The organism is Rhizobium leucaenae USDA 9039 (genome assembly GCF_000426285.1).
GTDB classification, from domain to species: domain Bacteria; phylum Pseudomonadota; class Alphaproteobacteria; order Rhizobiales; family Rhizobiaceae; genus Rhizobium; species Rhizobium leucaenae.
The window spans coordinates 228,012-285,509 of the sequence record NZ_AUFB01000006.1 but is presented as its reverse complement, the minus strand read 5'-3'; the positions used below and the strand labels follow the sequence as shown (position 1 = coordinate 285,509).

The 57,498-nt window shown below is 59.6% G+C and carries 51 protein-coding genes, 3 pseudogenes and 1 riboswitch (2 of these 55 running past the window's edge); of the genes and pseudogenes, 23 read left to right on the top strand and 31 right to left on the bottom strand.

What is annotated here, in order from left to right; translation table 11 throughout:
* A protein-coding gene (locus K290_RS0112260; protein WP_028752201.1) for a succinylglutamate desuccinylase/aspartoacylase family protein crosses the window boundary here: on the top strand, window positions 1-532 show its 3' portion. 482 nt of this gene lie to the left of the window's left edge; 532 of the gene's 1,014 nt are visible here — the last part of the coding sequence; its start codon lies beyond the left edge, outside the window; the stop codon is at window positions 530-532.
* Window positions 533-540: 8 nt separating this feature from the next.
* On the opposite strand, the gene K290_RS0112255 is transcribed toward K290_RS0112260, so the two are convergent.
* Both K290_RS0112255 and K290_RS0112250 read right to left on the bottom strand, forming a co-directional pair.
* Complete coding sequence (locus tag K290_RS0112255; protein WP_028752200.1) at window positions 541-1,725, bottom strand: hypothetical protein; 1,185 nt, start codon at window positions 1,723-1,725, stop codon at window positions 541-543.
* A gap of 160 nt (window positions 1,726-1,885) precedes the next feature.
* Window positions 1,886-2,653: an SDR family NAD(P)-dependent oxidoreductase gene (locus K290_RS0112250; protein WP_028752199.1), complete on the bottom strand. Its 768-nt coding sequence runs from the start codon at window positions 2,651-2,653 to the stop codon at window positions 1,886-1,888.
* Window positions 2,654-2,970: 317 nt separating this feature from the next.
* Between K290_RS0112250 and K290_RS34125 the strand changes: the two genes are divergently transcribed.
* From K290_RS34125 to K290_RS0112210, 8 genes are all read left to right on the top strand, one after another.
* Entirely contained in the window at window positions 2,971-3,858 is an 888-nt protein-coding gene (locus K290_RS34125) for an amino acid ABC transporter permease (protein ID WP_051264031.1), read from the top strand.
* A complete protein-coding gene (locus K290_RS0112240; RefSeq protein ID WP_028752198.1) occupies window positions 3,858-4,619 on the top strand; it encodes an amino acid ABC transporter ATP-binding protein in 762 nt (253 codons plus the stop codon). The genes K290_RS34125 and K290_RS0112240 overlap by 1 nt, the downstream gene beginning before the upstream one ends.
* A gap of 40 nt (window positions 4,620-4,659) precedes the next feature.
* A complete protein-coding gene (locus K290_RS0112235; RefSeq protein ID WP_028752197.1) occupies window positions 4,660-5,490 on the top strand; it encodes an ABC transporter substrate-binding protein in 831 nt (276 codons plus the stop codon).
* Between the two features lie 137 nt (window positions 5,491-5,627).
* Window positions 5,628-6,503 carry a polysaccharide deacetylase family protein gene (locus K290_RS0112230; RefSeq protein WP_051264029.1) on the top strand — a complete coding sequence of 292 codons (876 nt, stop codon included), beginning with the start codon at window positions 5,628-5,630 and terminating at the stop codon, window positions 6,501-6,503.
* Window positions 6,500-7,396, top strand: a complete 897-nt coding sequence (locus tag K290_RS0112225) for a polysaccharide deacetylase family protein (RefSeq protein ID WP_028752195.1) — start codon at window positions 6,500-6,502, stop codon at window positions 7,394-7,396. Before K290_RS0112230 ends, K290_RS0112225 begins: the two co-directional genes overlap by 4 nt.
* Window positions 7,389-8,750, top strand: a complete 1,362-nt coding sequence (locus K290_RS0112220; RefSeq protein WP_028752194.1) for an MmgE/PrpD family protein — start codon at window positions 7,389-7,391, stop codon at window positions 8,748-8,750. The genes K290_RS0112225 and K290_RS0112220 overlap by 8 nt, the downstream gene beginning before the upstream one ends.
* 48 nt (window positions 8,751-8,798) lie before the next feature.
* Window positions 8,799-10,187, top strand: coding sequence for an argininosuccinate lyase (gene argH / locus K290_RS0112215; protein WP_028752193.1), 1,389 nt, complete (start codon window positions 8,799-8,801; stop codon window positions 10,185-10,187).
* 75 nt (window positions 10,188-10,262) lie between these two features.
* The gene (locus K290_RS0112210; protein WP_028752192.1) at window positions 10,263-11,189 is read left to right on the top strand and encodes a LysR substrate-binding domain-containing protein; all 927 of its coding nucleotides are present in this window, start codon (window positions 10,263-10,265) and stop codon (window positions 11,187-11,189) included.
* Window positions 11,190-11,351: 162 nt separating this feature from the next.
* Here K290_RS0112210 and K290_RS0112205 read toward each other — a convergent pair whose 3' ends face one another.
* The 4 genes from K290_RS0112205 to K290_RS0112190 are packed head-to-tail and all read right to left on the bottom strand — an operon-like array spanning window position 11,352 to window position 16,768.
* Window positions 11,352-12,056, bottom strand: a complete 705-nt coding sequence (locus K290_RS0112205; RefSeq protein WP_028752191.1) for a response regulator transcription factor — start codon at window positions 12,054-12,056, stop codon at window positions 11,352-11,354.
* Between the two features lies 1 nt (window position 12,057).
* Window positions 12,058-12,435, bottom strand: coding sequence for a response regulator transcription factor (locus tag K290_RS0112200; RefSeq protein WP_028752190.1), 378 nt, complete (start codon window positions 12,433-12,435; stop codon window positions 12,058-12,060).
* Between the two features lie 2 nt (window positions 12,436-12,437).
* On the bottom strand, window positions 12,438-13,079 hold the full coding sequence (locus K290_RS0112195) for a response regulator transcription factor (RefSeq protein ID WP_028752189.1): 642 nt from the start codon (window positions 13,077-13,079) through the stop codon (window positions 12,438-12,440).
* On the bottom strand, window positions 13,076-16,768 hold the full coding sequence (locus K290_RS0112190) for a PAS domain-containing protein (protein WP_028752188.1): 3,693 nt from the start codon (window positions 16,766-16,768) through the stop codon (window positions 13,076-13,078). Before K290_RS0112190 ends, K290_RS0112195 begins: the two co-directional genes overlap by 4 nt.
* Window positions 16,769-17,135: 367 nt before the next feature.
* Here K290_RS0112190 and K290_RS38860 point away from each other — a divergent pair, with 367 nt between their 5' ends.
* From K290_RS38860 to K290_RS34115, 3 genes are read left to right on the top strand one after another with little or no spacing between them, the layout of a single operon-like run.
* The gene (locus K290_RS38860; RefSeq protein ID WP_342426078.1) at window positions 17,136-17,429 is read left to right on the top strand and encodes a PAS domain-containing protein; all 294 of its coding nucleotides are present in this window, start codon (window positions 17,136-17,138) and stop codon (window positions 17,427-17,429) included.
* Window positions 17,426-18,112: a sensor histidine kinase gene (locus K290_RS34120; protein ID WP_342426076.1), complete on the top strand. Its 687-nt coding sequence runs from the start codon at window positions 17,426-17,428 to the stop codon at window positions 18,110-18,112. The genes K290_RS38860 and K290_RS34120 overlap by 4 nt, the downstream gene beginning before the upstream one ends.
* Window positions 18,113-18,121: 9 nt before the next feature.
* Window positions 18,122-18,523 (top strand): response regulator, encoded by a 402-nt coding sequence (locus tag K290_RS34115; protein ID WP_051264027.1) that lies wholly within the window; start codon window positions 18,122-18,124, stop codon window positions 18,521-18,523.
* Window positions 18,524-18,603: 80 nt separating this feature from the next.
* Here K290_RS34115 and soxR read toward each other — a convergent pair whose 3' ends face one another.
* Complete coding sequence (gene soxR / locus K290_RS0112175; RefSeq protein ID WP_028752187.1) at window positions 18,604-19,038, bottom strand: redox-sensitive transcriptional activator SoxR; 435 nt, start codon at window positions 19,036-19,038, stop codon at window positions 18,604-18,606.
* Window positions 19,039-19,124: 86 nt separating this feature from the next.
* Here soxR and K290_RS0112170 point away from each other — a divergent pair, with 86 nt between their 5' ends.
* Complete coding sequence (locus K290_RS0112170) at window positions 19,125-19,847, top strand: SDR family NAD(P)-dependent oxidoreductase (RefSeq protein ID WP_028752186.1); 723 nt, start codon at window positions 19,125-19,127, stop codon at window positions 19,845-19,847.
* Window positions 19,844-20,908 (top strand): S-adenosylmethionine:tRNA ribosyltransferase-isomerase, encoded by a 1,065-nt coding sequence (locus K290_RS34110; RefSeq protein ID WP_051264024.1) that lies wholly within the window; start codon window positions 19,844-19,846, stop codon window positions 20,906-20,908. Before K290_RS0112170 ends, K290_RS34110 begins: the two co-directional genes overlap by 4 nt.
* A 51-nt stretch (window positions 20,909-20,959) precedes the next feature.
* Here the strand turns inward: K290_RS34110 and K290_RS0112160 are convergent, their stop codons facing one another.
* From K290_RS0112160 to K290_RS0112140, 5 genes and pseudogenes are all read right to left on the bottom strand, one after another.
* Entirely contained in the window at window positions 20,960-22,411 is a 1,452-nt protein-coding gene (locus K290_RS0112160) for a CYTH and CHAD domain-containing protein (RefSeq protein WP_028752185.1), read from the bottom strand.
* A gap of 128 nt (window positions 22,412-22,539) precedes the next feature.
* A pseudogene (locus tag K290_RS34105) lies at window positions 22,540-23,885 on the bottom strand (NAD(P)/FAD-dependent oxidoreductase).
* A 1-nt stretch (window position 23,886) separates the two neighbouring features.
* Window positions 23,887-24,774: a dihydrodipicolinate synthase family protein gene (locus tag K290_RS0112150; protein WP_028752184.1), complete on the bottom strand. Its 888-nt coding sequence runs from the start codon at window positions 24,772-24,774 to the stop codon at window positions 23,887-23,889.
* Between the two features lie 155 nt (window positions 24,775-24,929).
* Window positions 24,930-26,015: an FAD-binding oxidoreductase gene (locus K290_RS0112145; protein ID WP_051264022.1), complete on the bottom strand. Its 1,086-nt coding sequence runs from the start codon at window positions 26,013-26,015 to the stop codon at window positions 24,930-24,932.
* A complete protein-coding gene (locus tag K290_RS0112140; protein ID WP_028752182.1) occupies window positions 26,005-27,258 on the bottom strand; it encodes an aromatic ring-hydroxylating oxygenase subunit alpha in 1,254 nt (417 codons plus the stop codon). Before K290_RS0112140 ends, K290_RS0112145 begins: the two co-directional genes overlap by 11 nt.
* Window positions 27,259-27,398: 140 nt before the next feature.
* Here K290_RS0112140 and K290_RS0112135 point away from each other — a divergent pair, with 140 nt between their 5' ends.
* Window positions 27,399-28,295, top strand: coding sequence for a LysR substrate-binding domain-containing protein (locus K290_RS0112135; RefSeq protein WP_028752181.1), 897 nt, complete (start codon window positions 27,399-27,401; stop codon window positions 28,293-28,295).
* A 339-nt stretch (window positions 28,296-28,634) separates the two neighbouring features.
* Here K290_RS0112135 and K290_RS0112130 read toward each other — a convergent pair whose 3' ends face one another.
* The 4 genes and pseudogenes from K290_RS0112130 to K290_RS0112115 all read right to left on the bottom strand — a co-directional run bounded on the left by K290_RS0112130 (window position 28,635) and on the right by K290_RS0112115 (window position 31,552).
* Window positions 28,635-29,711 (bottom strand): quaternary amine ABC transporter ATP-binding protein, encoded by a 1,077-nt coding sequence (locus K290_RS0112130; protein ID WP_028752180.1) that lies wholly within the window; start codon window positions 29,709-29,711, stop codon window positions 28,635-28,637.
* Window positions 29,704-30,591 (bottom strand): ABC transporter permease, encoded by an 888-nt coding sequence (locus tag K290_RS0112125; RefSeq protein ID WP_028752179.1) that lies wholly within the window; start codon window positions 30,589-30,591, stop codon window positions 29,704-29,706. Before K290_RS0112125 ends, K290_RS0112130 begins: the two co-directional genes overlap by 8 nt.
* A gap of 96 nt (window positions 30,592-30,687) precedes the next feature.
* Window positions 30,688-30,978 (bottom strand): annotated as a pseudogene (locus K290_RS37250) (glycine betaine ABC transporter substrate-binding protein); the annotation flags it as partial.
* Between the two features lie 80 nt (window positions 30,979-31,058).
* Window positions 31,059-31,552, bottom strand: a pseudogene (locus K290_RS0112115) (Lrp/AsnC family transcriptional regulator).
* A gap of 184 nt (window positions 31,553-31,736) precedes the next feature.
* On the opposite strand from K290_RS0112115, the gene K290_RS0112110 reads away from it, so the two are divergent.
* On the top strand, window positions 31,737-31,913 hold the full coding sequence (locus tag K290_RS0112110) for a hypothetical protein (protein ID WP_154668584.1): 177 nt from the start codon (window positions 31,737-31,739) through the stop codon (window positions 31,911-31,913).
* Window positions 31,914-31,954: 41 nt separating this feature from the next.
* Entirely contained in the window at window positions 31,955-35,665 is a 3,711-nt protein-coding gene (putA, locus tag K290_RS0112105) for a trifunctional transcriptional regulator/proline dehydrogenase/L-glutamate gamma-semialdehyde dehydrogenase (RefSeq protein ID WP_425337588.1), read from the top strand.
* Between the two features lie 91 nt (window positions 35,666-35,756).
* Here putA and K290_RS0112100 read toward each other — a convergent pair whose 3' ends face one another.
* The 7 genes from K290_RS0112100 to mctS all read right to left on the bottom strand — a co-directional run bounded on the left by K290_RS0112100 (window position 35,757) and on the right by mctS (window position 42,433).
* A complete protein-coding gene (locus K290_RS0112100) occupies window positions 35,757-36,356 on the bottom strand; it encodes a TadE/TadG family type IV pilus assembly protein (protein WP_028752174.1) in 600 nt (199 codons plus the stop codon).
* Between the two features lies 1 nt (window position 36,357).
* Window positions 36,358-36,888 carry a TadE/TadG family type IV pilus assembly protein gene (locus tag K290_RS0112095; RefSeq protein WP_028752173.1) on the bottom strand — a complete coding sequence of 177 codons (531 nt, stop codon included), beginning with the start codon at window positions 36,886-36,888 and terminating at the stop codon, window positions 36,358-36,360.
* Window positions 36,885-38,246 (bottom strand): TadE/TadG family type IV pilus assembly protein, encoded by a 1,362-nt coding sequence (locus K290_RS0112090; RefSeq protein ID WP_028752172.1) that lies wholly within the window; start codon window positions 38,244-38,246, stop codon window positions 36,885-36,887. The genes K290_RS0112095 and K290_RS0112090 overlap by 4 nt, the downstream gene beginning before the upstream one ends.
* Window positions 38,247-38,473: 227 nt before the next feature.
* Window positions 38,474-39,949, bottom strand: a complete 1,476-nt coding sequence (gene mctP / locus K290_RS0112085) for a monocarboxylate uptake permease MctP (protein WP_028752171.1) — start codon at window positions 39,947-39,949, stop codon at window positions 38,474-38,476.
* On the bottom strand, window positions 39,939-40,136 hold the full coding sequence (locus tag K290_RS0112080; protein WP_028752170.1) for a DUF3311 domain-containing protein: 198 nt from the start codon (window positions 40,134-40,136) through the stop codon (window positions 39,939-39,941). Before K290_RS0112080 ends, mctP begins: the two co-directional genes overlap by 11 nt.
* 270 nt (window positions 40,137-40,406) lie before the next feature.
* Window positions 40,407-41,051, bottom strand: coding sequence for a two-component system response regulator MctR (gene mctR, locus K290_RS0112075; RefSeq protein ID WP_028752169.1), 645 nt, complete (start codon window positions 41,049-41,051; stop codon window positions 40,407-40,409).
* Window positions 41,048-42,433, bottom strand: coding sequence for a two-component system sensor histidine kinase MctS (gene mctS / locus K290_RS0112070; RefSeq protein ID WP_028752168.1), 1,386 nt, complete (start codon window positions 42,431-42,433; stop codon window positions 41,048-41,050). Before mctS ends, mctR begins: the two co-directional genes overlap by 4 nt.
* Before the next feature lie 558 nt (window positions 42,434-42,991).
* Between mctS and K290_RS0112065 the strand changes: the two genes are divergently transcribed.
* Complete coding sequence (locus K290_RS0112065; protein WP_028752167.1) at window positions 42,992-43,222, top strand: DUF1127 domain-containing protein; 231 nt, start codon at window positions 42,992-42,994, stop codon at window positions 43,220-43,222.
* A 142-nt stretch (window positions 43,223-43,364) separates the two neighbouring features.
* On the opposite strand, the gene ribB is transcribed toward K290_RS0112065, so the two are convergent.
* The 7 genes from ribB to K290_RS0112030 form a co-directional block, all read right to left on the bottom strand.
* Entirely contained in the window at window positions 43,365-44,006 is a 642-nt protein-coding gene (gene ribB, locus K290_RS34100) for a 3,4-dihydroxy-2-butanone-4-phosphate synthase (protein WP_051264020.1), read from the bottom strand.
* A 119-nt stretch (window positions 44,007-44,125) separates the two neighbouring features.
* A riboswitch (FMN riboswitch) is annotated at window positions 44,126-44,271 on the bottom strand.
* Window positions 44,272-44,378: 107 nt separating this feature from the next.
* The gene (locus tag K290_RS0112055) at window positions 44,379-45,161 is read right to left on the bottom strand and encodes a glucose 1-dehydrogenase (protein ID WP_028752166.1); all 783 of its coding nucleotides are present in this window, start codon (window positions 45,159-45,161) and stop codon (window positions 44,379-44,381) included.
* Between the two features lie 103 nt (window positions 45,162-45,264).
* Window positions 45,265-46,011: a triose-phosphate isomerase gene (gene tpiA, locus K290_RS0112050; protein WP_037135282.1), complete on the bottom strand. Its 747-nt coding sequence runs from the start codon at window positions 46,009-46,011 to the stop codon at window positions 45,265-45,267.
* On the bottom strand, window positions 46,011-46,799 hold the full coding sequence (locus K290_RS0112045; protein WP_028752164.1) for an SDR family oxidoreductase: 789 nt from the start codon (window positions 46,797-46,799) through the stop codon (window positions 46,011-46,013). Before K290_RS0112045 ends, tpiA begins: the two co-directional genes overlap by 1 nt.
* Before the next feature lie 23 nt (window positions 46,800-46,822).
* Window positions 46,823-48,301, bottom strand: coding sequence for a sugar ABC transporter ATP-binding protein (locus tag K290_RS0112040; RefSeq protein WP_028752163.1), 1,479 nt, complete (start codon window positions 48,299-48,301; stop codon window positions 46,823-46,825).
* Between the two features lie 22 nt (window positions 48,302-48,323).
* Entirely contained in the window at window positions 48,324-49,253 is a 930-nt protein-coding gene (locus tag K290_RS0112035; protein ID WP_028752162.1) for a sugar ABC transporter substrate-binding protein, read from the bottom strand.
* A gap of 113 nt (window positions 49,254-49,366) precedes the next feature.
* Complete coding sequence (locus tag K290_RS0112030) at window positions 49,367-50,347, bottom strand: ABC transporter permease (protein ID WP_028752161.1); 981 nt, start codon at window positions 50,345-50,347, stop codon at window positions 49,367-49,369.
* Between the two features lie 224 nt (window positions 50,348-50,571).
* On the opposite strand from K290_RS0112030, the gene K290_RS0112025 reads away from it, so the two are divergent.
* The 4 genes from K290_RS0112025 to K290_RS0112010 all read left to right on the top strand — a co-directional run bounded on the left by K290_RS0112025 (window position 50,572) and on the right by K290_RS0112010 (window position 54,859).
* On the top strand, window positions 50,572-51,381 hold the full coding sequence (locus K290_RS0112025; protein WP_028752160.1) for a transketolase: 810 nt from the start codon (window positions 50,572-50,574) through the stop codon (window positions 51,379-51,381).
* Window positions 51,381-52,337, top strand: a complete 957-nt coding sequence (locus K290_RS0112020) for a transketolase family protein (RefSeq protein WP_028752159.1) — start codon at window positions 51,381-51,383, stop codon at window positions 52,335-52,337. The genes K290_RS0112025 and K290_RS0112020 overlap by 1 nt, the downstream gene beginning before the upstream one ends.
* Window positions 52,338-52,408: 71 nt before the next feature.
* On the top strand, window positions 52,409-53,878 hold the full coding sequence (locus tag K290_RS0112015; RefSeq protein WP_028752158.1) for an FGGY family carbohydrate kinase: 1,470 nt from the start codon (window positions 52,409-52,411) through the stop codon (window positions 53,876-53,878).
* A 21-nt stretch (window positions 53,879-53,899) separates the two neighbouring features.
* A complete protein-coding gene (locus K290_RS0112010; protein WP_028752157.1) occupies window positions 53,900-54,859 on the top strand; it encodes a sugar-binding transcriptional regulator in 960 nt (319 codons plus the stop codon).
* Window positions 54,860-54,889: 30 nt separating this feature from the next.
* Here K290_RS0112010 and K290_RS0112005 read toward each other — a convergent pair whose 3' ends face one another.
* Window positions 54,890-57,016, bottom strand: coding sequence for a bifunctional diguanylate cyclase/phosphodiesterase (locus K290_RS0112005; RefSeq protein WP_028752156.1), 2,127 nt, complete (start codon window positions 57,014-57,016; stop codon window positions 54,890-54,892).
* A 349-nt stretch (window positions 57,017-57,365) separates the two neighbouring features.
* Between K290_RS0112005 and K290_RS0112000 the strand changes: the two genes are divergently transcribed.
* On the top strand, window positions 57,366-57,498 hold the start of the coding sequence (locus K290_RS0112000) for a GntR family transcriptional regulator (protein ID WP_028752155.1). Its footprint extends 563 nt past the window's final position; the window shows 133 of its 696 coding nt (coding positions 1-133); it begins with the start codon at window positions 57,366-57,368; the stop codon falls past the right edge of the window.

The following is a 57,498-nucleotide window of genomic DNA, read 5'->3' as shown; positions in this document are numbered from 1 at the left end:
CGATGCCGCCCGCTTCGAGCGGTCGGTGTCGCTGATGCGCGCCATGGGCGCCTCGCATGCCTTCATCGCGGATAACGGCCCGGCGGCACCGACATCGATGGGTGCTGCCGGACGGGCAGGAAGCGTCGGTCTGTCCGGCGAATTCGGCGGCGGCGGAACCGTGGCGCCGGAGACGATGGCTTTTACGGCGGCGACGATCGACCGGCTGCTCATTGCGCTCGGCATCGTCGGGCGGCCGGTTTTGTCGCGCGCACCGCTCCCCGACCCTGGGCCGTTGCAGCTTCTTTCATTGTCCCGGCACAGCCAGGGCATCTATGCGAACCACAGAGGCTGGTTCGAGCCGGCCGTTGCACTCGGGACAAGTGTTTCCGCCGGCGACATTGCCGGTTGGTACCATGATCTGGAGCGTCTGGAGCAGCCGGAGGAAGAGCTGCGCTTTGCGGAGAGCGGCATCGTCATTTCCCACAGGCTGCATTGCGACAGCCAAGCCGGCGACTGCCTGATCCAGGTCGCCGAACCCATCTCGTCCTGAGAAGAGGATCAGGTGATTGTGTCGACCGCCACCTTGATCCAGTCGAGGCGCTTTGCCGGTATGAGGCCGTAATTGTAGAAATTTACGCCGTCGGCGCCGGCATCAACGGCCGCCTTGGCGCGTGCGGCCAGGATCGCCGGGCCGTCAACTTCCGGATAGAAGACACGCAGGCCCACCCCGAGGAACTTTTCCGGTCCGATTGCCACCCGCCCGCTCCGGATGACGTCGGCGACGGCTTCCGGATTCATGTCATAGCAGCAGAGGATCGCCCCGTCGCATAGCTTGCCAACTGTTGCGAGATCGACGCCGCCGAGCCAGCCTTCCTTCAGGTCGATAAGCACGATGCGTGTCGCCGGATCGGCTGCGGCCTTGATCTCTGCGATCAGGCTGGTCACCGGTTCGCTGCGCCAGGCGAGATAAGCGTAGAGCTCCGGATAGTCGCGAAACGCATCAATGCCGGCGGCCGGAAAGTCCGGAAACTGTTGTTCCGGAACAGCCCGTTCGCAGAGTTCCGCGATGAAGCGGGTGACCGATCTGCGCGCACCTTCGACCGGCACGCCGGCCTTCGTGGCGCGCGCCGTGCAATGATCGCAAAAGCAAAGCGACAGCAGGAAATCGTCTTCGGCGTTCAGACCGACGCCGTCTTTCTCGTGATGATATTCGTGCGCGAATCCCATGAAATTCGGACTTTCGAGCTCCACCATGTCGGGTTGATAGTTCGTCGTGATGTCACGAACGAGGGTGACGGCATAGGCGCGCGCCGCCGGGCTCGATGGGCAGAGATTGTAGTAGTTGGGATTACCAAAGGCGTTCCGCGTCACGTGATCGGGATGGAGCATGCCGAGGCGGGTATTGTGGAGGCAGACCGTCCAGCATGAGACCTTCATGTGGGTCGTGTTGCGTTCCTTAGTGAGTGCTTCCAGCATGTCGCCGCGTTCGGCCACATTCCTGGCCATCAGCGGCCGGATCTCCTTGTCCTGCCATAGTCTTTCGTCCGGCCGGAAGTAGACCGTCCCGTCCTCGGGAAAATAGGCCTTCTGTTGCGGGCTTCTCGGCTGAAAGAACCGGCCGGCGTGATAGGAGGTTGCCATGCTGACCGTGTTGAGCCCGGCGCGGCCGCGAAGGTCGGCGGCAAGCGCTTCGAGCCCCTGATCCTGAATGTCCCAAGGGTAAGTCCACATGGAAAGATGCATGGCGTGCTCCCACTAATCTGTCCACTTTTTAGAACATGTGTCCATAATAGTGTCCAGGCCGATCTTTGAGTGCGGCGGCTGTTGCACGCTGCCTAATGGTTTTGCTGGCGCTTATTGTCGCCCAGAAGATACAGTCCGACCCTTCGCCGACTACCGATGGTCAGATTGCGGTAAAGCCGTTGTCGACGAAGAGATGGATGCCGTTGACGAAGCTGGATTCGTCCGAGGCGAGATAGAGGGCGGCACGGGCCACATCTTCCGGCTCGCCGATCCGGCCTTGCTGCGCCGCGATTGCCGCATCCGAAACGTCAACGCCGAGGGCCTGCAGTTCGGCCACCTCGCGCAGGCCGTGCGGCGTGCGGATGAAGCCGGGGCAAACGGCATTGCATCGAATATTGCGGTCGCGGAACTCGACAGCAATGGCACGGGCAAACATGTGCACCGCGCCCTTCGTCGTGTCGTAGAGCACCTCCATCGGCGTTGCGGCAACCGCCGAGATCGATGATGTGCAGACGATGGAGCCACCGCCGGCGGCGATCATGCCCGGAAGCACGGCCCTGGTCATCAGGAACATCGAGCGCACGTTGACGCCATGCAACCATTCCCATTCTTCCAATGTCGTTTCGAGAAAAGGTTTGATGACGATAGTGCCGGCGTGATTGAAGAGTACGGTCACGGCACCAAAACGGTCCTCGACGCCTCTGACTGCTGCAATGACGGCGGCTTCATCCGAAACGTCGGCAACCCAGTAATCGGCGATGCCGCCGGCATCCTGGATCGCTCGCACCGTCTCTGCGGCCGCGTCGCCGTTTCGATCGATGATCGCAACCTTCGCGCCTTCCGCCGCAAACAAGCGTGAAGCCGCCCCACCCATTCCGGTGGCTCCGCCTGAAATGATGGCGATCTTGTCTTTGAGCCTGTCGGTCATTTGTTCCCCCGCTGTCATTGTCCGTTAATTTCGCAAGTCCTCGAACTTACCGGCGTCATTCCGAAACTGCGCCCGGTTTTCCTTCGAGGCAAGCCTGTTGGAAGGTCCAATCTCGAAATCCTCATCCGTTTCCTGAAACGAAAAAGGCGCCGGTCCCTCATATTCTTCTAAGTAGTTCGCCACCGTCGTAGCAGCGCGATTTATGCGATGAACGCATAAATCGCATGTTCGATTCTCGTTTGTGGATGAATTCAAAAGCAACGTAAGGTTCCTCAATTAAAGATCGAAGCTCACCAAAGAGCTCGGGGGACCGGAATTTGAACAATTCAGCGCTACCAGACGTGAATGCGCTTGTGATCGTACCGCAACGAAAAATCGGCACGAAGATGATGGCAGCGATTTGCATCATTCTGCTCCTTCTATTGGCGAGAGCCTTCTGGAAGGGAGATATTGCCTGGAGCTACGTTTCCGAGAATCTCTTCTCCAGATCCGTTCTGGCGGGTGTCGGCAACACGATCATCATGACGTTCTGCGCCATGATCGTCGGTATTGTCCTCGGCGTTATCGCCGCCATTATGCGCATGTCCGATAATCCTGTCTTACGCAGCATTTCGGTTGGTTACGTCTGGCTGTTCCGCGGTGCTCCCGCCCTGCTGCAACTTCTGTTGTGGTTCAATCTTGCGCTCATTTTTCCGACGATCGGCATTCCGGGACTGTTTTCGATCCGCACGGTCGATGTAATGACACCTTTCGTCGCCGCTCTTCTCGGCCTCGGAATTCAGCAGGGGGCTTATACCGCGGAAGTCGTGCGGGCCGGCATCCTGTCGATCGACAAGGGACAGATGGAGGCGGCTCAGTCGATCGGCATGACGAAGTTGCGGGCCACGCTGAAAATCGTTCTGCCGCAGGCCATGCGCGTCATCGTTCCTCCCATCGGTAACGAGACGATCGGCATGGTCAAGCTGACGTCGCTCGCCAGTGTCATCCAATATTCCGAGGTGCTCCGAAGCGTGGAAGACATCTACTATGTCAATTCTCGCGTCATCGAGCTGCTTATCGTGGCCACCATCTGGTACATGGTCGTCGTCACCATCCTCAGCATCCTGCAGATCTACATCGAACGGCATTTTTCGAAGGGCTGGGGCCGGCGCGACGCTTCCCGTCAGCAGCCTGTCGGCCCGGCGCTTACGGGGGAGGCCGGCTGATGGATGCGATCATCAAGGCACACGGCCTGCAGAAATATTTCGGAACATTTCATGTTCTCAAGGACATCGACTTCGAGATCATGAAGGGCGAGGTGATTTGCATCATCGGGCCTTCAGGCTCGGGAAAGAGCACGTTCCTGCGGTGCATCAATCAGCTCGAACGGATCGATGCCGGCTATGTCATGATCGACGATGAAATCGCCGGCTATCGCCGGGAAGGCAATCGATTGTTTCCTCTCCCGGACCGCGAGATCGCCCGGCAGCGGCAGGCCGTCGGCATGGTGTTCCAGAAATTCCACCTCTTTCCACATCGTACGGTCATGCAGAACATCATCGAAGGTCCGGTGGGTGTTCAGAAGCGGCCGCGGCAGGAGTGCATCGCCGAAGCGCGCGTTCTTCTCGAGCGCGTCGGTTTGGCGGATAAGGCCAACGCTTATCCAAGCGAACTCTCCGGTGGGCAGCAACAGCGCATCGCAATTGCAAGGGCGCTGGCGATGAAACCCAAGGCAATGCTCTTCGACGAGCCGACATCAGCGCTCGACCCGGAACTCGTCGGCGAGGTCCTCGGCGTGATGAAGGAACTTGCCGCTTCGGGTACGACGATGATGGTCGTCACCCATGAAATCGGCTTCTGCCGCGAAGTGGCCGACCGCATCATCTTCATGGACGGCGGCATGATTGTCGAGACGGGAACGGCCGACGAAATCCTTGAAAATCCGCGAAATCCCAGAGTGAAGAACTTCATTTCTGCGGTGCTGTAACAACAAGAACCTTGAAGAAAGATCATCAGAGGAGAAATCGATGAAACGCATCCAACTGGCCATTTCGGCGGCCCTGCTGTCCCTCGCCGCCACCACCGCATCGGCAGATTCCGGCCTGAACCTTCTCAAGGAAGGCGAATTGCGCATCCTGACCAACCCGATTTATCCGCCCATGGAATTCGTCAATCCGGACAGCGGCACCATCGACGGCTTCGATGTAGATCTTGCGAACGCCATCGCGAAGAAACTGAATCTTACGACCGTCTTCGTCACCTCGGCATTTCAGGAGCTTCAGAGCGGCCTGCAGACCGGCCGCGCCGATATGATCATTTCCGGCATGAGCGACAACGTAAAGCGCCAGGCCAGCATGGACTTCGTCGACTACATCACGAGTGGCCCGATCCTGTTCACCGTCAACGCCAACGCTGACAAATACAAGCAGGCGAGCGACCTATGCGGCAAAACCGTCGCAGGAAGCCGAAGCACCTCCTTTGGCGAAAACGTCAAGGATTGGAGCGCGGCCAATTGCGAGGGCAAGGGCAAGACGGCTATCGCCTTCGAGGGGACAGCGGATTCGAACGCCGCCCGGCTTGGTATGAAGCAGGGCCGTTATGACGCGGTCGTGCAGGGCATCGAGACGATTGCCTATCAGATGCGGCTTGAGCCCGATACCTACAAGTTGGTCGGCGACCCGCTGCTCAGCAACGACACGTTCGGCATGGCCTTCAAGAAGGACAACGCCGGTCTTCGCGATGCAGTTGCCGGGGCCTTCGATGCCCTGATCAAGGACGGCACCTACGATCAGATCCTCAAGAAGTGGGGTCTCGTCCACAATGCCGTTTCGAAGGCCGTCGTGAACGGCGTCAAGTAATTCGACAGGAGGCGCCGCGGCCCATCGGCGGCGGCGCTTCCAAATCTCATCAGCACGACGAACCCCCGGGGACGCCATCGCGTCGCCGGATGGATGGTTGCGTCCTGAAACATGGCCGAAAGCACAGACCGGATCCTATGATTGCCAAGACTGCAACCATTTCGGCGGCGAAGCCAACTCTCTGGCCAGAAGGCCGACAGTCGGCCGTGGCGCTGGCCTTTGACGTCGACGGCCCGACCGGCGACGCGATGCTCGACGGCTCGCTGCTGTCCAATCCGCGCTATTTCACGCAGGGCGCATATGGGCCCTGGCGCGCCCTGCCGCGGCTTCTGGACCTGCTCTACGCGTACGGACTGAAAGCGACCTTTTTCGTGCCGACCTGGGTGGTGGAGCATTGGCCATCGCAATGCGAGCGCATCCTGAAAGATGCACACGAGATTGCCTATCACGGTCACTATCATGAGGTCTTCATCGACCGCAGTTGGCGCCAGCAGCTCGATATCATGGAACGCTCCCGCGAGATCTTTCGCAGAAGACTGGGCGTGACGCCGGTCGGCTTCCGCACGCCTTCAGGCGACTGGAGCGAGGAAACCGCCGAACTCCTGCATGCCTTCGGCATCATCTACTCCAGTTCGATGCGCGGCGACGATCGGCCCTATTTTCACCGGGGGGCGTACGGGCGCGGACTTGTCGAGATTCCGGGGCGTTGGGATATCGATGACTACACTGCTCTCGCCTATAGCGAGGAGCCCGATTTTCCCATCGGCCTCGACCGGATATCGGCCTATGCCGACGTTCAAAGAAACTGGTGTGCCGAATTCGAGGGCTATCATCGCGAGGGACTCTGCTGGACGACGATCCTGCATCCAAAGGTCTGCGCCAAGCCCGGCCGGCTTGCGATCCTGGAAGGCCTTTTCAAAGCCATTACCGCGCATGGCTCCGGCGTCTGGACGACGCATTGCTCCGAGATCGCGAAGTGGTGGATCGGGCAACATCCGGAGACCGCATCATGACGACCGCTCCCTCCGTATCCATTTGGCCCGAAGGCAAGAGGTGCGCGGCGATCATTTCGGTGATCTTCGATGATGGCCTCGATGCGATTGCGCAGGCGCCTGATCTGAAGGGGCGCAGCAAGAGCCTTTCCGTTTGGGAATATGGTGCTGCCCGCGGTGTGGAGCGTCTGTGCAATGCATTCGCGGCTGCCGGCATATCGACGAGCTGGTTTGTGCCCGGCCTGGTCGCGGTGAACCACGAGAAGCTTCTGCGCGACGTCGTCTCGGCACATCATGAGCTCGAAAGCCACGGCTGGGCCTTCGAGCGTTACGACGCCGCAACTGCATCGGCCGCCGTGGAGCTCCTGCGGCGCAGCCGCGAGAAGCTGAGCTCGATCGCATCGAACGATGCCTCCGGCTTTCGGCTGCCGGCGGGCAACTGGCCGCGCCAGTTCGATCGGCTGCTCATTCAGGCCGGCTATTCCTGGTCAGCCTCGTTGAACGGCGACGATGTGCCCTATAGCCATCCTTCGTCGCTGGTGGAAATTCCGGTTCACATCGAACTGGAAGACCGGCCCTATTTTCAGTTCAACTTCACGCCGGCCTTTCCGAAGGGGCAGGGGCGCATACCGTCTTACGATTCAGTGCTCGGCAATTGGATAGCCGAGTTCGACGCCTACCGGAAATATGGCCTTTGCTATGTGCTGCAGCTTCGTCCGGAATGGAGCGGGACGCCGGGCAGAATTGCCCTGGTGGAGGAGTTGCTGCGGCATATCAGCAGTTTCGACGACGTGTGGTTGGCAACGGCCGCAGAGGTTGCGCGTTGGTACAATCGCAGAGGCATCGTGGCGCCCGGTGATCATCCGATCAATGTCTACGAAGCCTATGTCAGCGAGGAGCAGGCCGGTGAGTGACAATCTGGCGCGCGCCCTTGCCGAACATGTATGTTCAACGAACTTCGATGCCTTTCCCCGCGAAACGATTCACAAGGCGAAGCTACACATCCTCGATACGCTTGGTGCAGGGATCGCCGGGTCGGCATCCGGTGAAACGCGTACAATGCTGGAGACGCTCGGCATTCACGACGCGACTGGGCGCTCGCCGATTTGGGGACGGCTGATCTCGGCGGACGCCAGGACAGCCGCATTGGTCAACGGCGTGTCGGCTCATGCCTTCGAGCTCGATGACAGCGGCGGCTGCGACCATTCTGGCGCCGTCGTCCTGCCAGCCGTGCTGGCAACACTTGGCGATTACAATCAGCCGTTCAGCGGCCGCGAACTCCTGCGCAGTGTCCTGCTCGGCTATGAAGTCGGCCGTCGTGTTCTTGAAGCTGTTGGCGGATACGAAGAGCACAACGGCCTCGGTTGGCATTCCACCGGCACGTGCGGTGCTTTCGGCGCTGCCGCGGCTGTCGGCACTATGCTGACCCTCGATGCGGAGGCCATGACATCGGCGCTTGGCACTGCCTGTTCTTTTGCCGGCGGCACCTGGGCCTTTATCCATAATGGCAGCTCGACCAAGAAACTTCACGCAGGCCGCGCCGCCGAAGGCGGGCTTATGGCCGCCTATCTGGCAAAGAGAGGCTTCGAGGGTCCCGAGAGCGTATTCGAGGCAGAGCGCTGGGGCAGCTTCTTCGCAACCTTCGGCGCGGGTAGGGGCGATCCGCGGGCGCTCGTCCGCGATTTTGGACAATACTGGCGGCTCAACCGATGCTCCATCAAGCCGCACGCCACCTGTCGGGGCACTCATGCGGGGATCGATGCGCTGGATCTGCTCCTTCAACGCCACGGTCGCGAGCCTGCCGATATCGCGGCTATGGAGGTCGATATCAGCGGCTTTCAATACGGCATGTGCGGCGGCAAGATCATCGAGTCCCGCGCGCAGGCACAAATGAGCCTGCCCTATGCGCTGGCCGCGAGGCTGCGTTACGGCAAAGTCTTTCTTGCCGAGCTGGAGGAAGTGGCGTGGTCGGCAGCCGAAATCGGCCCGTTGATGGATCGTATCTCCGTCCGCATCGATCCGGCGATGAAGGATGAGGACGAACCGGCGATCACTATTGTTACGACTGCTGGTGATCGACACCGGCTGGTCGTCGACCTCCCTCTGGGAGGGCCGCAGAACCCACTGAGCGATGAACGGCTGATCGGCAAATATGCTGCGCTTGCCGGCACGGTGCTGCCGACGGCAAGGGTCGATGCTCTACGTGATTTCGTCCTCGACCTCGAAAATAAGGCCGACGCCCGCAGCCTGCTTGCGCTCGTTCAATAGAGGATGCGCCCGAGAGAGGGCAGCGTTCGTTCAAAAGGGAAGACCAAGATGAGAAACCAGAAAGAAGCCACGTGGTCCCCGCTTTTCAAGGAGGCCGTTTCGAGGGACTTCGAGAGTTTTCACGAATGCCTTGATCAGGACAAGCGCATTGCACTGCACGACGTTGCCGGCTCCAAGGTCCATGCTCAGATGTTGGCAGGCGTCGGCATCATCACGGCGGAAGAGAATGCCGACATTCAGAGCGGGCTTGACCGCATTGCCGACGAGATGCGCACGGGCGCGTTTGAATGGAAGACGGAACTCGAAGACGTTCACACCAATGTCGAAGACCGGTTGATCGCCCTGATCGGCGATGCCGGAAAGAAGCTGCACACCGCCAGATCGCGCAACGATCAGGTGGCGACCGACATCCGCCTCTATGCCCGCGAGCAACTGGATCTGCTGGCCGGCGATCTGAAAACGCTGATCGCCGCCTTCGTCGACCTGGCAGAGAAACATGCCGATGCGATCATGCCGGGCTTCACGCATCTGCAGGTGGCTCAGCCCGTGACCTTCGGCCACCATTTGATGGCCTATGCCGAGATGTTTCTGCGCGATCTCGACCGCGTCGGCGCGGCGCGGGAGCGTCTCAACGTCTCGCCTCTTGGCGCCGCCGCACTGGCGGGTACCGGCTATCCCATCGATCCCGAGTATAGTGCCGCTCAGCTCGGCTTTTCGGGGTCCTTTGCCAACTCCCTCGATGCCGTTTCCGACCGCGACTATGTGGTCGACATCTGCAGCGCCGGTGCGCTGGTCATGGGGCACCTGTCGCGTTTCAGCGAGGAGGTGATACTATGGTGTACGCCGATGTTCGATTTCATCGAAGTCGGCGATCAGTTCTGCACCGGCTCCTCGATCATGCCGCAGAAACGTAATCCGGATCTAGCGGAGTTGGTGCGCGGCAAGGCGGCTCGCGTCATCGGAAATCTCACATTTTCCGCGGCGCTGATGAAAAGCCAGCCGCTTGCCTTCAACAAGGACCAGCAGGAATCGAAACCGCCGCTGACCGACACGCTCGAAACCGTCCGCGCAGCCGTCAGCGTCACGGCCCAGATGATCCCGACCATCAAGGTGAAGCATGAAAAGATGCTGTCGGCGGCCAATCAGGGATACTCGACGGCAACCGACCTTGCCGATTACCTCGTACGCGGTGGACTGCCGTTTCGCGATGCGCACCACGCCGTTGCCGCAATCGTCGGCGCAGCACGAGACAAGCAATTGGCGACGCTCTCTGAGCTTTCGCTTGCTGATATGCAGGCCTTTGCGGCGACGATTCGCGAAGATGTCTTCAAGGTGCTGACGGTGGAAGGATCGGTCGCAAGCCGCGATCACAAAGGCGGCACGGCACCGCGGCGGGTCAGAGAGGCCGTTGAGACGGTGCGCCAGGCGATCGCCTGAGCACCTCGGTTGCCATTCGATCTGCATGCTTTATTGCTTGTTGCTCCCCGACGGAAGCGAAAAGCAAGACACCGAATGGAACCGAGATTCGATCATAACAGATTGCCGCCGCTGCAAACCCTGCAGACCTTTTCCGTCGTTGCGGAAACGGGAAGCTTCACCGCGGCCGCAGCCGAACTCAATCTCAGCCAAAGCGCAATCAGCAGGCAGGTTCAGCAGCTCGAGCACTATTTCGGCTGCAGCCTGTTCGAGCGCCATACGCGTAAGGTGGCGCTAACGGAGCGCGGTATGGCGCTGATCCCGATTGTCGACGGCCTTCTTGCCTCGCTGAAGACCTCATTCGACGCAACACGCACGACAGTCCGCTCGCTCACGATCCGCATGCCGCCCACATTTGCCCGCAAGTGGTTCCTGCCGCGCCTGCCGGATCTTCACAGCCATCATGAAGATCTGAATATCAATATCGACACCGCCTGGTTCCTGCGCCCCACCTTCTCGGTCGGCGATATCGATATGCTGATCACCTATGGCAACGGCCATTGGCCCGGCATGGACGTATTGCCGCTGTTGCGTGAACGGCTGACGCCGATGTGTTCCCCGCAACTGCTGTCGAAGCTCGGGGACCCGCCTGCGGTAGAGAACCTGCAGAGTTGTGTGCTGCTGCATTCCAACCCGCGTCATAGCGACTGGACGCTGTGGCTGCAGGCCGAGGGTGCTTATTCTTTCCAGGCGGCTCGTCACCAGGTCTTCGATACGCAGGATTTCGCAATGACGGCTGCGGCAAGCGGCTACGGCGTGACGATGGGCGACCTTGCCTTCTCGCAGCAGGATCTGGAAAGCGGCGAACTGGTGGCGCCTTTCGATCGGATCATCGACAGCGGCTACGGCTATTATGCTCTCTGGCCGGCTCGCGCCGACGCACGCCAGAAGGTACGCCCATTTTCCGATTGGCTCCAACATGCGTGCGGCGAGATGAATGTCGGTGGGGCTATCGAAGCGTGAGCGTGCGTGGGGAAGCGTGAAAGCAAGAAGACTGATCGGTGCCGGCGTCTGGCTGGGACCGATATCGCCGCTCATGTAGGCACTGAGCGACGCAAACGCAGATGCTGGCGCTTCGTAAATTCGGAACGCCAGGCGAGCCGGTGAAGGCGCGGGCGGGATCGATTATATTGTCGTCCGGTGCGCGCCAGCCTCGCGCATCGGTGCCGGCAGGGTTTCCCAGGCCCGGATCAGTTCGCCGATGGAGGCGACTTCCATTTTGTGCATGACGTTGCTGCGATGTAGCTTGACCGTCACTTCGCTGATGCCGAGATCGAAGGCGATCTGCTTGTTGAGGCGCCCGCGGGCCACTTCATAGAGAACCTCACGCTCGCGCTGCGTCAGCGTATCGAGGCGTTCGATGTTGCGCTTGGCGACCGCGGCTTGCGCCTGTCGTTCGGCATCCATCGCGATTCCGGCAGTCACAGCGTCGAGCAATGTCTGGTCCCGCACCGGTTTGGTGAGAAAATCCACCGCGCCGGCCTTCATTGCCTCGACGGTCATCGGAATATCGCCATGCCCGGTCAGGAAGATGATCGGTTTTGGGTTGCCGTTTTCGGCCAGGTGACGTTGCAGATGGAGACCGCTCGCCCCCGGCATGCGCACATCGAGGATCAGGCAGCCGGGATTGTCCAGGATATCGGCATCAAGCAATTCGCGGGTCGAGGCAAAGCTGACAGGCCGGAAACCCGCCGACAGGATCAACTCCGACAACGCCTCGCGAACGGCTGCGTCGTCATCGACAATAATGACGAGTGGCTGATCTGCTTCGCTTCTCTGCTGCGGTGATGACGGCGCCGATCTCCGCCGGAAAGATTGTTCAACTCTCATCTCAGCCTCCATCTCTCGATTTGTGTAAAGCGTTGGCAATGGCCGTGAGCAGGGCCTGGGCATCGAATGGCTTCCGGAAAAATCCGCTAATCCCTTGGGCGCGGCCTTGATCCGCTATCTCGTGGCGGCCGGTGATCAGGAACACCGGCAGCTCCGGTCGCAGCTTTCTCACCAGGTCGCGAAGCTCAAAGCCGCCAATGCCGGGCATCCCGATGTCGGTGATGAGCACGTCCAAGTCCGCTAGCCCGTTAACGAGCAGGGAGCTGGCCGACGGGTAGCCGCAGGCCTCATAGCCTGCGGATTCCAGAAGGTCGCCCACCGATTCCAATAGTCTCGGATCATCATCGACGATCGCCACAACATGTCGTGTCTTATTCATATTCAACTTCCTCCCACGCGGCGCGAGTGGGTAATCGGTATTTCCAATCTCTCCGCAATACGCACGAGATCGGCGAGCGACGCCGCCGCCATTTTCTGCATCACGTTCCGTCTATGGATTTGCAGCGTGACTTCGCTGATCCTGAGTTCCGCGGCCGCCTGCTTGTTGAGAAGACCGCTCACGACGAGCGGCAAGACCTCGCGCTCTCGTGGTGTTAGTTCGAGATAGCGTTGTCTCAGCATGCCGAGTTCCGCGCGTTCCGATCTCTTTTGCCGATCCTGGGCGATCGCAGCGTGGATGGCGGCCATGAGATCCGCGTCGCTGAAGGGCTTGGTCAGGAAGTCCACGGCGCCGTGCTTGATCGCGCGCACTGACGATGGAATGTCGCCATGTCCGGTAATGAAGACGATCGGCGGATGGTCGCCCTCTGCGATCTGCCGCTGCAGATCGAGGCCGTTGATATCAGGCAACTCGACATCGAGAATGAGGCAAGCAGGGAAATCCGGCTTGTCCGCGCGCACATAGTCGCCAGCCGATCCAAAGGCGATGGCGCGGATGCCATGCGACTCCAGCAAGTCGCCGAGCGCCTCCCGGATTCGTTCATCATCGTCCACGATGAAGACAATATGGTCATCGATCGTCATTGCGCTGCCTTCATTTCAAGCGGCAAGGTGAAGATGAACGTCGCTCCACGCGGTTCATTCTTTTCCGCCCACAATCGTCCGCCGTGCAGCTCGACGATCGAGCGGCAGATCGCCAGCCCCATGCCCATGCCATTTTCTTTTGTCGAAAAGAACGGTTCGAATATTCTCTCGGGAAATTCGATGCCCTGACCGCGATCGCTGATCTCGGTCTGGACGACATCGCCCATATGGCGCACATGGATCCCGATCACCCTGTCGTCTGCGCCGGAGTCCATCGCATCCATGCCGTTGCGAATGAGATTGATCAGAACCTGCTGAATCTGGATACGATCGACGGCAATGAACGGAAGGCCGCCATCGATCTTCACCTCCATCCGGACGCGATGCCGCAACGCTTCATCGGCCATGAGGTTACGCGCTTCGTTGATGATGTTCGAAATGGCGGTATGAAGCCTCGTGTCTATGGATTGCTTGAACAGGGCGCGAATGCGGCTGACGACGTCAGCCGCCGAGTTGGCATCCCGGATGATGCGCTCCACCGTTTTTTCCGCCCGCTCGATATTGGGCGGTTCGGCCATGAGCCAGCGCTGGCAGGCGTGCGAGTTTGCCACGACTGCGGCCAAGGGCTGGTTCACCTCATGTGCGATTGAAGCCGACAGCTCGGCCAGGCTCGCCGCCTGGCTCGCTCGTGCGAGGCCTTCCCGCGCGCGTTGCAGCTCTTCCTGAGCGCGAACTTCAGCGTCGATATCCATACAGATGACATTCCACTGCACGATCACGCCTTCGGGATTGCGCATCGGCGCGGCGCGTGTCTCGATCCAGCGATATTCGCCGTCGAACCGGCGCAGGCGATGCCTGCGCGCATAAGGCTCGCCGGTGGATAGGGAATGGGCATAGTTCTCTTTGACGCCCTGGAGGTCATCGGGATGAACACCGGCATCGAGTGTGCCGGCAAGCCGGGATTTTCCGGTTCCGTCCAGTTCTTCCAGTTTATATCCCAGAAAGTCACGGAGTTGCGGGTTGCGATAGACCGGCTCCCCGTCAGGAGCGGCGCAATCGATCATTGCGGGCAGCGTTTCGACGAGCTGCCAGAGCGAGCGTTCCCGCGTGCGCAATTCCTCCTCGATGCGCAGTTGATCATCGATGTCATGTGATAGACCGTACCACTGGACGATCTTGCCGCTTTCATCTCGCAGCGGCTCCGCACGGCCCGACATCCAGCGATAGACCCCATCCGCGCGACGCAGGCGATAGTTCAAAGAAAAGGTCTCGCCGGTGGCGAGCGAGCGGTTGAGCGTCTCCGACAATCGCGCCGTATCGTCCGGATGGACGAGAGCCGCTAGGGCGGCGGCCAGGCCGCTCTGTTCCGGCCCATCGTAAGCCCCGATATTCAAACCGAAGAACTCGATCGTTCGTCTGCTGAAGTAAACCGGCTCGCCCGTCGGACTCAACCGCCAGAGCAGGCTTGGAACCATGTCGACGATCTGCGAGAACTCCCGCTCGCGGTTGCGCAAGGCCTCCTCGGCTTTCTTGCGCTCCGTGATATCGATAAAGCCGACCAGGCTCTTGTCGGCGACGGCGCCGGGGCGGGCGGTTGTGAACAGCACGTCGATGACGCTGCCGTCCATTCGGGCTACTTTGGTTTCTTCCTGAAAGATCTCTTCACCGCGGTAACGGGCCTCGATGGAGCGGCGTATGGTGGCAATGCCCGGCTGCCAGTACCGGGTAATCGGGCCATACATCTCGCCGGTATCACTGGCGCCGAACATCTCGATGATGTGCCGGTTGACTTCTTCAACTTCCAGAGCTTCCACCGCACGCGGCAAGAATTCGGGGTGCTCGTCTATATAGGTTTTGAGCTCCGTCACGCCCTGCGCCCGCAGCTCCTTGAACAGGGGTATCAGTTTGCCTGCATCCACCTGCGCCAGTCCGATCGGCATGTAGTGGAAGAGGTCTCGGTAGCGGCGCTCGCTTTGCCGCAAGGCCTCCTGTGCGGTCTCCAGGTCATCGATGTCGAGGCAGACGCCATACCACTCCACGATCCGACCCTCCGGATCGCGCAGCGGCTCCGCACGCCCCTCGGTCCAGCGATAATTTCCGTCAGACCGATGCTGACGATACTTCATTGCAAAAGGAGTGCCAGTCTCAAAAGAGCGCGCCAGTACCTGCCCCACCGCCTGCCTGTCATCCGGGTGGACGTCGGCCAGGGATCGCGATCCGTCCGGCGCCGTCAAATCTTCCAGAGTGGCGCCGACCGTATCCATCAGGCGCTTGTTGATGTATGACAGCGTTCCTTCGGGCGTCGCGCTCCAGATCAGCGCGGGCACGGCGTCGATCAGTTGCCGCAACTGCCGCTCGCTTTCGCGTAACGCGTTCTGCGCACGCACTTCATCGTCGATGTCGATGGAGATTGCGAACCATTGCACGATGGCTCCGCTCTGATCCCGCAGCGGCTCCCAGCGGCCGTCGACCCACCGGTAAGCCCCATCCGCCCGACGTATACGGTATTTCATGGAGTCGGGCTCGCCGGTGGCGAGGGAGTGGCGGACCGTTTCCAACAGGCGGGGTGAATCTTCGGGATGGACGAGAGCCGTTATGGCTGCCGCCAGCCGGCTCATGCCCGGCTTGTCCAATTGCGCCACCTCGTCCAAACCGAAGAAGTCAAGCAAGCGCTTGTTGAAAAAGGTCGGCTCGCCTTCCGGCGTCAGACGTCTGATTTGTACGGGCACCATGTTCACGAGCTGCGAAAGCTCGTTTTCCCGCTCACGCAATGTCGCGACGCTTTGGCGCAATGTGGCCACCGCGAGCTGGTGCTGCCGGGATATGGCGGCCACGATGAGCGCGGAAAATGCCGAGATGGCCAGAAAAAGCTGCAGCATGATCTGCCTGTGTTTCTGGGACCCGGGATCGCCGATAAATTGGCTGTCGCCCGAAATCGCGAATATCGCCGTGATTAGAGCGAGAAGTGTCAAGGTGACAGCGGCGCCTTTGAACTCGAAGCGCACCGCGGCCCAAAGAAGAGGGGGCATGATAATGTAGCCGAAAGGCAGAAAACCGCTCAAGGAAAGGGCGGCGACACCGAGAAAGATCAGCCCCACGAGGCAAGCTTCCAGCCAGCGCGCGGGCGAGAGCGGGGCTTCACCGCGCCAGTTCTGGAACACGACCAGTGCCAGCGGCGCGACGATCAGGACCCCCGTGGCGTCTCCAATCCACCACAGAGGCCAAGCTGTCGTGAAGGATTGCGATTGCATGCCAAACCAGTCAAGCGTCGCACTTCCTATCGTGGCGCTTACGACCGGCGCAATGACGGCGGCAAACACGACGAATGCGAGAACTTCCTGCAAGGTTTCCAGCCGAACGGGACGCCCGCAAATGCGGTTCACAAGCCACGCGCCGACCACCGCTTCAAGAGCATTGCCGGCATAGATCAGGAGGGTTGCGGCCAACGGACTCTGGAACCACAGGTTGCTGAACAGTTCAGCCAGACACCCCGCCACTACCCACCACGGCCAGCTTTGCCGGGGGGCGAGAACGAGCGTGGCAATGAAAAGCCCGCTCGGAGGCCAAATGGAAATGCCTGTTCCCGGCACGATTGCGAGCAATTGCGCAAAGCCGCAGCCAAGGACATAGGCTACTATGAATAGCCCTAGGTGCAGGAACTGAGGGCGGGACGACCTGACGCGCATCATAGGCTGCTCCTGCGGGGCAAACAAAGCCTGGGATCGTCAGCGTTTCGAGTGGCTTATCTCGATGTCGGGACTGGCGAGCCCATGTCGCACCCTAATCTCGCGACAGCACGGCTGCAACTTATGGAAATCCATGTATCGGCGGACACGTGACGGCTTCGCGGTTCGCCATCACGACACATCTTGCGGAATGCGTTTAGAGAGCGGCTTGTAAAACCCTGTGAGACTGCCATCTTTGCCTTAATGCCGGTCATTACCTCAGTAGCCTTTCAGACCAATTGAGGTCTGCGTATGCAACCCGACGCGCATCGGAGGCGTTACACCGAAGCGTCAATATGGGGACACTTCTAGCCAGGGAAAGATTTTCTCGATGATGTTGGAAGATTTGTATCGCTTATTGAGAAGCAGCCATGTCCAAGCACAAGGGGTCGTTGATACGATGACCCAGCCGGTGGTCGTCTTGGACCAGGGTTTTTGTGTAGCGACTGCCAACAACGCTTTTATCCGCACCTTTAAAGTCGAGCGCGACGACATTTTGGGGCGCTGTTTCTTTGACCTCGGTAACGGTCAATGGGACATTGAAGAGCTTCGGCAACTCATTGCTTTGGTCATTCCAAAAGCGTCTGCCGTCATCGGATTTGAAGTGACGCACGACTTCCCGTGATCGGTCGGCGGACTTTCCTCGTCGATGCGCGTCGCCTCATTCATCCAGACGACAACAGCACCAACATCCTCGTGCTTTTCGAGGACGTAACTGAACGCCAGCGCCATGAGATCGAACAAAACTTCATCATTTCTGAAAGCCGACATCGCATGAAGAACCTGTTCGCAGTTGTGCGCGCGATTGCGATGCAAACAGGGACCGAAGATCGGACCGCAGACGAATATCGCGATGCCTTGCTGGGGCGGGTGGAGGTCGCTCTACGCGCCCAGGAACTCGTTGCAGGCAATGGAACGACCGATCTTGCGGATTTGCTGAAAAACTCAGTCGGTGAAATCGGCACGGATCGGCTTCTTTTCGAAGGGCCGGCCGTCCAGTTGTCGAGTTCCAAGGTCCTTCCGATCGGCATGATAATCCACGAAATGACTACCAACGCGACAAAGTACGGTGCCTTGTCTGTTCCCGAAGGTGAAATCCATGTGAGGTGGTCGCTGGAAACGGGGCCAAGCGACCGAACCTACCTGAATTGGGAGTGGCGAGAGAAGAACGGGCCGGCCGTTACAGCGCCAACACGCAAAGGCTACGGCACGGAATTGATCGAGGGTAGTGCTGCTCATTTAGGCGGAAAGGCGGAACTTATCTATGGCGCTGATGGTTTGGGCGCAACGATCAAACTCCCGATGTGAGGATCTGATGTGCGGACCTGCGAGAGAGAGAGAGAGAGAGAGAGAGAGGATGATGAACGCAGGCGCCTCATTCTTATCGTCGAAGACGAGTTCTTCATCGCAATGGATCTTAGGGCAGCGTTGATCAAAGGCGGCTTCGCCGTGCTCGGACCCGTCGGTTCGGTCCAGGGTGCCGTCGATCTCCTGCAAAACGAACGTCCAGATGCAGCAGTCCTCGATGTCAATCTTGGCGATGGAAAGGTGACGCCTGTCGCAGTTCTATTGCAGTCGCTGGGCGTGCCGTTCGTCCTCGCAAGCGCATGCGAAAGGTCGGAACTCCTCCAGAATGCAATCCTCGCCAGCGCAGTCAATGTTGGCAAGCCAACTGAGATGAAACATCTGCTCGATGCGATCAAGGCTCTTGGTATATAGACCTGCAGCCGAATGCCGCCATGGATTTCGACGGCGCCGTCCCAAGAACGGATTGAAGACCCTAGGATCGTACCGCCTGTTCACCCAAGCCAATACCTCGGTCCTGGCCCCTTGCGACCTGCCACGTCGGCAGGGTTCGCCAGATTACACCGGTCGATCGACAGGCAGCCGCAACCGATGCACTCGGTAAGCCCCGACCGCAGGCGCTGCAATTCGGCTATGCGTTCATCGATGCGCTTTGCCCATGCGCCCGACAGTTGCGACCAATCCCGACGCGACGGCACGCGATCGGCGGGCAGCTTAGCAAGCTCGGCGCCGATCTCCTCAAGCGTGAGGCCGATCCGCTGCGCAAAGGCGATGAAGGCGATCCGGCGCAAGACGGACCGGTGATAGCGCCTATGCCCCGAGCCGGCGCGCTCGGATGCGATCAGCCCGCGCTCCTCATAGAAACGCAGGGCTGATGAGGCAATGCCGCTTCGGCGCGACACGTCGGTGATGGTCAGCATCGGATCCATGCAAAAATAAAAGCACGATTCCCGCTTGACTTCAAGTTAACTTGAACTTGTAGCAATTGCTCGTACCCATTGAAGGAGCACCGGCAATGCATACGAATATCGATTTTCAGGGACTTCGGGTGGCGGTCACGGGCGGCACGTCCGGACTTGGACTGGCGCTTGTGCGGCAGCTTGCGGTGAAGGGCGCGCGTGTTGCCTTCGTCGCTCGCACGGCCGCGAATGTCGAACGTGTCGCAGACGAGACGGGCGCGCATGGCATCGTCGCCGACGTCGGCAAGAAGGACGACATCTATCCCATCGCGATGCAGGTCACCGCCAATCTCGGCGGGGTCGACGTCCTGATCAACAATGCATCCAGCCTCGGTCCTGTCCCTCTGGCCCTTCTGGCCGATACCGAGTGCGAGGCGTTGGAGGCGGCGCTTTCGGTCAACCTCGTCGGCGCGTTCCGGCTGACCAAAGCCCTGTTTGGCGCGCTCGCCGCGTCGGCCCGCGAGGGCTGCGGCGCGCTGGTGATCAACATCTCCAGCGATGCAGCGGTCAACGCGTATTCCGGCTGGGGCGCCTACGGTGCAAGCAAGGCCGCTCTCGCCCATCTTACGGCGATTTGGGACGAGGAGGCGAAGCCCGCCGGCATAAGGCTGCTTGCGCTCGACCCCGGTGATATGGACACCCCGCTCCACGCACTGGCGCTTCCCGACGCCGATCCATCGACCTTGAAGGCCCCAGAGCACGCCGCTGCGGAGATCATCGAGAAGATGCTCGACGCGTTGCCAATCCGTGCAGGCCTCGTGGCTGGGAGACAAGCATGATTGCCGCCGACCGTTCCGACCACTACTCCGCCAAGCTGTTGGTCGTCGAGGCTGATGGCACGATGCGCCACCTGCCGCGCAGCAGTCTCGCGGCGCTGTTCAATCCCGGCGATCTGGTTGTCGCCAATGACGCCGCGACCTTGCCTGCCAGCCTGCGAGGCACGCATATCGCGAGCGGCGAGGCGATCGAGATCCGCCTGGCAGGCTGGTTATCACTTTCCGATCCCACCCGCTTCCTGGCGATCGCCTTCGGCGCGGGCGACTATCGGACACGCACGGAAGACCGGCTGCCTCCGCCTGCGCTGGCAATGGGCGATCGTCTCCGGCTCGGTCCGCTCGAAGCGGGGGTTGAACGCCTCCTCGACCATCCCCGGCTTGTTGAACTGCGCTTCCTCGGCAACCGCGCGGCAATGTTTGCGGGACTGGCGCAGCACGGCCGGCCGATCCAATATGCGCACGTTCCCGAGCCGTTGGCGCTGTGGGGTGTTTGGACGAAAATTGCTGCTCGGCCGTTCGCATTCGAAGCGCCGTCCGCGGGCTTCGCGCTGGACTGGAACACCCTTCAGGTCTGGCGCCGGCGCGACATCGGGTTCGCAACACTCACGCATGCAGCGGGCGTTTCTTCCACCGGCGATCCCGCGCTTGACTCGCGCCTTCCCTTCGATGAGCCCTATCTCATTCCCGAGCGCACGGCGGCACAGGTCATGCTGGCGAAGCTCCGCGGCAGCCGCATCATCGCGATCGGCACGAGCGTCGTGCGCGCGCTTGAGGCAGCCGCCAATCCCGATGGCAGCGTTCGTGTTGGCAATAGCATTGCGACGGGGCGCATTGCGCAGGACACGCCGCTCCGCGTCGGCGATACGATTCTTACGGGCGTCCATCAGCCCGGCGAAAGCCATTTCGAGCTCCTGCGCGCCTTCGCCGACGATACCTTGCTCGCTAGGGCCTCCGCAGCCCTTGCCGCAGGCGGCTATCGCACGCATGAATTCGGAGATTCGGTATTGTATAATTTGCCAACTGCCGCCGCGGCCGGCGAAAGAAAGCCCGAGAGATCGCCATGATCCTCGCAGCGCGCCCAGGCTCAAAAGCACGCCCCTGTTATGTAGACAAGTTCATCGCCAGAACCGTTTCGCGTCTAGCACGTCGTCAAGCGAAACCTGCGAATCGTCTATCGAAGCATCCTTGTCCGTATGAGAGAGAACGCTATCGGAGGCTGGATGGTCGGTCAGACCATGCTTGCTCAGAACGTTAGGCCCGGTTGCAAGATCGTTCAGCGATCCAAGATGGTCCTGAAGCTTCTCCATTGCGCCGATAAAACGTCGATGGCGGCGGACGCCGCGCTTGTCATCGAACAGTGATTCGAAGAACTCGGCCGCGTAGCGCAGCTTCTTTGCGTCCTTGCGCGCCTCATGGCGTTGGTGATCGTCGACTTTGGCGAGCACCTGCCCGTGTTTCTTAAGCTTCTTGCGCATCCGGTCGAGCGCCATTTCGGCAAACTCCGACGCCTGCAGGCCCCGAACGTCCTCAGTCTCCGGAAGCGAAAGGTATTCGCCGCATCGAAGCCACTCGTTAAAGTCCAGCATGAGCGCGCGGGCACGACTGGAGTTCAATCCCTCAACCGCCTCATCGTAAGCCGCCTCTCGGGCATCCTTCAGCCGTCCTCGCAAGTCGGGATCCGTCGCCTTTGCCAGCAGCACATCCAGATTGCGGGCTTCTCCAAGAACTCCGGTCAGCCAGCGGAACTCGTCTTTCAGCCGTTGCGGCTCGTCGCCCGGAAGCATTCGCTTGAACAGCGAGAAGTCGGAGCGCAGGCGACGCAGCCCTACGCGGGCCTGGTGCAGCGCTTCGGCATTTCTCTGTCGCAGCAGAACGTCCTCGTTCAAACGAAAGTGCCGGAAGCAGGAAGCGGCAATTGTTTGAAACGCATCGGATGCATGCATATTCTGATCGAGGTGGATAGGCTCCGCCTTGAACACGGACTTCTGCTGTTCGATCAGCGCGAAGCCCCTTTCAGCCTTGGAGCGAACGCCAAAACGAATGGGAGCGACCGCTTCGATCTTGCGCGCAAATACGAACAGGTCTCTCTGATTGCCATCCTTCAGCTCAAGCTCGGCTTCTCGCACGGCGCTGTTCCGGTCGCCGGAAACAACCGATCCCTGGTCGATGACCACCTCGATCCGGGAACCATTTTCCTCGACGGTCCAAACGCGCCGCTCGATTTCCACGTTGAAGGCGGGCGACACGGCAAGTTCCTCACCGAACTCGGTTTTCAGCGGACTGGAATCGTCGACGACCGGCTTGTCCCCTTCGATGGGCGTCTCCCATTCCGATCGGGCAAAAAGAGACTGGCTTTGGCCCACCGCTTTCACCGTCTGAACATGGACATCGCCGGTTCGACGGACGCGAAGGGTGAATCCCTTCTGAAGCAGCTTGTGGTCGCCGGTGTCGAAATAGGTTGAAGTCTGTTTCAGCACCTTGTCAGGGTTGGTGAGGGGGTTGAACCCTAGCAGCCGTCTTGCGGCTTTGGTTGAAAGTTCAAGCTTCAGTTCGATTTCGGATGGCATCGAAGACCTCCGGCGCGTATTGAGAGCCCATAAGAACCCATAACGCGCTCAAGCGTCGATTGGTTCAGCGAAGTCCCTCCGTTACGAGCCATAATGATGTGCACCGAGGGCTTGATGAAATTCCCTTCCTATTCGGCGCCGGCGCTCCATTCTCGGTAGGCCAGGTGGAGCTTTGCTCCGATCGTGGTCAGAGGCTGTGGCGGCAAGGGCGCCGGAGCGGCGAGTTGACGGTAGACGCGGCCGAGTTCGGACTCATGCCCCAGAGCAAACTCTGCGGCAGCGATACCGGCCGCCGTGGAATTCGAGGCTCCAAGGCCGTTGCAGCCGCATGCTGCGAAGACGTCACGCTCGATTTCCCCGAAGGCCGGGACATGATTGCGCGTGAGCGCCATCGCGCCGCCCCATCGATACTGCATTCCGACGTCGCTTAACGCCGGGAAACGATGGGCAAACTTTTCGTCGTGCAGCCGTCCGGCTCTGCGAATCGCGGCATCGTTGACTTCGATGCCCGGGTTGTAGCTGTAGCGCGATCGCACCAGGATGCGGTCACCGCCAGAAGTGGTGATCCGTCGCACCGTCGTACCCATCGGCAGAGCCGGCGTGGCCGCCCATTTCCGTTCGCCACCCAATCGTGAGGGGTCGAACTCCTGGGTGAGCGATGCATAGGTGAAGACATGCAGCAGCCCCCCCGGAAGAACCCAAAGCTTTCCGCATGTCCATTGTTGGCCATGACGATTTTGGCCGCCTGCACCGATCCCTGCGGGGTCTTCACCAGCCAGCCTGTACCATAGCGTTCGAAGGAGAGGACGGGTGTGCGTTCGAATAGCGAGACCGGTTCCTTCAGGCAGTCGGCGACGCTGCGTATGTATGCGGCGGGTTGGACGATGACCGTGCCGGGCGTGAAGAGACCGGAGGTGAAGGCCTTAGATCCCGTAACAGCCTCGATCTCGCAGGTTTCGAGAAGCCGATGAACTTCGCCCATCTTGGAGAGCTGCCCGGAATAGGCTTCCAAGTGTTTGTCGCCGTCTGCGCTCATCGCCACGCTATAGCGTCCGCAGGGATCGAAAATCTCGTTGCCCCAACCGTTCTCCGCCGCCATCTCCGTAGCAAGGGCAATTGCAGAGCGCTGTATCAAGACGGATTGTCTGAACTTGGCTTCCGACTCGCCGCTGAAATCGTCGGAGGAAACCTCGTGAGGCAAATCGATGATGAAGCCCGAGTTCGCGCCGGCCGGTCCTTCGCCAACGATGCCAGCCTCAAGGACCGCTACAAGGGCGGTAGGGTCCAGTTGCGAAATGCGGCGCGCGGCGGAAAGCCCCGCAAAGCCGCCGCCGATGATCGCGATGTCGACAGTGACGGGCCCGTTCAAGGCAGGTCGTGGCATGCGTGGCGGGAGCGTTGCGACCCAGCCCGAGACGCCTGCGCGTTTCGGAAGCCTGGATGCCACATAGACATTTCTCGCGGTTTGGCTCACGTCAGATTGCTTCCCGCTCCATGAGCGCTTCGAGAGATTTACGCAGAAGCGGAACCTTCTCGGGGGCGAGCCCGCGGAGAGGCTTTCTCGGCACGCCCGCGCCATAGCCGGTCAGCTCGGCCGCGGCGTAGACGGACTGTACGTAGTCACCTTCCCAGATCAACCCCATGGCCGGCTCTAGAATCTTCCAGAGTTCGCGGACCTCGTCCCACTTGCGCTCCGACGCCGCCTTGACGAGCGCGACACAGGTTCGCGGAGCAAAGTTCGCACCGCCCCAGATCAAGCCGTCGCATCCCGCATAGAGTGCATAGGGAACGAGAGGGTCGGCGCCGTTCATCACGAAGCGTCCGGTGCGAATGAGCGCCGCCTGCTTCGCCAGATCTCCGCTGCTGTCTTTCACAGCGCAGAATCCAGGAATTTCGTTCAGCTTCTCCAGAAGTTCTGGCGTGATCGCGACGCCGACGGCCTGCGGTACGTTGTACCCGATGACGGGCAGACCCGCCTTCGCAACCTCGCTGTAAAAATCGAGGATTCCCTGATCGTCAGTCGGCCCTTCGAAGAACGGCGGAAGAACCATGACGCCTTCGGCGCCGGCATCGCGCGCGCGGGCGGTCCGCTCGACTACGTCCTCCACCATGAGCGCGGATGTCTGAGCAATCACCTTCGCCCGACCGTTGACGATACGGGCGCCGCGCTTGATGAGCTCCTCGGATTCCTGCTTGGAAAGATAGACATGCATTCCGGTGCCGGAGCTGAGCAAGAAGCTCCTGACGCCTGCTGCTAGGTAGCGCTCGACATTGTGTTCGAGCCTGCCGTAGTCGATGCGTCCGGCACCGTCGAACGGCGTGGCGATGGCAAGGTTGAGACCTGGAAACGGGAAATTAGACATTCTTGTTGTGTCCCACAATGTTAGGTTGCCGAAAAGGGCGAGCCATATGGTTTTGAGCTGAGCCTATCGACTCGGAAGTCGAGCAGAACGTCGGCTCCACTTCGAACGCTGACTTTCGCATGCGCTGCAAAGCTAGCGTGACCCGAGCGTCTAATCTACCGCTCGATAACGAGATCGCTCAAAGGCTTGGAGCAGCAGGGAAGAAACAGTCCCGCGTCGATCTCGCGCTGGCGGATACCGCCATTGTGTTTCATATCCACGGAGCCCGACACCAGCTTCGATTTGCAGGTGCCGCAGATACCGTTGGCGCAGGACGAGGGAATCCTTACGCCAGCTTTCTTCGCGCAGCTTAATACCGTCTGCTCGTCGGCCACCTCGATCTTGCGCGCCTGCGTCGAGAACTCGACCTGGTATATCTTTCCAACCGGTGCTTCCGGAACCGCGATCTCGTTCTCGTCGATCACCGCGGCGTCGAAGCTCTCCTCGATATAGCTCGACGGGGGCACTCCGAGGTCCGCTGCGATCGTGCGGGCTGCGGCCATGAATGGCGCGGGGCCGCAGCACATCACGGTCCGTTCGGCGAGATCAGGAACCGCGAGTTTCATGAATTCGGGGGAGATCCGGCCCGTCAGGCCGGACCAGGACGGTTCTCCGGCCACGGCCTCGGGAAGGAAATGCAGCCTGACGGTCTTCATCTTTGCGGCGAGGTTCGAAAGCTCTTCGCGAAAAATGAGATCCCGTGGGGAGCGGGCGGCGTGCATGAAGACGATGTCGATGGGACGGCATGTGTCGCCGAAGTCCCGGAGGATGGACATGACCGGGGTGATGCCCGAGCCGCCGGAGAGCAGCAGGAACTTGCTGGCCGCGTTCGGCCGAACGAAGTGCCCCAGCGGCCCCTGCGCCTTGACCGCCGTTCCGACGGCCATCTTGTCGTGAAGCCAATTTGAAACCCGACCGTTCGCGACTCGCTTCACCGTCACGGTGAAAGCGTTTGTCCGATGCGGCGAGGACGAGACGCTGTAACAGCGGCTTTCGGTGTCCGCACCGATTGCAAAGTCGAAAAGGAAGTACTGGCCTCCCTGGAAGGCGAAATGCTTGCCCTCAGGAGAGGCAAACGTGAAACTCTTTACGTCGTGCGTCTCCTGATGAACGTCTATGCAGACGAGGGTGTCGTCGCGCTCGATATCCCAGAACTCCGCTCTCTGCGGAGCCAATGAAGTCTGCATCGCTTTAGTATCCATGGGCGCGCATCCGCTCGATGTACCAGGTTGCGAATTTATCGAGGGTGGTCTCCGAGAAGCGCGAGTAGGGACCGGGAAGATAAGCCGGATCGAGCGCGCCCGCATGTGCCCTGGCAACGAGTTCTGAGTCCTGATCGGTCGTTGCGACCCAGACGTCGGTCAGCTTCTCAAGATCGTAGTCCACGCCCTCGACGGCATCCTTATGGACCAGCCACTTGGTGCGAACCAGCGTCTTCCCGGCCGAAAGCGGAATGACGATTGACACGATGGCATGGTCGCCCATGAAGTGGTTCCAGCTATTGTGACCCCAAAGATGAGTATCGCCGAGGTCTTTCCGCGTGATGCTGCCGAGCAGTTTCGATGACGCCGCCGTCGCATCGGGCGTCTGGGATTCACCGGCGCCGGCGATGATGAGGCGCTGGGTCCTGAAGTTCGTGGCGCAGCCCACGAGTTGTTCGACGGCGGCGGACGGAAAACCGTCTGCCTCCCAGCGTCTGGTGCGCTCGGCATAAAGTGCTTCGTGCTCCCGGGCCTCTTCCAAATCTTCAGGGCTCAACGCTTCTGGATCGAAGCCGAAGTCGAGATCGACGAAGGAGACGCACAGCTCCGGATGATTGGCGGAGCAGTGATAGCACTCGCGATTGTTTTCGATTGTGAGCTTCCAATTCCCATCCTCGATGACGTCCGTCTGGTGCGCCACTTTGGCATTGCGGATATCGTAGGGAGCGAGGCGCTCCGTCATGACCTGCTCGAGCCGGTCGATATCCTCGGGGGGATTATCGGAAAGGCAGGCGTAGATCAGTCCGCCGATCGACTTGAAGTTCACCGGGCGCAGGCTCTTGCAGCTCTTGTCGAAGTCGGCGCCCATGTGAGGCGCATATGTCAGTTCGCCGTCAAGCTCGTAAGTCCATTGATGATAGGGACAGACCAGCTTCGAAATCACCGTCGATCCTGCGTTCAGGATTCGGGAACCGCGGTGACGGCAGACGTTGTGGACGACGCGAATCTGGTTGTCGTCGTCGCGCAAGATGATCAGGCTGCTGTTCCCGATGTCGACAACCGTGGCATCGCCCGGCTCCGGCACGTCGCAGTCGAGGCCGACGCAGATCCAATGCTTTCTGAAAAAGACGTCGAGGTCAGCCTGGAAAACATCGTCTCTGATGTAGAGTCCAGCGGGAAGCGAATGACCGTCCGCTCGGCTGTCGAGCAGCGAGGAAATCGGCGAAGCGAATGTCTGTAGCATGAACTTACCTTATGGGTTGGATGCGCAATTCTTCGCCGAACTGGGTGACTCTTCAACGGCATAAATTTGCAGCTTTCACATAATCTATAGTAATGTGATGCCGGGCGCGGGAACGTCGCCATTGGAAGGATTGGGCGTCTATGAATATTCGCAGAAAGCTCCCGCCATTGGCGGCACTTACGGCCTTTGAGGCCGCGGCACGGGTCAGGAGCTTTACGAAAGCGGCCGCGGAACTGGGCGTGACGCAGGCCGCGGTCAGCCGGCAAATCCATCTGATGGAAGAAACTCTCGGATTTCCGCTTTTTCGGCGTCTGCACCGGAGCATCGAACTGACTGACAAAGGACAGGTGCTGTCGACTGCTGCGACGTCAGCATTCAATCTCATGGCCGACACGATCGCAGAACTGACGAGAGAGGAGGACGAGGGAGCATTATCGATCTCGGCAACGCTGGCGATCTCGCACTTCTGGCTGATGCCCAAGATCGCGTCCTTCTCCCGACTCTACCCTGACAGCCGGCTCAGGATCGTCTCCCAGGACAGTGCGGCGGGGCTTGGGGGAAGCGATTTTGCCATAAGATACGGAAATGGGGCGTGGCCGGATGGCAGGGCCGAATATCTCTTCGACGACGAATTGTTTCCGGTGTGCAGTCCGGAATACGCCGCGAAACTGGGCAGCGCTCCAACTCTGGAGGATATCGCACGGCAGCCGCTCATCAGCTACGACAGCCAGAATCCAAGCTGGATCGGCTGGGAAGAATGGCTCGCTGCCTTCTCGATCAAGCTGGCGAAGGCCCCCTCGGGACTGCGCACGAGTTTCTACACTGAAGCCGTGTATGCAGCACTGAGCGGCCAGGGAATTGCTCTGGGGTGGAAGCGGCTCCTGCAAAATCTCCTGGATACCAGGTCTCTGATCCGGCTGACGGAGCAGTCCATCGTCACAAGGGACGGATATTTTCTGATCGTGCCGCCAAGAAGCGCCAACAACACGAAGGCCTTGCAATTCATCGAATGGCTTAAGACGGAGGCTGCCGATTAGGGATGATCCCGTCTTTGCCTTCCGGTCTGCGCGGAAGGGCTCGGACGCGCACTCATCCTGATCCCTCGCGATCGGAGTGACGAACATCAATGTGAGGAATTCGGTATGCAGCGCCCATTTCAGGCGCCCGCCGCCGAAGCGGCCGATGCCATGTGTTGTGTCGTCGACACCTCCTCAAACTGCGTAAGATCATCGGAAAAAGGGCAGGGGACCCATCTTCGCCAATAACGGCAACGAGTGCGACGCCGGCATCGCACTCGAAATATAGCGAGGGCTGCGCGTGGAGTTCGTTATGAAGTTCCTCGCGCAGCGGATGCTCTAAGAGCAGGCACATCACACTCAAGAAGCAGTTGCAAGCGACGGACTGCCAGCGGGTGTGTCGTGTGAACTGACCAATGCGCGGGTGAGTTGCCGGAGGTTCACCGTTCCGATTGGCTCGCCTTTGTCACCAACCACGGTAACATCCTCATTCGGGCCTGACACGAGGGTTCGGACAGCGTCTTCGATGGTTGTGCGAGCCAAAACCGTTCTGCCGAGGGGCTGCGCGCCGGCTGGAGCGGGAGTCATAACCGCCTCCACGTGAACCACGCGGCCCCTGTTCACCTCTTTGACGAAATTCGCGACATAGTCGTCGGCCGGCCGCAGGACGATGTCCTGGCTCGTGCCTTGCTGTATGACTTGCCCGTCCCGCAGGATGGCGATCTGATCGCCGAGACGAAGCGCTTCATCGAGATCGTGGGTGATGAACACGATGGTTTTCTTGATCTCCTTCTGCAGATCCAGAAGAACCGTCTGCATGTCCATGCGGATCAGCGGATCGAGAGCCGAATATGCCTCATCCATCAGCAAGACCGGCGCGTCGTTGGAAAGTGCGCGCGCCAGGCCCACGCGCTGCTGCATGCCACCCGACAATTGATTTGGATATCTCTGCTCAAAGCCGTTGAGACCGACGCGTTCCAACCACTTCATAGCGGTATCGACACGTTTGGACCGGTCCATTCCCTGCACTTCGAGCCCGAACATCGTGTTGTCGAGCACATTGCGATGAGGAAGAAGCGCGAATTTCTGGAATACCATCGCGGTCTGATGTCTACGGAACTCGCGCAGTTCGCTCTCGCTCATCTTTACGACGTCGACACCGTCGACCAGGACTTCGCCGGCGGTCGGGTCGATCAGCCGGTTGACGTGCCGGATCAAGGTCGATTTTCCCGATCCCGAGAGGCCCATGATGACTTGAATGCAGCCCGATGGGATCTGGATGTTGATGTTGCGCAATCCGAGAACGTGACCGTGCTTCTCATTGAGCTCAGTTTTGCTCAGTCCCTTTTGGACGGCATCGATATATGCTTTGGGATTGGGGCCGAAGATCTTGTAGAGATGCCGGATCTCGATGCCGCCGAAGTGATGATCAGCCATGGACGGTCTCCCGATGCTTCTGGAGCCGCTTGCCGTAGGACTGACTGACTCGATCGAAGATGATGGCAATGCCGACAATGGCAAGGCCGTTGAAAATGCCCAGAGTGAAGTACTGGTTCGCAATTGCCTTGAGAACAGGCTGGCCCAATCCCTGAACGCCGATCATGGATGCAATCACGACCATGGCGAGCGCCATCATGATCGTCTGATTTATGCCGGCCATGATCGTGGGAAGCGCAAGCGGCAACTGCACCTTGAACAATTTTTGCGAATTCGAGGTGCCAAATGCATCCGCCGCCTCCAGCACATCCTTGTCCACCAGTCGAATGCCGAGATTGGTGAGCCGGATCATCGGCGGAATGGCGTAAATGACCACGGCAATGAGACCGGGAACCTTACCGATCCCGAGCAACATGACGACGGGGATGAGGTACACGAAACTCGGCATGGTTTGCATTACATCCAGAATAGGATTGACTATCTTCTGGACGCCGTCTGAACGCGCCATCAAAATGCCAATCGGGATACCGATGGCAATAGAGAGCACCGTGCACACGAAAATCATGGATATCGTATGCATGGTATCATCCCACATGTCGAAATAGCCGATCAGCAGGAGAGTGACGAGACAGCCCAAAACCACCTTCACGCTACGGCTGGCGAACCAGGCGATCGCGAGGATGATTGCGATAATAATCGGCCATGGCGTTTGTGTCATGAAACGATCGGCCGAGATCAGAAAATGCTGCAGTGGCGCAAACAAGCCTTCGATCGCATCGCCATAAGCGCGGGTGAACCCCCGAAAGCCATCATCGATCGCCTTTTTCAACGTGCGAAGAGCATCGTCGTCCATGTGCGGGAATTTGTAAAACCATTCCATTCTGTTCCCCTTTCCTCAAAGCAGGGCTGGCAAGTCTTTTGATTTTATCGCCCAGTGAGAAGCGGTGCACTATACGCGCACCGCGTGATTTTGCGATTACAACGAAGCTTCGATTTTCTTGGCCGCTTCCGGTGAAACCCACTTCGTCCAGATGTCCTTATTCTCTTTCAGGAAGTGCTTGGCGCCGTCTTCGCCGGCCTGGTTGTCGGTCATCCAGGCCATCAGTTTCTTGACGGTGTCATTGCTCCGGGAACGGTTCTTAAGGTATTTCAGGACGTCAGGGCCTGCTTTTTCCGAAAAGGATTTGACTACCAGCGTCACGACGTGATCGACCGGCCATGCATTCGGCTTCGGATCGGGGCAGTCGGCAACGGTATTGCAGCGCTTCCGGCCGCTGTGATCGCAGATGACCAAGGCAAGGGTGCTGCTATCACCGTAAGGTTCCGGCGACGGGACGTCCGGAACGGTCAAGTCAGGTTCGAAGCAAATTTGTCCAGCCTTCCTTGACCGTTTCCATCGCGACGTTCGTGGATGTGCTGGCAACATGGGGTAAAGTGGAAATCCGCTCTCCGAGGACGCGGCGATATCGCCCGATATCGCGCGTCCTGATCTTCAGCAAATAGTCGAACCGGCCAGCGATCATGTGGCATTCCTCGACTTCCCTGATCTTCTTCACGGCGTCGTTGAAGCTCTTGAGGGCATCCTCGCGCGTATTCGAAAGCTTCACCTCCACGAACGCGACGTGGTCGAGCTGCATCTTCGCCGGATTGAGCACCGCCTTGAACCCCTCGATGTACCCGTCATTGATGAGCCTCTTGAAGCGAAGCTGACACGGCGTCTTGGATAGGCCGACGCGGGCGGCCAGATCGGTGATCGACAGCCTGCCATCCTGAGCCAGTGCTTCGAGGATCTTCTTGTCGAATTGGTCTAAATCACTAAAGAGATCGGCTTCATTAGGCATAATGTCGGATCCGGTGGTCGATAATAAGTGCATATAACCTAGCAAGCGTTGTTTTCAAGTGAGAATGGCCCCGCTCTGTCGTGCTAGATATTTCAGCAGGATTGATGGAAGTGCCTTGGCCTCCACCTGCAACGCGACGGCATCTAAGTTTGGCTTCGAACAACACGATGATTTGAGGTTTCCGATGACACGTGAGACAATTCGCCAGCGTCAGGATATCGACCTGTCGGCAAACTATCGGCCTATCGCTCTCTCCGCTGTAAAAGCCGCAGTCAGCATGATGCCGACGAAGAACCAGGATGAGCCGAGGAAGGATTGTCTGAAGCATCTTCTTCTCCCGGAAAACCTGCCGGAACCATAAGCGCTGAAAGCCGTCGATCTAGATCACCACCGCCAATAGGTTTGAAAATGCTCAAAGTCGTCGCCGACGTCGCCAATTCCGACCCCAATTCCCCCCAGCCATTTGCGCAATTCGCACCGCCGATCCGCGAGCAGTCGGAGCTTCGCAAGGCCATCACGGCCGCCTATCGCCGGCCAGAGACCGAGTGCATGCCTCCGCTTGTGGAAGCGGCGAGGATTCCCGCCGGCATGAAAGGATCGGTGCGCGCGACGGCCCGCAAGCTGATCGAGGCGCTCCGCTTGAAGCATAAGGGCACGGGTGTCGAGGGTCTCGTTCACGAGTATTCGCTCTCCAGCCAGGAAGGCGTCGCTCTCATGTGTCTTGCCGAGGCGCTCCTGCGCATTCCGGATACGGCGACACGCGATGCCTTGATCCGGGATAAAATCGCCGAAGGAGACTGGAAGTCCCATATAGGCGGCGGCCGCTCACTTTTCGTCAACGCCGCGACTTGGGGCCTGGTCGTCACCGGAAAGCTGACGGGGACCGTCAATGACCGCAGCCTCTCCGCAGCCTTGACGCGGCTAATCGCCCGCTGCGGCGAGCCTGTGATCCGCCGCGGCGTCGACATGGCGATGCGCATGATGGGCGAGCAGTTCGTTACCGGCGAGACGATCGAGGAGGCGTTGAAACGCGCCCATCCCCTTGAGACACGAGGCTTCCGCTATTCCTACGACATGCTCGGCGAGGCAGCGACCACGGCTGCCGACGCCCGCCGCTACTATCGCGACTACGAGAACGCCATTCACGCGATCGGCAAAGCCTCCGGCAGTCGCGGCATCTACGAAGGCCCCGGCATTTCGATCAAACTGTCGGCTCTTCATCCGCGCTATGTCCGTTCGCAGTCGGACCGCGTCATGGGAGAGCTGCTTCCCCGTGTTCGCGAGCTGGCGCTGCTCGCCCGCAAGTACGATATTGGCCTGAACATCGATGCGGAGGAGGCGGATCGTCTCGAACTGTCGCTCGACCTGCTGGAAGAGCTCAGCTTTGACCAGGAACTCAAGGGCTGGAATGGCCTGGGCTTTGTCGTGCAGGCCTACGGCAAGCGCTGCCCCTTCGTTCTCGACTACATCATCGATCTCGCCCGCCGCTCGGGCCGCCGCATGATGGTTCGCCTCGTCAAGGGCGCTTATTGGGATGCCGAAATCAAGCGGGCGCAGCTCGACGGACTTCCCGACTTTCCGGTTTATACCCGCAAGATTCACACCGACGTCGCCTATGTCGCCTGTGCGCGCAAGCTGCTCGCGGCGACAGACGCCGTCTTTCCGCAGTTCGCGACCCATAACGCCCAAACACTGGCTACAATCTACCATCTGGCCGGTCCGGACTTTGCGGTCGGCAAGTACGAGTTCCAGTGCCTGCATGGCATGGGCGAACCTCTTTATGACGAGGTCGTCGGCCAGCAGAAGCTGGATCGCCCGTGCCGCATCTATGCCCCGGTCGGTACACACGAGACGCTGCTTGCCTATCTGGTTCGCCGCCTGCTCGAAAACGGCGCCAATTCGTCTTTCGTCAATCGAATCTCGGATGCGAACGTCTCGGTCGACGAACTCGTCGCTGATCCGGTCGATCTGGTCGAAGCAAATTCGCCGGTTGGCAAGCCACATGACCTGATCGCTCTGCCTCGCAATCTCTACGGAGGCGAAAGGCAGAACTCGTCCGGCATCGATCTTTCAAACGAAGCCGAACTCGACGCGCTCGCGGCCAATCTTGTCGCCACGACGCGGCACTCATGGCATGCCCTGCCTCTGCTCGCCGACGGATCCGTCGAGGGAGAGACGAGACCGATCCTCAATCCCGCCGACCACGGCGATGTCGTCGGCCAAGTCACCGAAATCAGGATCGATGCCGCCGCGAAGATCGCCCGGCTTGCGGCCGAGGGCGCGCAACAGTGGGCTGCCGTCTCTCCGGCGGACCGCGCGGCGTGCCTCGAGCGTGCCGCCGACATCATGCAGTCGCGGATCGAGACGCTGATGGGCGTCATCATGCGTGAGGCAGGCAAATCGGCGGCAAACGCGATCGGCGAAGTGCGCGAAGCGGTCGACTTCCTCCGCTACTACGCGGGACAGGCGCGCCGAACGCTCGGCCCCTCGCACGCGCCGCTTGGCCCGATCGTCTGCATCAGTCCCTGGAATTTCCCGCTCGCGATTTTCACGGGTCAGGTCGCCGCGGCACTGGTCGCCGGCAATTCGGTCATGGCGAAGCCGGCCGGTGTCACTCCGATCATCGCATTCGAGAGCGTCAAGATCCTGCACGAAGCCGGGGTGCCGCGGGGCGCACTGCAGTTCGTGCCGGGTAGCGGCCGCCTTGGCGCCGCGCTGATCGACGCGGCGGAGACCGCCGGCGTCATGTTCACGGGCTCCACCGGTGTCGCGAGACTCATCCAGGCGCAGCTTGCGAAGCGACTGTCCAACGTTGGAAAGCCGATCCCGCTAATCGCTGAAACAGGCGGCCAGAACGGCATGATCGTCGACTCGTCGGCCTTGGCCGAGCAAGTCGTCGGCGACGTCATCGCATCCGCCTTCGACAGCGCCGGTCAGCGCTGCTCCGCGCTGCGCGTCTTGTGTTTGCAGGAGGAGGTCGCCGATCGAACCCTGAACATGCTGAAGGGGGCGCTCCAGGAGTTGAGCATCGGTCGGACAGATCAGCTCCGCATAGACGTCGGGCCAGTCATCAATCATGAGGCCCAGGCCGAAATCGACGCCCATATCGAGAAGATGCGCGGCCTCGGCCGTAAAGTCGACCAGTTGCCGCTGCCGGAGACTGCAACGCTCGGCACCTTCGTGCCGCCGACCATCATAGAGTTGAAGAAGCTTTCGGACCTGACGAAGGAAATCTTCGGCCCCGTGCTGCACGTCATCCGTTACCGTCGCCAGGACCTGGACCGGCTGATCGACGATATCAACGGCTCCGGTTATGGCCTGACGTTCGGTCTTCACACGCGCCTGGACGAGACGATCGCCCGTGTCACCGGGCGGATCAAGGCCGGCAATCTTTACGTCAACCGCAACATCATTGGCGCCGTCGTCGGTGTCCAGCCTTTCGGTGGACGCGGGCTCTCGGGAACCGGGCCGAAAGCGGGCGGACCGCTCTATATCGGTCGTCTGGTCCAAAAAGCACCGGTCCCGCCGCAGCACAGCTCGTTCCATATTGACCCGGCACTCTCGGATTTCGCGCTCTGGCTTTCCGGAAAGGGCCGAAGCGACGATGCTGACGCGGCGCGCGAACTCGGCAGCCTTTCCGCAGTGGGTCTCGAAAAAGAGCTTGCCGGCCCTGTCGGCGAACGGAACGTCTATGCGCTTCATCCCCGCGGCCGAGTGCTTCTCGCTCCCGCAACGGAGCGAGGTCTCTATCGCCAGATCGCGGCAGCACTCGCGACCGGAAACCATCTGGTCGTCGATGAACGTACCGGACTTCATTCGACACTTACAGGTCTTCCAGGCAGCGTCGCCGCGCGCCTGGCATGGACGACGGACTGGAATGCCGATGGCCCATTCGCCGCCGCGCTGGTGGAAGGAGACGCAAAGCGCGTCCTTGAGATCAACCAACGCATCGCCGCGCTTGACGGACCGCTTGTCCTTGTCCAGTCGGCGATGACGGCGGAGCTTGAGAATGATGTCGAGGCCTATTGCCTGAACTGGCTTGTCGAGGAGGTTTCAACCTCGATCAACACGGCGGCTGCCGGTGGCAATGCCAGCTTGATGACGATCGGATAAGTCCCTTACGTTTGGCGGTGGCACCGAAATGCCGGGTGCCACCGCTCTTCATCCAGTTCTGTCTGCCGCTATCGTCGGACGACCTTCCGGCCTACTTGTAGGTGATGGTGTCGCCGACCCTTGGGCGGTTGAAGAAATGGCGATCGAAGGTATAGCCGTTCGTGCCGGTGATGGACGCAAAGAACGCCGAGACAGGGGTTGTCAATGTATATTGCACCCGCGTTAGCACGACCTGGACACCCGTTTCCTGTATCTGCGACGGTATGGTGATTGTGCTTGCCGTGCCGGAAGTAAGGGCTGTTGTATTGAGCGCGGCAGACCAGTTGACCGTTGCGCTGCCGGCGCTGCTGATATCGTTTACCGAGACCGTGATCGTAAGCCCCGTGGTGTCATAAGGCTGCAGGATGAAGCTGGCGCCGGTAAGAAGCTTTGCGACGTCAGCCTTTGTCCAGGTGCCCTGCTGGGAAATCATGTCGCCCGTAGTGGAGGCGATCTCATCCATTTTCCGGCTGACCGTGAGCGCATGGCCGAGATCAATGGCACCAAACAGCAGAACCACCAGGAGCGGCAATACGAGAGCGAATTCCACGCCCGAAGCCCCTGACCGATCGCGTACCAGGTATTGAATGCAGAATTTGGGGATACAGAATTTGGCCAACCGGCAAGAGGACAGGCTCCGTCTCGGGATCATGTTAGAAAGGCTCGTTGCGGAACAGAACGGAAGATCCGAGCAGGTAGCGGCCATCGGATAGCTCGGCGCTCGACAAGGTGAAAAAATTGACGACGGCAGTCCAGGGCAGAAACGCCTGCACCAGAATGTAGTCGCTGCCCTTGCCGATATTATAGGTCTCGGTGACGGCGAGCTTGCCGCTGCTGTCGATGGGATTGGTGCTGGCGACGGTTGATATGTCGGAAAGCACGTCGACCTTCACCAACAGATTGCCGGAGCATTCGAACGCCAACAGCATATCGTCACAAATTTGGCTTTTGAAATCGGCCAATGTGATCTTGGAGGACGCGGCCTCGCCGGTACGGATCGTTCGCGAGATCCTCTGCACCGAAGCGTCCAATGCAGAGTCGATGAAAAACATCAGCGACACTTCGATGATCGCGAATATGAACATAAACAGCGGCAGGGCGAGAATCGCGAATTCGATCGCAGCCACGCCGCGGCGATCGGCGAGGAAGCGGCGCAGAAGTGCAAACGGTTTTGCCTGCCTCATTGGGTCAGCCGGACGGATGTGAGATACTGAGTGAAAAGCGCTGACAGGCCTGCCGTGATGTCTGCCGAGGACGACGCAGAAATAAACAGGCTCTTGGAAGATGCGCAGTCGGCAAGCGCATAGGGGATGTAGTCTCGTCGCGTGATGCTGGTCGATACGCCGCTATCCATGGTGCCGCCCCAAGTGCTCTTCCACTTGGCGCTCGCCATGGTCGAGCCGACAGTTGCGTTGTAACCCCAGTCCGTGGTGATCGGCAGATATTCGGTATAAAGAACCGCCATGGTGGCGGACTGGTTCTTGATGTAGGCACACCAATCTGGATTAAGCGGCGCCACCTTGTTCCAGTATGACCCGGAAACGGCCTTGCTACCGTTCCATGTCACTCCGTTGATTACCCACTCGCGCTGTGACTGGACGCCGTCCGTCAGCAGAAGAACCAGTTTGAGCGGTTTGGACGAGGAGGTGCCATCGCCACCAGTCCCGACCATCTTCTTCAGCGCGGTCAAGGAGACGTCAAAATAGGTATAGGTCGTCGAGCTTGCGCTTGTGAGGCCGTAACTGTCGTCAACCAGGCGCTTGTGTGCAGTCGCGGTATCCAGCGTCGGAGCCAGAACTTCCGTAGCTGTGTCACCCAAGCTGTATAGTCCGACTTTAATGCGCGCATGACTGCTGTCGGACCTATCGATCATATCGAGCACTTCGCTGACTGCGTCCACGGCAACGTCGGCGCGCAGTTTTATACTCTTTGCGGTGCTATATTCGTAGTTGTTGGCGTAAGACTTACCGCTGACAGTGTGCGCGTCGCCCGTGTGGCAGGCAAATTGGCATCCGATGCCGGAATACATGGCCTGCTGGCCTGCCGTCGTTGCTGCCAGGAGCATCGACGGGGATTTGTCGATCACGATGTAGACGTTGAGATAGGATGTGGCTGGTCCTTCGACGGCACTTTCCACGCTGACGGGAACAGTCGCGATATTCGCGAGCTGCATCAAAGTCGTCGGAACAGTGCCGCTCGCCGTTGCCGTTATGCGATGGTTGGTCGTGTCGATCTCGATGTCGCCGAGCGAATAGCTGCTTTCCACCTGTGCATGGAACCAGTCGGACACCTTTTGCTTGAGAGCGTCAGAGTCATCGGTGTCGATCTGTTTGACGGCGGCGATCAAAGCCGCGTCAAGATCGCTCTGCATACTCTGCCTGACATTATAGGCGCGGATGTAGTCGAAGCTCGCGCCGACGGCGAGGATCATAGGCACCATGGTGAGGGCAACAACGATGGCGACGTTGCCGCCTGTGTCTCTTCGCAGACCACGAAGGGTTTCGACGAGCCGACTAAGCGAATATGAAAAACCCGAGCTCAAAAACCACCGTCACTTATTTCATAAAAATAATGGTGACGATGACGTACCGAGGAAGGTTAATCTTTTGCGCATTCTGACATGGTTCTGAGGAAAGCGTGCTGTCGCCCTGCTATTCCCTGCGCAAATTGTATATGTGTGCGGATTCTGGATATTAGTATGACAATTTCGCGCATGCCAATGTGAAAGAGCAGAGGACCGCAACATCGCGGCCCTCTGCTGGTCTTGTTTCAAGCCCGCGCCGCGGTCCTTGCCGGCACGACGGCATTGACCACGACCGCGACGGCGATGTTTGCCGCAAGCGCAAGCAGTCCGGTGTAGACGGTGAAGGGTTCTCCGCCGAGGCTGATCAGGTGCAAAGGCTTCCAGCCGGCATCCCAGACGAGGAAGGTGCCACCGGTGAAGCCGACGAACCAGCCGGCAAGCAAGCCCGGCGCGCGGAACCAGTTCGTATAGAGGCCGAAAACCAGCGCCGGCAGCGTCTGCAGGATCCAGATGCCGCCCAGCAATTGCAGGTCGAGCGCAAACTGCGTCGGCAGGAAGATGATGACCAGCAGGGCACCCACCTTGACCACGAGCGAGGTGATCTTGGCCACCTTGGCTTCGCCTGCGCTGCTCACCTTTGGATCGACATAGGCCTTCCAGAAATTGCGGGTGAAGAGATTGGCGGCGCCAATGCTCATCACCGCCGCCGGAACCAAGGCGCCGATTGCGATTGCCGCGAAGGCGAAGCCGGCAAACCAGCCCGAGAACAGCGTCTTGAACAAGGCCGGCACGACGTCATTGGGGCTATCGAGTTTCAGGCCGGCGGCATGGCCCATATAGCCGAGCAGGGCGAGAAGGCCGAGCAGCAGCGTATAGGCGGGCAGCAGGACGGCATTCTTGCGGATCGTCTTGCCGCTGTTCGAGGCGAAGATTCCGGTCAGCGTATGCGGATACATGAAGGCGGCGAGAGCCGAGCCCAAGGCGAGGGTTGCGTAGGCGACATATTGATTACCGCCCAGGAGCAGATTTCCCGATCCCTTGGCCTGGAATGCGGCATCGGCTGCAGCGAACACATTGGCGTAGCCGCCGAGTTTTGAGGGAATGAGCGCCACGGCAGCGATCACCACGACATAGATCATGATGTCCTTGACGAAGGCGATCAATGCCGGGGCGCGCAGGCCGGCCGAATAGGTGTAAAGTGCGAGCACGATAAAGGCGATCGCCAGCGGCAGTTCGCCGTGCAGCCCAAGCGCCTTCAGGACCGCGGTCATGCCGATGAGCTGCAGAGCGATATAGGGCATGGTCGCAATGACACCGGTTGCCGCAACGGCGAGTTCGAGCGCGCGTGAACCATACTGGCCATGCACGACGTCACCGGCGGTTACGTAACCGAAATCCCTTGCACGCTTCCAGAGAACCGGCATCACCATGAACACGAAGGGATAGACGACGATGGTATAAGGCAGGGCAAAGAAGCCATAGGCACCGACCGTATAGACAAGCGCCGGAACGGCGATCACCGTATAGGCTGTGTAGAAGTCGCCGCCGACCAGGAACCAGGTGATCCAGGTCCCGAAGCTTCGACCACCCAGGCCCCATTCGTCGATATGCGCAAGCGTGGCTGGTTTGCGCCAGCGGGACGCAACGAAGCCCAAAATCGTTACGAGCGCGAAGAAGAAGAGGAAGACGGCAAGCGCCGTGCTGTCGATGTCAGTCGTCATGGCGCACGCTCCGATAGGCGATAAAGGTCAGGAAGGCGGTGATCGGCACCCAGGCGAGCTGGTACCAGTAGAAGAAGGGAAAACCGAACAAGGCCGGCTCGCGGGTATTGTAAAGGGATGGCCAGAGCAGGCCGATATAGGGAATGACGAGCAGCCAGAGCGCTGCCTTGCTTCGTGGTTTTTCCATGTCGGATACCTTCCGGCGCCACAGGTGGCGGCAAGTTGCGGTTATCAGCGTGGAAGGTTGCGCGTATCAGGCGCTAGCCGAGGCAAACTCGTTCGTGCCGTCGCAGCCAGTGTCCCGGCTGAACGGAAGCAGACGTAGTGCATCTGAAATCCTCCCAACGGCTCGCCCTCCAGCAAGCCGCAGTGAAGTCCTATGGCGACGGTTTTCGTCAGACAAGATGGCTGGAGGAGTGAAATGGTGAGGCCTACCCAGAAGTGGGTAGGGCGCGATTCATCGCGTTTTGAGACTGATCCCATGATCGAGCGCATAGCGGATGAGCCCCGCGGTCGTCGCGATGTTGAGCTTCTTCTTGACGTTCTTGCGGTGCGTTTCGGCCGTGGCGGGCGTGATGCCGAGCGCCTCGGCCATCTCCTTGTTGCTGCTTCCGGAAACGATGAGGCCGAGGACATCGCGCTCGCGCGGCGTCAGGGGATCCGTATCATCTCCGCCCTTTCGCTCCATGAGCACGTCGACGACACCGGACGAGAAGTATGTTCCGCCCTGAGCAACCGTCTCGATGGCCGAAACGATTTCGTCGGTCGAGACATCCTTGAGGATGTAACCGGCGGCGCCACGCATCACGGAGGATGAGATGTATTCCCGGCTATCATGCATCGAGAGCATGACAACCCTTGTCTCGGGCAATTCGCTTCGAAAGAGTTCGATGGCGTCGATCCCGTTCAGCTTCGGCATGTTGATGTCCATCAGCACGACCTCGGGGCGCGTGTCGCGGCCGATGTCCAGGCCGGCCTGTGCGAGACCTGCCGTTCCTACGACGTCGATGTGGTCGTATGTGTCGAGCACAGCCTTTAGTCCGTCGATCACCAGCGGGTGGTTGTCGATCAGCAGCACCTTGATTCTGGGACGCTCGGTCATGCGGCTTCGACCTGATCGCCGGGCTGCAGATTGGCCGATTTCGGCATCATCGCCGTCAGCGTCGTGCCGGCGACCGTGCTGTCGATCAGAAGCAGGCCGCGGAAATGGGCCATTCGCTCCTGCATGTTGCGAAGACCCAGGCCACGCCCGCCGGCATCTGCCGATTTGGGATCGCCAAAGCCCGTGCCATTGTCGGAAATGATCATGCGCGCTCGCCCGCCGTCACTCCAGAGCCTGACCGCAAGGCGGCTTGCACCGGAATGACGCTCGACATTGTTGAACGCCTCCTGGGCAACGCGATAAAGAGCCGTGCTGGCCTCCGGCCTGAGCCGATCGACGAAACCGGACGCTTCGATTTCGGTCGCAATCCCGCTCCGCTCCTGAAAGTTATGGCACAAAGCCTCAAGTGCCGCGGTCAGACCCATGTCGTCGAGCACGCGCGGACGGAGATCGTGGGACAGCCGCCGAATCTCCTTGATCGCGCCGTTCAATGCCTCTACGCCGCGCTCGATCGTGAGGGCTGCATCGTTGACGTCGGTCCTGACCTTCCGGCCGGCGAGATCCATGGCATAGCGGACGCCGACGAGGTTTTGCGAAACACCGTCATGCAGCTCGCGGGCAAGCCGGGCGCGTTCCTCCTCCTGCGTGTCGATAACCCGTTGGGTCAGCTCCTTGAGCCTGCCGTCGGCCATGCGCCGCTCATGAAAGGTAAGCAGCATGCAGGTGGTGAAGACGACGATGACGGCAGGAACGGCAATCATCGCCACGATGATAAAGGTGCTTTTGATGCTGGCGCGCATGCTGGCATTTGCCGCCGCTGTCTGCGCATAGACGTCGTCGAGATAGACGCCGGTTCCGAGGACCCAGCGCCACTTGTCAAGGCCGACGACGAAGGACAGCTTGTCGGCCACCTGGCCGCTGGATGGCTTTTGCCACTCGTATTGGTGCAGGCCACCGCCCGCCTTTGCCGTCGCAATCAACTCGGCGATCACCTTGTCTCCGTTCGGATCGGTCAGATCGAGCCAGTTGCGGCCTGGCCGGAAGCTCTGGCGCGGATGGACGATATTGTTTCCGTCATAGTCGTAGACAAAGAAATATCCATCCTTGCCGTAGTCGAGCGAAGCGAGGATCGCCGCAACCTTTTCCTTGGCGGCCTGATCGTCCGCCGCAGCATCTCCATAGGTCGCCTGGATCGCCGAAACGGCAAGATGGGTCAGGTTGAGGATTTCGGTTTCCTTGGACTTCAGCATGTTCTGCTCGAAGGTCGCGATATTGACTTGCGTGAGGTTCGCCGACTGCCAGGTGATGAAACTCGTGATCGCCAGGATCGCGACCACAAGCGGAATGATCGCCAGCGCAATGATCTGGTGCCTTAGCGACAAGAGATGATCCTCCACGGTTTCCCGGCCGATTTCGTCCGTGTCTTCCCTTCACGAACCGCCGAAACATCTTGCACTAAAGAGGCAAGGATAATGCGTGGTCAAGTATAGTGCCTGCCGAGCGGGTGATTTGCCGCTGAATGGAGCGGGCAGATGACAGCGAGTCAAAGCCCGAGCATGTGGCGATGGTGTTGCATTCTTGCAACGATTTTCCGCTGATATTCTACAATGTGAAATTGTATGCTTGCCGATTAGCGGATCTCGTGTAACATAGCCGCATCCGCAATCAAATCAGAGGAGGCGTGAAATGAAATCTATTCTCATGTTTAATCGCTTCTCTGGCGGAGTGGCCGTGGTGGTGTCGATGCGATGCGCGTCGAATCCCGGCCATCAATGGCATCCAGGCTACTAAGCCCTCGGATTCTCTGCCCGTTTAGCATTTTTCTCGTTACCTTGACGTGACCGGTTACCGGAGCGATCGTTCGCATTTCCGCGTCGGTATTCGCACGTCTTTTGACCGTCGAAAGGACTCGGCTGCATCGTTGCGCCGGGAAAGAAACTATGCGCGAAGCACAATCTTTGGTTGCCGACACTCTTGCGGCGACAGTCGATGAACTCTGCCTGAAATTCGGCGTCCGGAAGACCGCGTTTGCGTTGTTCCTCGCCGTATGGAGGCATCAGCAAACGGTAAATCATACCTCTCAGCTCTCCAACCGCATGCGCCAGGATATCGGCCTTCCGGATGGTGAAGAAACCTCCGGATTTCCTGTTTGGAATTTCCGGGCATGGTAAGGGGCCGGACTGGCTACGGGGCGAGGGGTGTCAGATACGCCTCTCGCTCCATTCACGGCCGGCTCCGCGGAGGTCTGGAATGCTATGTGGGCATGGCGCGCCCGGTATTGGGGGCGCCCCTGCCAGCATCTATCTTTGACGATCAGGCGGCGGACATTGCCGGTGTCGCCAGATCGCGCTGACGAGCCAAGTAGGCGATCAAATCTTCGATCGTCACCAGCAGCAGGCCGTGACGTTCGGCGAATTTTTCGAGATCCGGAAGCCGCGCCATGGTGCCGTCGTCATTGGCGACTTCGCAGATCACCCCAGATCCAGAGTGGCCGGCAAGCCTTGCGAGATCGACGGCCGCCTCGGTATGGCCGGGACGTCCAAGCACGCCCGCCGGGTGCGCACGCAGCGGAAAGATGTGTCCGGGGCGGGCAAAGTCGTCAGGCCGCGTGCCTTTTGTAACGAGCGCCAGAACGGTCGCCGCGCGATCGGCTGCAGAAATGCCTGTCGTCGTTTCCGGAATATAGTCTACCGATACCGTGAAGGCGGTCTTCAGAACCTCGGTATTGCGCGGAACCATGAGGGGAATGTCGAGCTCATCCAGCCTTTCACCTTCCATGGCGACGCAGATCAATCCGCGCGCGTGGTTCATCATGAAGGCAATTGCCGCAGGCGTGATGGCATCAGAGGCAATCACAAGGTCGCCCTCGTTTTCCCGATCCTGATCATCAACGACAACAACGATCTCGCCACGCGAAATCGCCGCGATTGCATCTTCGATTTTAGAAATTGCCATGCACTTTGCCTTTCAAGGGTTAGCCGCTTTTGCGGCATCCAAGACTTCTTTCGAAGTCACTGTTTATCCCTTGGGCGAACAAGCCTGCGGACGCGCAACAACATCGGTTGCGCTCGCACGGTTGCTCTCTTCCATCCGGACTTTAACCGTCGGCCCCGGCCTCTCACCGGGTCTGCTGACCCTCCGCGATTTGCGGAGGCGCTCGCGGGCTCCGAGTTGCCTCGATACCGCCGGTGGGGAGTTTCACCCCGCCCTGAGAACGCTGATAAGATAGGCGATCGATATGGCCCTTCGCAAGAGGGCAGTTTCCCTCTCACTGTCTTTTATGCGACACAACCGGTGAACAGGTTGGTTTCTCCTAACCGACCGCAGTCAGGACATGATGAGACCGCCATCGACATTGATCGTCTGACCTGTGATGTAGGCCGCATCGTCGCTCGCGAGAAAGGTGACGAGGCCGGCGACGTCTTCGCCTGACCCGGCGCGCTTCATCGGAATGCCTTCGACCCACTCCTTCATCAACTCGCCGGGAGCGTAGTTGCCGAGGAGCTTACCCCAGGCCTGATCATTATAGGCCCACATGTCGGTCTCGATGATACCGGGGCAGAAGGCATTGACCGTTATGTTTTCGATGGCGACTTCCTTGGCGAGGCTTTGGGTGATCCCGACCACGCCCATCTTCGAGGCGGCATAGTGCGGCGTGTAAATGAAGCCGTCTCGTGCCTGTCCCGATGCGGTGTTGATGATGCGTCCGCCGCGACCATGCTTGCGCATGCGCAGGATCGCTTCCTGCGCGCACAGGAAGACACCCTTGGTGTTGACGGCCATGACCTTGTCCCACTCGCTTTCGGTCATGTCTTCGATCCGCGCGATCGTAATGACGCCGGCATTCTGGATCGAAACGTCGACCGAACCGAAGGCATCTTCCGTCGCGTCGTAAAGAGCCTTTACGCTTGATTTGTCCGTGACGTCGCCGACGAAGGAGATCGCTTTACCGCCATCCTTCCTGATCTGCTCGGCGACGGAGTGCACCGACTCTTCATTGGCGGAAACGACGAGATTTGCACCCTCTTTCGCAAAGCGCCTTGCGATGGCAGCACCAATGCCCCGGCTACCTCCAGTGATGACGACGGTCTTGTTTTCGAAGCGGTTCATTTGGATGTCTCCCGGTCAATCGCCGTCGTCCTCGCGAACGGCGCTTATCAAAGTCAATTTTCAAAGGCCCTCTTGGAGGCCCGACAAGCGATCGGCCTCGCCTTCAAGGGACGGCACGAAGTATCGCCGCGAAATCCGATGCCTTCAGGGAGGCTCCCCCGACAAGCGCGCCGTCTACACCGGCAATGGCAAATAGCGAGGCCGCGTTCGATGGCTTCACGGAGCCACCGTAGAGGAGCCGCATCTCATTGCCTTCCGCGCCAAAGCGCTTGATCAAGGCAGCGCGCAGGGCAGCGTGAACTTCGGCGATCTCGGCCTCCGTCGGAACGCGGCCGGTTCCAATTGCCCAAACGGGCTCGTAGGCGATGACGGTGTTGGCGGCACAGGCGTCGTCCGGAACAGATGCCGAAAGTTGACTTTCGACTACCGCGAGCGTCTTTCCGCCGGCCCTCTCATCCTCCGTTTCGCCGACGCAGATGATGGCCGTCAGTCCGGCGCGATAGGCCGCCGCCGCTTTGGCGGCGACGAGCGCGCTGGTCTCGCCATGGTCCGCCCGGCGCTCCGAATGGCCGAGGATCACAGAGGTTGCCCCGAGATCGGCCAACATGTCCGGGGCGATGTCGCCGGTATGGGCGCCCGACGACGACACGTGGCAATCCTGCCCGCCGATCCGCAGTTTCGAACCTCTCGCTATCGATGCGGCACGGTCGATCAGGGTGGCGGGTGGGCATATGATCGCTTCGGCTTTAGCGTCATCGGCCGCCGCCGCAATGGCGGCAATCTCGTTGAGGTCCGGGAGCACCCCGTTCATTTTCCAGTTTCCGGCGATCAGCTTGCGAGGCATCGTCATCACCAGCAGCAGAAGCCGCCGTCGACCAACAGGTCGACACCCGTGACAAAGCTTGCCGCCTCCGAAAGCAGGAATACGGCCGGACCAACCATCTCATCGACCGTCGCCATGCGCTGCATCGGCGTCTGCTCTTCAAACAGCTTTGTCTGGTGGACCATCTCCGGCCGGGTGTTCATCGGTGTCGCGGTATAGCCGGGCGAGATCGTGTTGACGCGAATTCCGCGGCCGACCCATTCCATCGCCAGGGACTTCGACATGTGGATGACGCCGGCTTTGGAAGCGTTGTAATGGCACTGGTTCAGGCCGCGATTGACGATGACGCCAGACATTGACGCAATGTTGACGATCGATCCCTTGCCCCTCTTGAGCATCGAGCGCGCCTCGGCTTGGCAGGAGAGGAAGACACCCTTGAGGTTGATGTCCATCAGCGTCTGATACTGCTCTTCCTCCATCTCCTCGGCCGGATTGGCGTTCGCGATGCCTGCCGCATTGAGCGCGAGGGAGAGGGGACCAAGTTCGGCATCCGTCCTCTCTACCGCTTCGGCAAGCGCTGCCTTGTTGGTCACATCAGCAGCAATCTGAATGGAGCGGCGCCCGGCCTTGCGCACGAATTCGGCGGTCTGCGACAGGCCATCGTCGTTGCGGCGGTCGAGCAACGCGATATCCGCGCCGCATTGAGCTAGACCGATAGCGATGCGCTGACCGATGCCGCTGCCGGCGCCGGTCACGAAGGCAACCTCACCGGAGAGATCGAAAAGCTTGGGAGCATTCAGAGTGATGTCAGGCATCGCTCTTCCTTTCTTGATGTCATTTAGATTGTAGCCAATTCCATAACGGAGACGTCGTTTGCCTGGTCACGCTCCAGGATTCCGGCCTGTTTTCCTTGCGCAAGGACCAGGATACGGTTCGATACGCCGAGAACTTCCTCCAAGTCGGAGCTGACCACGATGACGGCCACGCCCCTGTTCGCGAGGCCGACGATAATGTCGTAAATGCCGGCACGGGCGCCGACATCGATGCCTCGGGTCGGTTCATCGAGCACGACTACCTTGGGGTCGCGCATCAACCATTTTGCGATGACGATCTTTTGCTGGTTGCCGCCCGAAAGGTCGGAGGCAAGTTGATCGCCGCGGCCCTTGATGCCGAAGGTGGAAATAGCCCGCTTTGCGAAATCCCGCTTCATGGCGGAGGTAATCCAGCGGCCTCCGAACCGATCGAGGTTTGGGTAAACGAGGTTTTCAGCGATGCGGTGATTGACGACCAATCCCTGCAGCTTACGGTCTTCCGGCACCATAACCATGCCTCTCGCCACGGCATCGGCCGGGCTGCGCAGTTTCAGCGGCTCGCCATTGAGGCGTACCGTGCCGGACCTTATTGGATCTGCTCCGGAAATGGCGCGCACCAATTCGGTTCGCCCGGCTCCGACGAGGCCGGCTATCCCCAGAATTTCTCCAGCCTTTACCTCGAAACTGATATCGCGGAAGGAATCATCCACTGAGGTCAGCGCTTCGACCTGCAGCACCGGACGGTCCTGCGGCACCGGCAATGTCGGGAACATTCTATCGAGCGAACGGCCGACCATGCTTTCAACGATCGTGCGCACAGGGGTCGAGCTATCGGCAAATTCCTGAACCCGTTCGCCGTCGCGAAGAACAACGATGCGATCGGTGATCTGCTTGATCTCTTCCATTCGGTGCGAGATGTAGATGATCCCGACGCCCTCAGAGCGCAGTTTCCTGACCTGCTCGAAAAGCGCCTCGGTTTCCGCGCCGCCGAGTGCGGCCGTCGGCTCGTCGAGGATCAGCAGCTTCGCATCGAGCGCCAAAGCCTTGGCAATTTCAATAAGCTGCTGGTTGGCGGTCGACAGTCCCGCCACTTTGCGCGTGGCGGGAATATGCAGGTTCAGGCGCGAGAGCTGCTCCTGTGCGCGTTTGACCATTTGTGCCCGGTCGACGACGCCATTCTTCATCGGCCAGCGACCGATGAAGACGTTTTCGGCGATCGTCAGCTCGGGCAGCAATTGAAGTTCCTGGTGGATCAGGACCACGCCCTTGTCAATCGCCTCTCTCGGATTGGCAGGGGCATACGGCTGCCCCTGCCATGTCATGGAACCTTCGGAAGGCGTGCGCGATCCGGCGATGATGCCCGATAGGGTCGATTTGCCCGCACCGTTTTCGCCGAGCAAGGCGACGACCTCGCCCGGGAAGACATCGAGACTGACGTTCTTCAGGACTTCCAGAGGGCCGTAGCGTTTGGAAATACCCTTGAGTGTGAGCACCGGATCAGTCATCGCACCGCTCCCTTGGTTATTCTTACGGATGGTTGGCGATAAAGCCGGCCACGTTATCCTTGGTGGTCAGGGTCGCATCCAAAAGCTGAACCGGAGGCACTTTCTCGCCGCCGACGATCTTAACAGCATTGGCCACGGCATCGCGGCCCATTTTCTGGGTCTGCTGCGTCGCGGTCACGTCGAAGACGCCGTTCTTCAGCGCTTCCAGAGCTGCGGTGTCACCGTCGAAGCCACCGAGAGCAATCTTCTGCGAGGGGTTTGCGACCTTGATGGCCTGTGCAGCGCCGAGAGCGAGAGCGTCGGCCTGTGCGAAGACGATCGAGACGTCCGGATTGGCCTGAAGCATGTTCTGCATGATCTGGAAGCCTTCATCCTGGCTCCAGATGTTCGACCATTGCTCCGAGACGATCTTTACACCCGGATTTGCCTTGACGGCCTCCATGCAGCCCTTCGTGCGATCGACTTCCGGCGTCGTGCCCTTCTGGCCATGGATGATCACCATGTTGCCCTTACCGCCGGCCTTCTCGATGATGTACTTGCAGACGGCGTTTGCCGATGCGACGGAATCCGTAGCGAGGAAGGTATCGCCGGGTGCACCGTCGGCATTGCGGTCGACGTTGATGACCGGCACGTTCGACTGGTGGGCGAGCTTCACCGGAATAGTTGCGGCTGCGGCACCGGCAGGAATATAGATGAGCGCATCGATGTTCTGCGTGAGAAGATCCTGGACCTGATTGACCTGTGTCGGACCGTCGCCCTTCGCGTCAACGGTGATGACTTCGATGCCGCGGGTCTTTGCCTCAGCTTCCACGGCCTGCTTGATCTGGTTGAAGAAGTTTGCCTGAAGGTTGGCGACCGCCAGGCCGAGTTTCTTGACTTCCTTGGCCTGAACCGATCCCAGCGACAGTGCGAGTATGGCTGCCGTGGTCAAGAGAGTGCGGGAAAGTTTCATGAGTTCCTCCTTTGGTTTCAATGCGCCCTTGGAAACGTCCTCCGCCCTCGGGCTTTCATAATCCCCGTCCGCGCCGGAAGGGGAATTCCGGCTGTCGGCCTTAGCGGCCTGTCTTATGCCTTCCTCCGGCGCAGCGTTTCAGCGCCGACCGCAAGAACGATGACGACACCGATGATCACTTGCTGCAGGAATGGCGAGACGTTGAGCAGGTTGAGGCCGTTGCGCAAAACGCCGATGATGAGCACGCCGATCAGCGTTCCGCCGATGCCACCGGCGCCGCCCGACAGAGACGTTCCTCCGATGACCACGGCCGCAATGGTGTCGAGCTCGTAGCCAAAGCCGCTTGAAGGCTGGACGGCATCGAGGCGCGCAGCAAGGACGATCCCGGCAACGCCCGCCAAGATGGCGCAGACGACATAGACGCCGATCGTGACCACCTGCACATTGATGCCGGCGAGACGAGCAACCTCCGGATTGCCGCCGATCGCATAGAGCATGCGCCCCTCGGAACGGTATTTGAGAAAGAGCCACGAGACGATGACGATCGCCAGCATCAGGAAGACCGTCGCGGTCAGCACGCCGAAGTGACGGTCGATCGCCAGCATGGTGAACCAGTCGGGAAAGCCGACGATCTGCTGGCCGTCAGTAATCATATTGGCAATGCCACGCGCGACCGACATCATCGCAAGGGTGGCAATGAAGGCGGGGACACGGAAACTCGTGACCATCACGCCGACGATCAGGCCGCTGAGCGCGGACGCCAGGAGCGCCAGCGGGATCGCGACGGCCATCGGCAGGCCGGCAACATTCGCAACCCAGCCCATCACCATCATCGACAGCGCCAGAACGGAACCGACCGAGAGGTCGATGCCGCCGATCAGAATAACGAAGGTCATACCCACGGACATGACGCCGAGCACGGTGATCTGATCGAGGATGTTGAGCGCGTTGCGCACCGAAAGAAACCGGTCCGTCGCAACGCTCAGGAAAACGCAGAGTATCAGCAAGCCGATCAGCGGGCCTGTAGCCCCGCTGAGCCATGCAAGTGAGGTTCGCGGCTGCTGGCTTTGTTCGTTGACGCCCAATGCTGACATGGCTCCTCCACCCTCATGCCCGCCGCAGGTGATTTTCCTTCAAGCGTGCATAAATATGCATTCGTGTTGGAAAATTCATTAACAACTCATATTTGACCTGTCAAGCGCCGAAATCGGCTTACTGTTTTCGATCCATTCAGCAGGCAAACAATAAATGGACTTGACTGAGTGGCCATTTGTGCAAAAATATGTGCTACTGAATATTTATGCAACGAGGAAGCATCATGCAAGTTAAGGAACTTGAGCGCGTCGCGCGCCAGATACGCCTGCGCGACCTGCAAGCGGTCTATGACGCAGGTGCGGGACATATTGGCGGCGAGATGTCGGCCATCGACATCCTGACGGCGCTCTATTTTCGCGTTCTGAAGATCTATCCTAGCGAGCCGAGGCGGCCCGATCGTGATCGGTTCATTCTGTCGAAGGGCCACACCGCCTGTGCGCTGTATGTCACTCTCGCAAAGCGTGGGTTCATTGCGGAGGAGGAGATTTCGACATTTCTGCAGCCGCATTCCCGGCTCAACGGCCATCCCAATTGCAACAAGGTGCCCGGCGTCGAAACCAACACCGGTCCCTTAGGGCACGGACTGCCGGTCGCCGTCGGCGTTGCGAAGGCCGGCAAGCTGACCGGGGCCGGCTATCACACCTATGTCATGACCGGGGACGGCGAGATGCAGGAGGGATCCAACTGGGAAGCCATAATGGCCGCATCGCAGTTCAATCTGGACAATCTGACGCTTATCGTCGATCACAATCGTTTCCAGCAGGGCGCGGCGCTCGCAGATACCAACAATGTCGCCCCGTTACGGCCGAAACTCGAAGCATTCGGTTGGGAGGTCAGCGAAATCAACGGCAACGAAATGGCGCAAATCGTTCCTGCACTGGAGCATCGTAGCACGCGTCCGCACTGCATCGTCGCCCACACGAATAAGGGTCATGGCATCTCCTTCATGCAGGACCGGGTGGATTGGCATCATAAGGTGCCGAACAAGGAACAATACGAACAGGCTGTCGCAGAACTGTCGGAGGCGCTCTAATGGACACGTCCAACTCGAACCCCAATCTCTACGACTGCCGGGACGCTTTTGCTGCGACTTTGGAGGCGCTGGCGGCCGACGAGCAGACGATCATTGCGGTCTGCAACGATTCTGTCGGCTCATCCAAGCTAGGCAGCTTCAAATCTAAATTTCCGGAGCGACTGATCAATGTCGGCATTGCCGAGCAAAACATGGTCGGCGTTGGAGCAGGGCTCGCAAACGGCGGACAGATCCCATTCGTCTGCGGGGCCGCATGCTTCCTGACGGGCCGTGCGCTGGAGCAGATCAAGGCCGACATTTCCTATTCGAATGCGAACGTCAAACTGATCGGCATTTCCTCCGGCATGGCCTATGGCGAGCTCGGCCCGACGCACCATTCCATCGAAGATTTCGCCTGGACGCGTGTTCTGCCGAATCTTCCGGTCATCGCGCCATGCGATCGCATTGAAACGGCTGCTGCCGTGAAATGGGCGGCAAGCTATGCTGGACCCTGCTTCCTGCGCCTGTCGCGCGTTGGCGTTCCGGACCTGCTGCCGGACGGTCACAAGTTCGAACTCGGCAAAGCCAACGTATTGCGCGATGGAGGGGATGTGACCCTGATTGCCAACGGCACGCTGACGCATCGCATTCTCAAGGCGGCAGAAATCCTCGCGGCTCAGGGGATCGACGCCCGCGTTCTCAACATGGCAACCGTGCGGCCGATCGATGAGCAGGCTATCATTGCCGCCGCAAGGGAAACCGGCGCAATCGTGACGGCCGAGGAGCATTCGATCTATGGCGGCCTCGGCTCGGCAGTGGCCGAAGTGGTCGTCGACCACGCGCCTGTTCCGATGAAGCGCCTGGGCGTCCCTGGTATCTTTGCTCCGACGGGCTCGGCGGAATTCCTTCTGGATGAATTCGGAATGGCGCCTGATGCCATTGCCCAGGCGGCATTGGCACTTCTCAAGCGGAAGTGAGCTGACGCTGACAGCGCGCTTCCCGGGGCATTGCGCTGAATGCGCCGGGTTATTCTTGGAGGAAAGATTTTATGCAAGCCATTCTGGCAATCGATCAGGGCACGACGAATTCCAAGGCCATTCTGGTGTCGGAAAAGGGCGAACTGATTTCTCGTGGCGCCGCGCCTGTCGGCATCAGCTACCCGCAACCGGGCTGGGTCGAGCAGGATGCAAATCGCGTCTGGCAATCGGTATGCGAGGCGGTTCGTGCCTGTGTCGAAGCTGCGCCGGCAAAGGTTGCGATCGAAGCGGTTGCGATTTCCAATCAGCGGGAATCGGTAACGATCTGGGATGGCGATACCGGCGAGGCGCTTGGCCCCGTGGTGAGCTGGCAGTGCCGGCGCACGGCCGCCGATTGCGAAAAGCTGATCGGGCTCGGTCATTCGCAGTGGGTCGAGGAGACCACGGGCCTGCCGATCGATCCGATGTTCCCCGGCTCGAAGATGAAATGGTTGCTGGATCGCGCGCCGGCGGGTCACAGGGTGCGGATCGGCACCGTGGATAGCTGGCTTGTTCACTGCCTGACGGGTGGCCGGAAGCACGTCTGCGACGCATCGAATGCAGCACGTAGCCAGCTTTTCGATCTCAAGGCCCAACGCTGGAGCGAAGAGCTTTGTGCCTTGTTCGGCGTAGACAAAGACTTGCTACCCGAAGTTCTCGACAGCGCAGGGCAATTCGGAACGACTGCGGGTCTTCCGGGCGTGCCGGATGGAACGCCCATTTGCGCTGCCATCGGCGATAGCCATGCCGCTCTTTTCGGGCATGGAGCCCACAAAGCAGGGGACGGCAAAGTGACGTTCGGCACGGGCTCGTCGGTCATGACGACGTTGCCGCACTTCATCGCACCACAACATGGGATCACCACGACAGTTGCCTGGCGCATCGCAGGAAAACCGACCTTCGCTTTCGAAGGCAACATCCTCGTATCGGCGGCAAGCCTGCCGTGGATGGCGGAAATCCTCGGGCCTTCCGATATCAGCGCACTTGTCGACCTAGCTGCGACGGCGGAGCCCCGCGGCCCAGGCTTCGTTCCCGCCTTTGTCGGTCTCGGCGCTCCCTATTGGAATTCGGATGCCCGCGCGCTGTTTTCGCAAATCAACTTCAGCACCACGCGGGCGCAATTGGCGAGAGCCGTTACTGACTCTATCGCGCTTCAGGTGCATGATGTCTTCCGTGCGATGCAGAAGCAGAATGGGGGAAGCATCGGCTCCCTTTATGTCGACGGGGGACCCAGTCAGAACAGGTTTCTCATGCAGTGTGTTGCCGATCTCCTCGGGCATGCCGTTATCCAATGCGCAGCACCGGAGGCCTCGGCGCTGGGCGCTGCCTATCTTGCCGGCCTGTCGTTGGGCATGTGGGCGGATCTTGACGCTATCGGCCGTCTTCCGCGGCAGAACATCACCATCAGGCCTCAGACAAATGACAACGCGGAAAAGTTTAAAACGTGGAACGATGCGATTGCACGCTCGACGTTCGAACCGCCGCCCGTTATTGGTGAATAAAAATTCACCGATGGAACAAGCATGGGACGGATCAACGAGCTTCGCCTGATTTCTCGTGTAGCGCAGATGTATCACATCGAGCGCAAGCGGCAGGCTGATATTGCCCAGCACCTGAGGCTGTCGCAGGCGACCGTCTCGCGAATGTTGAAGCGGGCGGAAGCCGAGGACATCGTCCGGACCACGGTGATCCCACCCATCGGGACCTACACCGAGCTCGAAGCCGCACTGCGCGAACGTTTCAATCTCGCCGAAGCAATCGTCGTGGAATGTTCCGAAGACCGGGAAGGTGCCATCATGGCGCGGATTGGCGAAGCGGCCGCCCACCTTCTCGAAGTCACCCTTTCGGAGGGGGAAATTATCGGGGTTTCAAGCTGGAGCCAGACGATTTTCAAGATGGTGGAGAATATCCACCCGCAGAAAAGCGCCCGGGCAAAATATATCGTTCAGACGCTTGGCGGAATGGGCGATCCCTCCGTCCAGACCCATGCTACCCAGCTCACCACGAGGCTGGCCCGCCTCACGGGTGCCGAACCTAAACTTCTTCCGGTCCAGGGCGTGACAAGTTCGCGCGAAGCCAAGCTGCTCATGATGGCCGATCCATTCGTGCGGGAAACCATCGAGCTCTTCGGCGCGATCAGCGTCGCAATCGTCGGCATTGGCGCGGTCGAACCGTCCGAGCTTCTGGCCCGATCCGGCAACATCTTCTCGTCACGCGAATTGGCGGACCTCGCCGATGCAGGAGCGGTCGGCGATATCTCGCTGCGTTTCTTTGACGGCAAAGGCAAACCGGTCAAAACGCCGCTTGACGAGAGGGTGATCGGTATCTCGCTCGACGAGCTTGCCAAGGTCGATCGGGTGATTGCACTTGCGGGAGGCGAAAAGAAGACCGCGGCAATCGCCGGCGCACTGCGGATCGGCGTAGTCGACACCTTGGTCACCGACAAATTTACCGCGCAGCGGCTGATTGAGCAGCCGGCATAGCCCCCGCTCGATTAGATAGATGGCTGCAATTCACGCGGCTGAACTGCCTTGACGGAGCCTCTCGCCAATCTCGCCGGACGACATGGGCTTGCCGACCAGATAGCCTTGCAACTGGTCGCAACCGGAGGCTCGCAATATCTCCGCCTGACGAGAGTTCTCGATCCCCTCGGCAGTTACCGGAATTTCAAGGGCTGTCGCCAGAGCGACCGTGGCACGCAGAATATCGATCCCGTTGGCATTCTCTTCGAGGCCCAATACCAGGGATCGGTCGATCTTCATGCGATCGAACCCGAACTGCCGCAGGGCACCGATGCTGGCATAGCCGCAGCCAAAGTCATCGAGCGCGAATTTGATTCCGATGCGCCGAAGCACATCTATCGAGCGGCGCGCCTGGTCAGGATTGGTCATCAGGACGCCTTCGGTTATTTCCAGCGTCAGGCGGGCAGGATCGAAACCGGACTCATCGAGGACTGCCGTGACTTGTGCGGCAAAGTCCGGATTGCAGAGCTGGACGGGCGAGACATTGACCGAAAGCGCCAGGCCCGGCCAGTCCTTCGCATGGTGAATCGACGTCCGCAGCATATGCACGCCCAATGCGTCGATGAGGCCGGACTTTTCGGCAAGCGGAATAAAGACTTCCGGGCTGATACTTCCGACCGGGCTCCGCCAGCGTGCGAGCGCCTCAAGACCGATGATAGCGCCGGTTGACGCCGATACGAGAGGCTGGAAAGCCGGTTCGATCGCGCCGTTGTTGATGGCATTTCTCAGCTCGCCTTCCAGTTCGGCGATGCGCTGGCGCTCGCGATCCAGCTCGAGATCATAGGTGACGGCCTGTCCCTTGCCATTTTCTTTGGCGCGGTAAAGAGCCATATCGGCTCTGCGAAGAAGCTCCAGCGGGGCGATATTGCCGGTGCGACATGCTACGCCGATGCTCGTCCCCACTTCGATCGTTCGTCCGCCGATTTTGAAGGGATGGAGAAAAAGCTTGAGAATAGAGTCTTCTATGTCTCGATGCGGAGAGGATCCGAACTGCACCAATGCGAACTCGTCACCGCCCAGTCTTGCCAAGGCATGGATTTCGGGATGACAGCCCTGCAGAGCTTTTGCGACGATTCCGATCAGTTCGTCTCCGACAGCATGGCCCCACGCATCGTTGACGGCTTTGAAGCCGTCAAGATCGATCATGTAGAGCGATGCTGGGGAGCTGGTGCCATCCAGTTGATCCAGCACTCCAAGAATGCCGTGTCTATTGAGCAGGCCGCTCAAGCTGTCATGGTTTGCTTCAAATCTCGCCGCCTCGGCCAAACGACGAAGACGCCTGGCCTCCGACGCGCCTGCAAGCAAGACGGCTGCCAGGAAGAGAACGAGGATGGCAGCTGCGGCCGCCACATAGGGGTAGACCTTATCGAAAATGGCCTCTCCGGGAGCTTTGCTTGGCCAAACAAGATAGCCAATCACCGCACCGTCCATGTCCTTGATCGGGGAATTCAGCTTATCCGGCTCGGGTGCTTCCTGGAGGCGCAGCCCGTCGAGTTCGTGTTCATCCGAGAGCGCATCGACGACTTCCGGCGTCAATTCCTTGAAAAAGGTCAAGACACTGAGCTTCGGAAGCTCGCTCGTTGCGCTGAAGGGCTGGATTGCCTGTGATGCCACAAGCAGGATTCCCGCCTTCGTCTTGAAGAAATTGAGCAAAGGCGCCGGCTGCGGATTGGCGGCCGCTTCAATTTGGCGATCGAAAAACTTTCCAAAATAGTCGCGCGGCTGAAACAGGTTGCCCTTGAGATAGGCGGAAATCGCATTGCCATCGGGGCCGATTACGACGGCCCCATCATAGAGTGTATAATCGGCACTGGTCTTGCCCCAATTTTCATAGGCCCAATCTGCGGCGGCAGCAGTGCCGATGGCCTTATAGGCATCATCCCAGACGGCATTGTCCTTAATTGTGGCTCCGAGCTTGGCCATGAACGAGGCGATCGCAGCATGTGCAGCGCGGTCTGCGCGCGCATCGTCGATTTCGTTCGCTGATCGGGTCATTGTCATAACCACATGCGCCACGAGGCCGGTCAAAACCAATGCAACGGCGAGAAAGCAAACTGTTATCGCGATTACGGAAGAGGTTTGGGCGCGAAAATGGCGGGGCGTGGAGTTGGCAGACATAAGGATACGCAAACTAAGATTGACGGATCATGCCTTTGGGGGACGGCAGGAGACATCATGTCCGCTATGCGCTGCGTCTTTGTTTTAATGCCTGAGGTGATAAACCATTATTAACAGTGGCAGCCCCGCCTTGCTTTTGCCGCGAATCATGCGCGAATCGGCTACACTTGGCGCAATTTGCTCGCTCCACCCGACTTGATCGAAATGCGGCTGCTGGCAGTCTCACAGATCGACGTCGGTTGAATTGCCAATCGCTGATAGTGTGTGGTACGCCATAATACGATTCTTATGAAATCGACATCGAACGGAAGTCGAGCTTGCGAAACACGTCCAATGCTGAGGTGCAAGAATGAGCGGTGCCCTAAAGGACGCGGCGATCAGAGTTGAGCGTCCCGCAAAGACGCTGCGGGAGCTCGCGCTCGATAAGGTTCGCGAAGCCATCGTAAACGGGTATTTTCGCCCGGGCGATAGACTCGTCGAAC

Bases quoted from the DNA above. Each gene is read 5' to 3' on its own strand.
- K290_RS0112255 (WP_028752200.1), bottom strand. From the start codon at position 1,725: ATGCATCTTTCCATGTGGACTTACCCTTGGGACATTCAGGATCAGGGG.
- K290_RS0112250 (WP_028752199.1), bottom strand. From the start codon at position 2,653: ATGACCGACAGGCTCAAAGACAAGATCGCCATCATTTCAGGCGGAGCC.
- K290_RS0112240 (WP_028752198.1), top strand. From the start codon at position 3,858: ATGGATGCGATCATCAAGGCACACGGCCTGCAGAAATATTTCGGAACA.
- K290_RS0112235 (WP_028752197.1), top strand. From the start codon at position 4,660: ATGAAACGCATCCAACTGGCCATTTCGGCGGCCCTGCTGTCCCTCGCC.
- K290_RS0112230 (WP_051264029.1), top strand. From the start codon at position 5,628: ATGATTGCCAAGACTGCAACCATTTCGGCGGCGAAGCCAACTCTCTGG.
- K290_RS0112225 (WP_028752195.1), top strand. From the start codon at position 6,500: ATGACGACCGCTCCCTCCGTATCCATTTGGCCCGAAGGCAAGAGGTGC.
- argH (WP_028752193.1), top strand. From the start codon at position 8,799: ATGAGAAACCAGAAAGAAGCCACGTGGTCCCCGCTTTTCAAGGAGGCC.
- K290_RS0112210 (WP_028752192.1), top strand. From the start codon at position 10,263: ATGGAACCGAGATTCGATCATAACAGATTGCCGCCGCTGCAAACCCTG.
- K290_RS0112205 (WP_028752191.1), bottom strand. From the start codon at position 12,056: ATGAGAGTTGAACAATCTTTCCGGCGGAGATCGGCGCCGTCATCACCG.
- K290_RS0112200 (WP_028752190.1), bottom strand. From the start codon at position 12,435: ATGAATAAGACACGACATGTTGTGGCGATCGTCGATGATGATCCGAGA.
- K290_RS0112195 (WP_028752189.1), bottom strand. From the start codon at position 13,079: ATGACGATCGATGACCATATTGTCTTCATCGTGGACGATGATGAACGA.
- K290_RS0112190 (WP_028752188.1), bottom strand. From the start codon at position 16,768: ATGATGCGCGTCAGGTCGTCCCGCCCTCAGTTCCTGCACCTAGGGCTA.
- K290_RS38860 (WP_342426078.1), top strand. From the start codon at position 17,136: ATGATGTTGGAAGATTTGTATCGCTTATTGAGAAGCAGCCATGTCCAA.
- soxR (WP_028752187.1), bottom strand. From the start codon at position 19,038: ATGGATCCGATGCTGACCATCACCGACGTGTCGCGCCGAAGCGGCATT.
- K290_RS0112170 (WP_028752186.1), top strand. From the start codon at position 19,125: ATGCATACGAATATCGATTTTCAGGGACTTCGGGTGGCGGTCACGGGC.
- K290_RS34110 (WP_051264024.1), top strand. From the start codon at position 19,844: ATGATTGCCGCCGACCGTTCCGACCACTACTCCGCCAAGCTGTTGGTC.
- K290_RS0112160 (WP_028752185.1), bottom strand. From the start codon at position 22,411: ATGCCATCCGAAATCGAACTGAAGCTTGAACTTTCAACCAAAGCCGCA.
- K290_RS0112150 (WP_028752184.1), bottom strand. From the start codon at position 24,774: ATGTCTAATTTCCCGTTTCCAGGTCTCAACCTTGCCATCGCCACGCCG.
- K290_RS0112145 (WP_051264022.1), bottom strand. From the start codon at position 26,015: ATGGATACTAAAGCGATGCAGACTTCATTGGCTCCGCAGAGAGCGGAG.
- K290_RS0112140 (WP_028752182.1), bottom strand. From the start codon at position 27,258: ATGCTACAGACATTCGCTTCGCCGATTTCCTCGCTGCTCGACAGCCGA.
- K290_RS0112135 (WP_028752181.1), top strand. From the start codon at position 27,399: ATGAATATTCGCAGAAAGCTCCCGCCATTGGCGGCACTTACGGCCTTT.
- K290_RS0112130 (WP_028752180.1), bottom strand. From the start codon at position 29,711: ATGGCTGATCATCACTTCGGCGGCATCGAGATCCGGCATCTCTACAAG.
- K290_RS0112125 (WP_028752179.1), bottom strand. From the start codon at position 30,591: ATGGAATGGTTTTACAAATTCCCGCACATGGACGACGATGCTCTTCGC.
- K290_RS0112110 (WP_154668584.1), top strand. From the start codon at position 31,737: ATGACACGTGAGACAATTCGCCAGCGTCAGGATATCGACCTGTCGGCA.
- K290_RS0112100 (WP_028752174.1), bottom strand. From the start codon at position 36,356: ATGATCCCGAGACGGAGCCTGTCCTCTTGCCGGTTGGCCAAATTCTGT.
- K290_RS0112095 (WP_028752173.1), bottom strand. From the start codon at position 36,888: ATGAGGCAGGCAAAACCGTTTGCACTTCTGCGCCGCTTCCTCGCCGAT.
- mctP (WP_028752171.1), bottom strand. From the start codon at position 39,949: ATGACGACTGACATCGACAGCACGGCGCTTGCCGTCTTCCTCTTCTTC.
- K290_RS0112080 (WP_028752170.1), bottom strand. From the start codon at position 40,136: ATGGAAAAACCACGAAGCAAGGCAGCGCTCTGGCTGCTCGTCATTCCC.
- mctR (WP_028752169.1), bottom strand. From the start codon at position 41,051: ATGACCGAGCGTCCCAGAATCAAGGTGCTGCTGATCGACAACCACCCG.
- K290_RS0112065 (WP_028752167.1), top strand. From the start codon at position 42,992: ATGCGCGAAGCACAATCTTTGGTTGCCGACACTCTTGCGGCGACAGTC.
- ribB (WP_051264020.1), bottom strand. From the start codon at position 44,006: ATGGCAATTTCTAAAATCGAAGATGCAATCGCGGCGATTTCGCGTGGC.
- K290_RS0112055 (WP_028752166.1), bottom strand. From the start codon at position 45,161: ATGAACCGCTTCGAAAACAAGACCGTCGTCATCACTGGAGGTAGCCGG.
- tpiA (WP_037135282.1), bottom strand. From the start codon at position 46,011: ATGACGATGCCTCGCAAGCTGATCGCCGGAAACTGGAAAATGAACGGG.
- K290_RS0112045 (WP_028752164.1), bottom strand. From the start codon at position 46,799: ATGCCTGACATCACTCTGAATGCTCCCAAGCTTTTCGATCTCTCCGGT.
- K290_RS0112040 (WP_028752163.1), bottom strand. From the start codon at position 48,301: ATGACTGATCCGGTGCTCACACTCAAGGGTATTTCCAAACGCTACGGC.
- K290_RS0112035 (WP_028752162.1), bottom strand. From the start codon at position 49,253: ATGAAACTTTCCCGCACTCTCTTGACCACGGCAGCCATACTCGCACTG.
- K290_RS0112030 (WP_028752161.1), bottom strand. From the start codon at position 50,347: ATGTCAGCATTGGGCGTCAACGAACAAAGCCAGCAGCCGCGAACCTCA.
- K290_RS0112025 (WP_028752160.1), top strand. From the start codon at position 50,572: ATGCAAGTTAAGGAACTTGAGCGCGTCGCGCGCCAGATACGCCTGCGC.
- K290_RS0112020 (WP_028752159.1), top strand. From the start codon at position 51,381: ATGGACACGTCCAACTCGAACCCCAATCTCTACGACTGCCGGGACGCT.
- K290_RS0112015 (WP_028752158.1), top strand. From the start codon at position 52,409: ATGCAAGCCATTCTGGCAATCGATCAGGGCACGACGAATTCCAAGGCC.
- K290_RS0112010 (WP_028752157.1), top strand. From the start codon at position 53,900: ATGGGACGGATCAACGAGCTTCGCCTGATTTCTCGTGTAGCGCAGATG.
- K290_RS0112005 (WP_028752156.1), bottom strand. From the start codon at position 57,016: ATGTCTGCCAACTCCACGCCCCGCCATTTTCGCGCCCAAACCTCTTCC.